Annotated in this window: 57 protein-coding genes and 1 pseudogene (2 of these 58 cut by a window edge); 34 read left to right on the forward strand and 24 right to left on the reverse strand. The window is 68.4% G+C overall.

From position 1 onward, the window contains the following. The 3 genes from FDA38_RS23535 to FDA38_RS23545 all read right to left on the reverse strand — a co-directional run. Positions 1–60 carry the 5' end (the start) of a GNAT family N-acetyltransferase gene (locus FDA38_RS23535; RefSeq protein WP_137256235.1) on the reverse strand. The gene continues 369 nt to the left of window position 1, outside the view, so only the first 60 of its 429 coding nucleotides appear in the window; the start codon lies at positions 58–60; its stop codon lies beyond the left edge, outside the window. Further along, positions 57–755, reverse strand: a complete 699-nt coding sequence (locus tag FDA38_RS23540; protein ID WP_137256236.1) for a FadR/GntR family transcriptional regulator — start codon at positions 753–755, stop codon at positions 57–59. The genes FDA38_RS23535 and FDA38_RS23540 overlap by 4 nt, the downstream gene beginning before the upstream one ends. A 100-nt stretch (positions 756–855) precedes the next feature. Continuing rightward, positions 856–1,839, reverse strand: coding sequence for a helix-turn-helix transcriptional regulator (locus FDA38_RS23545; RefSeq protein WP_137256237.1), 984 nt, complete (start codon positions 1,837–1,839; stop codon positions 856–858). Positions 1,840–2,007: 168 nt separating this feature from the next. Between FDA38_RS23545 and FDA38_RS43440 the strand changes: the two genes are divergently transcribed. Next, entirely contained in the window at positions 2,008–6,180 is a 4,173-nt protein-coding gene (locus tag FDA38_RS43440; protein WP_137256238.1) for a S8 family serine peptidase, read from the forward strand. Here the strand turns inward: FDA38_RS43440 and FDA38_RS23555 are convergent. Further along, positions 6,174–6,833, reverse strand: coding sequence for a pyrimidine 5'-nucleotidase (locus FDA38_RS23555; protein ID WP_137256239.1), 660 nt, complete (start codon positions 6,831–6,833; stop codon positions 6,174–6,176). The two genes, FDA38_RS43440 and FDA38_RS23555, sit on opposite strands and share 7 nt — an antisense overlap. Before the next feature lie 50 nt (positions 6,834–6,883). On the opposite strand from FDA38_RS23555, the gene FDA38_RS23560 reads away from it, so the two are divergent. After that, positions 6,884–7,651, forward strand: a complete 768-nt coding sequence (locus tag FDA38_RS23560) for an SDR family NAD(P)-dependent oxidoreductase (RefSeq protein WP_137256240.1) — start codon at positions 6,884–6,886, stop codon at positions 7,649–7,651. A 6-nt stretch (positions 7,652–7,657) separates the two neighbouring features. Here FDA38_RS23560 and FDA38_RS23565 read toward each other — a convergent pair whose 3' ends face one another. Further along, positions 7,658–8,557, reverse strand: coding sequence for a LysR family transcriptional regulator (locus FDA38_RS23565; RefSeq protein WP_137256241.1), 900 nt, complete (start codon positions 8,555–8,557; stop codon positions 7,658–7,660). A 306-nt stretch (positions 8,558–8,863) separates the two neighbouring features. Here FDA38_RS23565 and FDA38_RS23570 point away from each other — a divergent pair. Further along, positions 8,864–9,778: pseudogene (locus FDA38_RS23570) on the forward strand (LysR family transcriptional regulator). On the opposite strand, the gene FDA38_RS23580 reads toward FDA38_RS23570, so the two are convergent. Then, on the reverse strand, positions 9,775–10,599 hold the full coding sequence (locus FDA38_RS23580; RefSeq protein WP_137256244.1) for an aldo/keto reductase: 825 nt from the start codon (positions 10,597–10,599) through the stop codon (positions 9,775–9,777). The pseudogene FDA38_RS23570 and the gene FDA38_RS23580 overlap by 4 nt on opposite strands. A 62-nt stretch (positions 10,600–10,661) precedes the next feature. Continuing rightward, complete coding sequence (locus FDA38_RS23585) at positions 10,662–11,747, reverse strand: winged helix DNA-binding domain-containing protein (protein ID WP_137256245.1); 1,086 nt, start codon at positions 11,745–11,747, stop codon at positions 10,662–10,664. Positions 11,748–12,004: 257 nt separating this feature from the next. Here FDA38_RS23585 and FDA38_RS42345 point away from each other — a divergent pair, with 257 nt between their 5' ends. Further along, a complete protein-coding gene (locus FDA38_RS42345; RefSeq protein ID WP_170989845.1) occupies positions 12,005–12,769 on the forward strand; it encodes a hypothetical protein in 765 nt (254 codons plus the stop codon). Here the strand turns inward: FDA38_RS42345 and FDA38_RS23600 are convergent. Together FDA38_RS23600 and tdh are read right to left on the reverse strand one after the other, a co-directional pair. Next, complete coding sequence (locus FDA38_RS23600) at positions 12,738–13,922, reverse strand: glycine C-acetyltransferase (protein ID WP_137256248.1); 1,185 nt, start codon at positions 13,920–13,922, stop codon at positions 12,738–12,740. The genes FDA38_RS42345 and FDA38_RS23600 overlap by 32 nt on opposite strands. Continuing rightward, positions 13,922–14,971 carry an L-threonine 3-dehydrogenase gene (tdh, locus tag FDA38_RS23605; RefSeq protein WP_137256249.1) on the reverse strand — a complete coding sequence of 350 codons (1,050 nt, stop codon included), beginning with the start codon at positions 14,969–14,971 and terminating at the stop codon, positions 13,922–13,924. Before tdh ends, FDA38_RS23600 begins: the two co-directional genes overlap by 1 nt. 84 nt (positions 14,972–15,055) lie before the next feature. Here tdh and FDA38_RS23610 point away from each other — a divergent pair, with 84 nt between their 5' ends. The 6 genes from FDA38_RS23610 to FDA38_RS23635 all read left to right on the forward strand — a co-directional run bounded on the left by FDA38_RS23610 (position 15,056) and on the right by FDA38_RS23635 (position 21,551). Further along, positions 15,056–15,673, forward strand: coding sequence for a class E sortase (locus FDA38_RS23610; protein WP_233714879.1), 618 nt, complete (start codon positions 15,056–15,058; stop codon positions 15,671–15,673). 28 nt (positions 15,674–15,701) lie between these two features. Beyond that, positions 15,702–16,247 (forward strand): orotate phosphoribosyltransferase, encoded by a 546-nt coding sequence (gene pyrE / locus FDA38_RS23615; protein WP_137256251.1) that lies wholly within the window; start codon positions 15,702–15,704, stop codon positions 16,245–16,247. Continuing rightward, on the forward strand, positions 16,247–16,948 hold the full coding sequence (locus FDA38_RS23620; RefSeq protein ID WP_137256252.1) for a DUF3137 domain-containing protein: 702 nt from the start codon (positions 16,247–16,249) through the stop codon (positions 16,946–16,948). Before pyrE ends, FDA38_RS23620 begins: the two co-directional genes overlap by 1 nt. Positions 16,949–17,012: 64 nt before the next feature. Then, positions 17,013–17,849, forward strand: a complete 837-nt coding sequence (locus FDA38_RS23625; protein ID WP_137256253.1) for a LemA family protein — start codon at positions 17,013–17,015, stop codon at positions 17,847–17,849. Between the two features lie 215 nt (positions 17,850–18,064). Continuing rightward, complete coding sequence (locus tag FDA38_RS23630; RefSeq protein ID WP_137256254.1) at positions 18,065–21,046, forward strand: AfsR/SARP family transcriptional regulator; 2,982 nt, start codon at positions 18,065–18,067, stop codon at positions 21,044–21,046. A 94-nt stretch (positions 21,047–21,140) separates the two neighbouring features. Continuing rightward, a complete protein-coding gene (locus tag FDA38_RS23635) occupies positions 21,141–21,551 on the forward strand; it encodes a hypothetical protein (protein WP_137256255.1) in 411 nt (136 codons plus the stop codon). Position 21,552: 1 nt separating this feature from the next. Here FDA38_RS23635 and FDA38_RS23640 read toward each other — a convergent pair whose 3' ends face one another. Further along, positions 21,553–22,257, reverse strand: a complete 705-nt coding sequence (locus tag FDA38_RS23640) for a DedA family protein (RefSeq protein ID WP_233714880.1) — start codon at positions 22,255–22,257, stop codon at positions 21,553–21,555. Positions 22,258–22,317: 60 nt separating this feature from the next. On the opposite strand from FDA38_RS23640, the gene FDA38_RS23645 reads away from it, so the two are divergent. Then, a complete protein-coding gene (locus FDA38_RS23645; protein ID WP_137256746.1) occupies positions 22,318–22,944 on the forward strand; it encodes a TrmH family RNA methyltransferase in 627 nt (208 codons plus the stop codon). Here FDA38_RS23645 and FDA38_RS23650 read toward each other — a convergent pair. Then, complete coding sequence (locus FDA38_RS23650) at positions 22,926–23,348, reverse strand: MarR family winged helix-turn-helix transcriptional regulator (RefSeq protein WP_137256256.1); 423 nt, start codon at positions 23,346–23,348, stop codon at positions 22,926–22,928. The two genes, FDA38_RS23645 and FDA38_RS23650, sit on opposite strands and share 19 nt — an antisense overlap. 49 nt (positions 23,349–23,397) lie before the next feature. Here FDA38_RS23650 and FDA38_RS23655 point away from each other — a divergent pair, with 49 nt between their 5' ends. From FDA38_RS23655 to FDA38_RS23665, 3 genes are all read left to right on the forward strand, one after another. Next, positions 23,398–23,817 carry an FUSC family protein gene (locus FDA38_RS23655; protein ID WP_137256257.1) on the forward strand — a complete coding sequence of 140 codons (420 nt, stop codon included), beginning with the start codon at positions 23,398–23,400 and terminating at the stop codon, positions 23,815–23,817. After that, complete coding sequence (locus tag FDA38_RS23660) at positions 23,807–24,964, forward strand: alpha-amylase family glycosyl hydrolase (RefSeq protein ID WP_137256258.1); 1,158 nt, start codon at positions 23,807–23,809, stop codon at positions 24,962–24,964. The genes FDA38_RS23655 and FDA38_RS23660 overlap by 11 nt, the downstream gene beginning before the upstream one ends. Positions 24,965–25,102: 138 nt before the next feature. Continuing rightward, entirely contained in the window at positions 25,103–25,288 is a 186-nt protein-coding gene (locus tag FDA38_RS23665) for a hypothetical protein (protein WP_137256259.1), read from the forward strand. Here the strand turns inward: FDA38_RS23665 and FDA38_RS23670 are convergent. From FDA38_RS23670 to FDA38_RS23680, 3 genes are read right to left on the reverse strand one after another with little or no spacing between them, the layout of a single operon-like run. After that, on the reverse strand, positions 25,274–27,007 hold the full coding sequence (locus FDA38_RS23670) for an FAD-dependent oxidoreductase (protein ID WP_137256260.1): 1,734 nt from the start codon (positions 27,005–27,007) through the stop codon (positions 25,274–25,276). The two genes, FDA38_RS23665 and FDA38_RS23670, sit on opposite strands and share 15 nt — an antisense overlap. Next, positions 27,004–27,849, reverse strand: a complete 846-nt coding sequence (locus tag FDA38_RS23675) for an intradiol ring-cleavage dioxygenase (RefSeq protein WP_137256261.1) — start codon at positions 27,847–27,849, stop codon at positions 27,004–27,006. The genes FDA38_RS23670 and FDA38_RS23675 overlap by 4 nt, the downstream gene beginning before the upstream one ends. A 15-nt stretch (positions 27,850–27,864) precedes the next feature. Continuing rightward, positions 27,865–29,046, reverse strand: coding sequence for a maleylacetate reductase (locus FDA38_RS23680; protein ID WP_137256262.1), 1,182 nt, complete (start codon positions 29,044–29,046; stop codon positions 27,865–27,867). Between the two features lie 64 nt (positions 29,047–29,110). Here FDA38_RS23680 and FDA38_RS23685 point away from each other — a divergent pair, with 64 nt between their 5' ends. After that, positions 29,111–29,893 (forward strand): IclR family transcriptional regulator domain-containing protein, encoded by a 783-nt coding sequence (locus tag FDA38_RS23685; protein WP_137256263.1) that lies wholly within the window; start codon positions 29,111–29,113, stop codon positions 29,891–29,893. 5 nt (positions 29,894–29,898) lie between these two features. On the opposite strand, the gene FDA38_RS23690 is transcribed toward FDA38_RS23685, so the two are convergent. The 3 genes from FDA38_RS23690 to FDA38_RS23700 all read right to left on the reverse strand — a co-directional run bounded on the left by FDA38_RS23690 (position 29,899) and on the right by FDA38_RS23700 (position 32,017). After that, positions 29,899–30,318: a VOC family protein gene (locus FDA38_RS23690; protein ID WP_137256264.1), complete on the reverse strand. Its 420-nt coding sequence runs from the start codon at positions 30,316–30,318 to the stop codon at positions 29,899–29,901. Between the two features lie 90 nt (positions 30,319–30,408). Further along, a complete protein-coding gene (locus tag FDA38_RS23695) occupies positions 30,409–30,993 on the reverse strand; it encodes a GNAT family N-acetyltransferase (RefSeq protein WP_137256265.1) in 585 nt (194 codons plus the stop codon). Between the two features lie 4 nt (positions 30,994–30,997). After that, positions 30,998–32,017, reverse strand: a complete 1,020-nt coding sequence (locus FDA38_RS23700; RefSeq protein WP_137256266.1) for an SIS domain-containing protein — start codon at positions 32,015–32,017, stop codon at positions 30,998–31,000. A 139-nt stretch (positions 32,018–32,156) separates the two neighbouring features. Here FDA38_RS23700 and FDA38_RS23705 point away from each other — a divergent pair, with 139 nt between their 5' ends. Together FDA38_RS23705 and fbaA are read left to right on the forward strand one after the other, a co-directional pair. Then, positions 32,157–32,876: a GntR family transcriptional regulator gene (locus FDA38_RS23705; RefSeq protein WP_130388014.1), complete on the forward strand. Its 720-nt coding sequence runs from the start codon at positions 32,157–32,159 to the stop codon at positions 32,874–32,876. 207 nt (positions 32,877–33,083) lie between these two features. Further along, positions 33,084–34,109, forward strand: a complete 1,026-nt coding sequence (gene fbaA / locus FDA38_RS23710; protein ID WP_137256267.1) for a class II fructose-bisphosphate aldolase — start codon at positions 33,084–33,086, stop codon at positions 34,107–34,109. An 80-nt stretch (positions 34,110–34,189) separates the two neighbouring features. Here the strand turns inward: fbaA and FDA38_RS23715 are convergent, their stop codons facing one another. From FDA38_RS23715 to FDA38_RS23725, 3 genes are read right to left on the reverse strand one after another with little or no spacing between them, the layout of a single operon-like run. Next, positions 34,190–35,161, reverse strand: a complete 972-nt coding sequence (locus tag FDA38_RS23715; RefSeq protein ID WP_233714881.1) for a type IV toxin-antitoxin system AbiEi family antitoxin domain-containing protein — start codon at positions 35,159–35,161, stop codon at positions 34,190–34,192. A gap of 45 nt (positions 35,162–35,206) precedes the next feature. Next, positions 35,207–35,941: an N-acetyltransferase gene (locus FDA38_RS23720; RefSeq protein WP_137256268.1), complete on the reverse strand. Its 735-nt coding sequence runs from the start codon at positions 35,939–35,941 to the stop codon at positions 35,207–35,209. A 12-nt stretch (positions 35,942–35,953) separates the two neighbouring features. Continuing rightward, positions 35,954–36,403 (reverse strand): HNH endonuclease, encoded by a 450-nt coding sequence (locus tag FDA38_RS23725; protein WP_130442568.1) that lies wholly within the window; start codon positions 36,401–36,403, stop codon positions 35,954–35,956. Positions 36,404–36,547: 144 nt separating this feature from the next. On the opposite strand from FDA38_RS23725, the gene FDA38_RS23730 reads away from it, so the two are divergent. The 3 genes from FDA38_RS23730 (at position 36,548) to FDA38_RS23740 (ending at position 39,081) form a co-directional block, all read left to right on the forward strand. After that, positions 36,548–36,955, forward strand: coding sequence for a DUF3151 domain-containing protein (locus FDA38_RS23730; RefSeq protein ID WP_137256269.1), 408 nt, complete (start codon positions 36,548–36,550; stop codon positions 36,953–36,955). 43 nt (positions 36,956–36,998) lie between these two features. Continuing rightward, positions 36,999–37,730 carry a 2-phosphosulfolactate phosphatase gene (locus FDA38_RS23735; RefSeq protein ID WP_202877795.1) on the forward strand — a complete coding sequence of 244 codons (732 nt, stop codon included), beginning with the start codon at positions 36,999–37,001 and terminating at the stop codon, positions 37,728–37,730. 151 nt (positions 37,731–37,881) lie between these two features. Beyond that, positions 37,882–39,081 (forward strand): MFS transporter, encoded by a 1,200-nt coding sequence (locus FDA38_RS23740; protein WP_137256270.1) that lies wholly within the window; start codon positions 37,882–37,884, stop codon positions 39,079–39,081. Here FDA38_RS23740 and FDA38_RS23745 read toward each other — a convergent pair. After that, the gene (locus tag FDA38_RS23745) at positions 39,068–39,886 is read right to left on the reverse strand and encodes a helix-turn-helix transcriptional regulator (protein WP_137256271.1); all 819 of its coding nucleotides are present in this window, start codon (positions 39,884–39,886) and stop codon (positions 39,068–39,070) included. The two genes, FDA38_RS23740 and FDA38_RS23745, sit on opposite strands and share 14 nt — an antisense overlap. Before the next feature lie 57 nt (positions 39,887–39,943). Here FDA38_RS23745 and FDA38_RS23750 point away from each other — a divergent pair, with 57 nt between their 5' ends. Both FDA38_RS23750 and FDA38_RS23755 read left to right on the forward strand, forming a co-directional pair. Continuing rightward, a complete protein-coding gene (locus FDA38_RS23750) occupies positions 39,944–40,420 on the forward strand; it encodes a VOC family protein (RefSeq protein WP_137256272.1) in 477 nt (158 codons plus the stop codon). 296 nt (positions 40,421–40,716) lie between these two features. Further along, positions 40,717–41,997, forward strand: coding sequence for an adenylosuccinate synthase (locus FDA38_RS23755; protein WP_137256273.1), 1,281 nt, complete (start codon positions 40,717–40,719; stop codon positions 41,995–41,997). A gap of 24 nt (positions 41,998–42,021) precedes the next feature. Here FDA38_RS23755 and FDA38_RS23760 read toward each other — a convergent pair whose 3' ends face one another. Continuing rightward, complete coding sequence (locus FDA38_RS23760) at positions 42,022–43,899, reverse strand: serine/threonine-protein kinase (RefSeq protein ID WP_137256274.1); 1,878 nt, start codon at positions 43,897–43,899, stop codon at positions 42,022–42,024. 90 nt (positions 43,900–43,989) lie between these two features. On the opposite strand from FDA38_RS23760, the gene FDA38_RS23765 reads away from it, so the two are divergent. Beyond that, positions 43,990–44,322 carry a DUF1330 domain-containing protein gene (locus FDA38_RS23765; protein WP_233714882.1) on the forward strand — a complete coding sequence of 111 codons (333 nt, stop codon included), beginning with the start codon at positions 43,990–43,992 and terminating at the stop codon, positions 44,320–44,322. A gap of 77 nt (positions 44,323–44,399) precedes the next feature. Beyond that, positions 44,400–44,996, forward strand: coding sequence for a DJ-1/PfpI family protein (locus tag FDA38_RS23770; RefSeq protein ID WP_137256275.1), 597 nt, complete (start codon positions 44,400–44,402; stop codon positions 44,994–44,996). Here FDA38_RS23770 and FDA38_RS23775 read toward each other — a convergent pair. Then, entirely contained in the window at positions 44,985–45,686 is a 702-nt protein-coding gene (locus tag FDA38_RS23775; protein ID WP_137256276.1) for an SDR family oxidoreductase, read from the reverse strand. The genes FDA38_RS23770 and FDA38_RS23775 overlap by 12 nt on opposite strands. Before the next feature lie 89 nt (positions 45,687–45,775). Between FDA38_RS23775 and FDA38_RS23780 the strand changes: the two genes are divergently transcribed. The 3 genes from FDA38_RS23780 to FDA38_RS23790 all read left to right on the forward strand — a co-directional run bounded on the left by FDA38_RS23780 (position 45,776) and on the right by FDA38_RS23790 (position 48,140). Continuing rightward, positions 45,776–46,360 carry a TetR/AcrR family transcriptional regulator gene (locus FDA38_RS23780; protein ID WP_137256277.1) on the forward strand — a complete coding sequence of 195 codons (585 nt, stop codon included), beginning with the start codon at positions 45,776–45,778 and terminating at the stop codon, positions 46,358–46,360. Between the two features lie 16 nt (positions 46,361–46,376). Continuing rightward, entirely contained in the window at positions 46,377–46,772 is a 396-nt protein-coding gene (locus FDA38_RS23785) for a PPOX class F420-dependent oxidoreductase (RefSeq protein WP_137256278.1), read from the forward strand. Positions 46,773–46,943: 171 nt separating this feature from the next. Next, positions 46,944–48,140 carry an alginate lyase family protein gene (locus FDA38_RS23790; protein WP_137256279.1) on the forward strand — a complete coding sequence of 399 codons (1,197 nt, stop codon included), beginning with the start codon at positions 46,944–46,946 and terminating at the stop codon, positions 48,138–48,140. Positions 48,141–48,191: 51 nt separating this feature from the next. Here the strand turns inward: FDA38_RS23790 and FDA38_RS23795 are convergent, their stop codons facing one another. Further along, positions 48,192–48,998, reverse strand: coding sequence for a siderophore-interacting protein (locus FDA38_RS23795; RefSeq protein ID WP_137256280.1), 807 nt, complete (start codon positions 48,996–48,998; stop codon positions 48,192–48,194). 115 nt (positions 48,999–49,113) lie between these two features. Between FDA38_RS23795 and FDA38_RS23800 the strand changes: the two genes are divergently transcribed. The 7 genes in view from FDA38_RS23800 to FDA38_RS23830 are tightly spaced (at most 31 nt apart) and all read left to right on the forward strand, a layout consistent with a single transcriptional unit that may run on beyond the window. Continuing rightward, entirely contained in the window at positions 49,114–50,187 is a 1,074-nt protein-coding gene (locus FDA38_RS23800; protein WP_137256281.1) for a FecCD family ABC transporter permease, read from the forward strand. Then, positions 50,184–51,221 carry a FecCD family ABC transporter permease gene (locus tag FDA38_RS23805; RefSeq protein WP_137256282.1) on the forward strand — a complete coding sequence of 346 codons (1,038 nt, stop codon included), beginning with the start codon at positions 50,184–50,186 and terminating at the stop codon, positions 51,219–51,221. The genes FDA38_RS23800 and FDA38_RS23805 overlap by 4 nt, the downstream gene beginning before the upstream one ends. 3 nt (positions 51,222–51,224) lie before the next feature. Next, positions 51,225–52,124 (forward strand): ABC transporter ATP-binding protein, encoded by a 900-nt coding sequence (locus FDA38_RS23810; RefSeq protein ID WP_137256283.1) that lies wholly within the window; start codon positions 51,225–51,227, stop codon positions 52,122–52,124. Positions 52,125–52,137: 13 nt separating this feature from the next. Further along, positions 52,138–53,172: an ABC transporter substrate-binding protein gene (locus FDA38_RS23815; protein WP_202877796.1), complete on the forward strand. Its 1,035-nt coding sequence runs from the start codon at positions 52,138–52,140 to the stop codon at positions 53,170–53,172. After that, on the forward strand, positions 53,169–54,158 hold the full coding sequence (locus tag FDA38_RS23820) for a FecCD family ABC transporter permease (protein WP_137256284.1): 990 nt from the start codon (positions 53,169–53,171) through the stop codon (positions 54,156–54,158). The genes FDA38_RS23815 and FDA38_RS23820 overlap by 4 nt, the downstream gene beginning before the upstream one ends. After that, complete coding sequence (locus FDA38_RS23825) at positions 54,155–55,195, forward strand: FecCD family ABC transporter permease (protein WP_137256285.1); 1,041 nt, start codon at positions 54,155–54,157, stop codon at positions 55,193–55,195. The genes FDA38_RS23820 and FDA38_RS23825 overlap by 4 nt, the downstream gene beginning before the upstream one ends. A 31-nt stretch (positions 55,196–55,226) precedes the next feature. Continuing rightward, positions 55,227–55,829, forward strand: the 5' portion of a protein-coding gene (locus tag FDA38_RS23830; protein WP_137256286.1) for a M48 family metalloprotease. 549 nt of this gene lie beyond the right edge of the window; only the first 603 of its 1,152 coding nucleotides appear in the window; its start codon is at positions 55,227–55,229; its stop codon lies beyond the right edge, outside the window.

Here is a 55,829-nt window from a genome sequence, read left to right on the forward strand (position 1 = left end):
CCGGATCTCAACGAGGTCCTCGACGTCATCCGGCGCGGCGGGGCGTAAAGCGAACCTCATGGCAGGTCGGGCTGGGGTTCCGGGCGGAGGGCGCGGAGCCAGAGCTCGGTCTGGGCGATGTGGGCGGAGGCGGCGGTCTCGGCGGCCGCAGGATCGCGGGTGACGATGGCGTCGAGGATGGCGCGGTGGCCGCGGTCGCTGGTCTGCTTGATCGCGTCGAAGTCGGCGCCGGGCTCGAAGATCCGGTAGTGGCCGCCGCGGCCGCGGATCACGTCGGTGAGCGCGGTGACGGTCGGGTTGCCGCCGGCCGAGCAGATCGCGCCGTGGAACTCGGCATCCAGGTGCTGGATCTCCACCGGGTCAGTGATCGCCTCGAGCCGATCGAGGATAGAGCTCAGTTGCGCGGCGAGGCCCGGGTCCTGGCGTGCGGCCGCCGCGGCTGTGGCGTGCGACTCGAGGACTCGGCGTACCTCGAGCAGTTCGAGCAGGCCCTCGAGCGGGATCAGCTCGACCGACAGCGAGAACCGGCTGATGATCGAGGCCGGGTCGAGCGCCGAGACGTACGTGCCGGATCCGTGCCGGGACTCGATCACGCCGAGCGCGGCCAGCGACCGCACCGCCTCGCGCAACGAGCTGCGGGACACCCCCAGGTGGTCGCACAGCTCAGGCTCCGGCGGGAACTTCGCCCGCGGCCCGAGCTCGCCCGACGCGATCATCTGACGCAGACCGGCCAGCGCCTTGTCCGTGGCAGCCATTCGTCACCTCCTCCCCGAAGCGTAAGTCCTCAGACCAATCGTGGTCACATCCGCCACAAAGCGTCGACCACCCGCGACGAGCCGACCGATTCATCAGACGTCAGGAGGTGAGTTCGCGCGCCACGACGAGGCCGAGCTGGAACCGTGTGGTGACGCCGCGGTCGGCCATCACGTGTGCGATCCACCGTCGCGTGGTCCGGAGGCTGATCCCCAGCTGCCGGGCGATCGCCTCGTCCTTCAGCCCGGCCGACAGCAGTTGTAGCACCCGCTGCTCGGACTTCGCCGGCGGCTTGCCGCCGTTGAGGTGCTGGTCGAACGGGATGCTCCGCTCCCACATGCCGTCGAAATGCGTGACGAGCAGCGAGAGCAGGGAACTGGGATGGACGAGTACGGCGGTCTGCGCCACGTCCGCGCCGTCGACCCCCAACGGCAACAGCGCGAGACGCCGGTCGACGATGACCAGCTTGGTCGGCACCACCGGCGAGAGCCGGGCTTGCTCGCCCGCGTCGCGGAAGGCAGTCATCCTGGCGAGCTGGCCCGGCTCGGTCAGTGACTCGGTGGAGTAGATCGCCCGCCAGCGCACACCGCGGGCCAGCGCGTCCATCTCGTCCGGGTTGTCCTTGGCGCCGACGTACGGCGGCTTGTCGAACAACACGACTTCCTGCTCGGCGCCGCTCATCAGCTGGGCGGCGCGCTGGCTGATCGTCGACTGGCCGGTGATCAGCTCGACGACCTGCGACGTGTGCTCGTAGCGCGTGCCCTGGTGGAAGTCCGCGAGCAGACTCTCCGCTTCCAGCCTGGCCCGCTCGAGTTCGTCCTGGCGGCGGGCGATCAGCGATCCGACCGCGACATCCGGCGGCGCCGGGATGAACCTCGCCGGTACGCCGGGTCTCCGGCTCACCAGTCCGCACCGCTCGAGCCGCGAGATCGCCTGCCGCGCGCGGGTCGCGCCGATACCGGTCCCGCTCGTCAGCTCGGCCAAGGTGGAGCCCGGAGCGGTCAGCAACTGCCGGTAGAGCTGCTCGTCCAGGGCGGCAACGCCGACGGCGGCGAGCTTGCCTTCGTCAACTGGCTCACTGGACATCGTCGCGAGAGTACTCCGCGGAAGCGGTCGCGGCGCAGCGAATTTCTCGATGGCCGGTCAAGGACATTGGCTTCATCGTGCCGCCCGAACCCCTGGCAGCGCGCCGCGCGCGGTGAGCACACTGCATCCGCCATAGATCGATTTCCGTCCTCCATCGGGAGTGCCCCCATGCATCCTGTACCGAGACGTGTCCTCCGAGGGGCGCTGGCGTTGGCGACGCCGCTGACGCTCGTCCTCGCCGCCACACCGGCCGTCGCCAACCAGCCCACATCAACCCCTCCTACGCCCAGCACGCGGGTGATCGTCCAGTTCGCCGGCCGGCCGGTCCCGGAGCAGGCGGCGGTCCAGGCCGCACATGCGAGCTTCCGGCAGGCCGTCGCCACCGCCGGCATCCACGCCACCGTCACCCGCGAGTTCACCCAACTCCTCAACGCCGTCGCGGTCACGACAGACGCGGCGGGTGTCGCCCGGCTCCGCACCCTTCCCGGCGTGACCGCGGTCTATCCGGACCAGCAGGTGCACTCCAGCGGTGACGCCGCACTGGCGCAGATCAAGGCGCCCGAGGTGTGGCAGACCAAGGACCGGAAGGGTACGGCGGTCACCGGCGCCGGCCAGACGATCGCGATCGTGGACACCGGTATCGACTACACCCATCCCGATCTCGGCGGCGGGTTCGGCAAGGGTCACAAGGTTGCCGCCGGCTACGACTTCGTGAACAACGATGCCGACCCGATGGACGACAACGGACACGGCACCCACGTCGCCGGGATCGTCGCGGGCCGCAGTCCGCAGGCCGACGGCCGGACCGGTGTTGCGCCGGGCGCGACCTTGACGGCGTACAAGGTGCTCGGTGCGGACGGCAACGGCTACGAGTCCGCGGTCATCGCCGGATTCGAGGCCGCGGTTGCCGCCGGCAACCCGTTCCGCGCGACCGTCGTGAATCTGAGCCTGTCCGGCGATCCGGCACCCGACGACCCGCTCGAGCAGGCCGCCGAGAACGCTGTCCACGACGGAGTCGTCGTGGTCGCGGCCGCGGGCAATGCAGGTCCGGGCGAGGGCACCGTCGGTTCGCCGGCGGAGGCGCCCGACGTCCTCGCGGTCGGCGCGAGCATCACCGGTATCGACGTACCGACCGTCGCCGTCACCGCGCCGGTCAAGCGCACCCTCGACGTCCAGCGGGTCGGGTTGTCGGCGAACCCGCCGGCCGGCGGTGAGGACCTGGAGGTCGTCGACGCGGTCAACGGCGCTCCCGGCGACTACGACTCGATCGATGCGACCGGCAAGGCCGTCCTGGTCGCGTACAACAGCGAGATGCTCGGTGACATCCTCGCGACCGCCGAGCAGCACGGGGCAAAGGCAGTCCTGCTGCGGACTCCCAACTACTACAAGGGCGGCGCAGGCCACCTTCTGATCCCGGCCTTCACCGCCGGTACGTCGGACCCCGGCAAGGCCTCGCTGGTAGCCACCGTGATGAACGGGACCGACGCCGCGGACCTCTCCCAGTGGCTCACGCAAGGCCCGGTCCGGGTGCACATCGGTGGCGCCGACGCGACCGACCAGATCGCCGAGTTCAGCTCGCACGGCCCGGCGGCCGGCAGTTACGCGATCAAGCCGGATCTGGTCGCGCCGGGAGTCGAGATCCGGTCCACGTGGCCCGGCGGCCAGTACGCCGAGGACAGCGGCACCAGCATGGCCGCTCCGCACGTCGCCGGCGCCGCCGCGCTGGTCCGGCAGGCTCACCCCGACTGGACCGCCGACCAGGTCACGGCAGCGCTGACCGGCGGAGCTGACCGGCTCTCGGCAACGTTGGACGCTGTCACCCAGGGATCGGGTCGCCTCGATGTGGCAAGCGCCGATCAGCTGGCAGTCCTGGCGAGCAGGCGCTCCCTGAGCCTGGGTGCCGCGGACCTCAGTAGCCACACGCTGCATTCCACGACCACGGTCACACTGACCAACGTGTCGTCCACGACCAGGACGCTGCACCTCGATGCGAAGTCGGCCACTGGTACTCCGGCGACGGTCTCTGTCACTCCGAGCTCCGCCCGGCTCAGCCCGGGGAAGAAGGTGACGGTGCGCGTCACAGTGGCCGGCGCCCGTCCGTCCGGTGTTGCGGACTGGAGTGGGTGGCTGCGTGCCTCGGTCAGCGGGTCTCCAGAACTGTCCGTCCCCTGGCTCCTGGCCGTGCGGCCGCTCGACCTGCACGCCAACCCGGACCCGACCATCTCGGGTGCCTCCGTCTACATCCACTCCGACGCCGCACTGACCGCGGCGCCGCGGGTGTCCGTGACCGCGCCCGGCTCGCACCACGCGATCACCGGTACCGCGACGTTCGACCACACAGGCTGGTGGAAGTACTCCGTACCTGCCGGGCCGGCCGGTGCGTACCAGGTGTCTGCGGTCGCTCGGACCCCATCGGGCGCGTGGCTCGACGGACAGACGTCGTACGAAGAGCTGGGCACCGCGCACGGGTCCGGTCCGGACGGGTGGCAGTCCGTCGGTCCGGTCAGTCAGGGCGCGGAGAAGATCGGGTATACCTCGAAGGCTGGGCGGATGTTCGCCCAGCCGTACCTCTCGTCACGGCCGGGCGTCTTCCGGACCGATGACGGCGGCACCACCTGGCGTGAGCTGCGCAATCTGCCGATCGGTGGCGGTGTGGACCTCGGGATGGCGACCGACCCGACCCGGCCGGACACCGTGTACCTCGCGGTCGAGGGCGGACCGGACCCGACGTACCAGGGCAAGATCCTGGTCAGCCACGACGCCGGCGACACGTGGACCACGCTGCCCTTCCCGGACGTGAGTCCGAGCGATCTGTCCATCGACCCGACCGGGCGGGTCCTCGTCGTACCGACGTTCGGCAACAGCATCTACGTCAGCACCGACCGCGGTCAGACGTGGACGAACTACCCCAGCCCGGGGGAGCACCTGCAGCAGGTCAGCCTGATCGGCCACGACCTGTACTTCGGCGACGGTCTGAAGCTCTACGTGATCCGGAACGTCGACGGTACGCCGGAGCCGCGGCAGGAACTGTTCACGTCACCCGAGGACGACCAGTTCGTGGTGAGCGTTGCCGGAGACGCGAACCTCCTCGTAGCCCGTACTCCGCGTCGTCTCTATCTGTCCCGTGACCACGGTGCGAGCTGGCAACCCGGTCCGGCGGCGCCGGACGCGGACGCCTTCTCCTCGGTGCAGGTGGTCAACGGCGATGTGTACGCCGCGGCGTCGGACGAGATCTTCGTCGACCGGGGTGAGGGAGCGCAGTGGACCACGATGCCGAGCCCGGTCCATGGGGACCTCGTCCGGATCTCCTCGCCGCCGAACAGCAAGCAGTTGGTGGTCTCGGCCGCGGGCAGCGGGGTGTACCTCACCGACGACTCCGGTGCGACGTACCACCGCGTCGGTCTGACCAGCGCCGACGTACACGCGCTGGCCGTCGGCCAGGACGCATCCGGCAAGCCCACCCTTGTCGCCGGTACGACGTTCTCCACCTTCACGACCGCACTGCCGGTGCAGCGGGTTCCCGACCCGGCCGGCTACGACTGGGGACTCAACGGCAGCGACATCCTGCTGGGGAACCGGATCACGGCGCTGACGACCGATCCAGCCGATCCGCACCGGCTGTTCCGGGCGGTGTCGAAGGCGCAGGGGCGTCCGACGATCGAGGAGTCGACCGACGGTGGCAGGACGTGGACGGTCAAGCTGAACGTGCTCGCCGATGCGCGGGTCTACCAGATCGTCGTCGACCCGGCGAACCGCGACTACATCTATGCCGCGGTCGACGATGTCCTCAGCCCGGGCGTGGTCGTCAGCCGTGACGGCGGCAAGACCTGGCGGAAGAACAACCTGCCCATCGGCGTCACCGCGATCGCCGCCGATCCGCGCAACCCGGACCACCTCTGGCTCGGCGGACCGGACGGGTTGTACCGCTCGGACGACCAAGGGCAGTCGGTCCAGCGGCTCTCCGCCGTGCCGGTGTCGGTCATGGTGCTCGACCCTCGCAACCTCGACCACCTGGTCCTCGGCGGGAGCGGGCTGTTCGACAGCCGGGACGGTGGCCGGACGGTGAAGGCGGCCTCGACCTCCGGGTTCCGGCTGAACATCACCGCGCTGACGTACGGCGCCGACGGCCAACTCTTCGCGGCCGACGGTGACAGCTCCGACGCCGGACTCCCGGTCGGCGGCCGGGGTGTACTGAACAGCCGCGACGGTGGGCGCAGCTGGCACAACATCTCCGACGGACTGCCCAACCTGGACGTGGCGAGCCTGATCACGTCACCGGACGGGCAGTGGCTGTACGCCGGAACCGTCGGTGGTGGCGTCTACCGCGTCACGACTCACTGACCCGACAAGTAGCCGAGAAACGCTGGCAGGTCCTGGACCTGCCAGCGTTTCGGCGCGATCTGCTGGTACGGCGTCCCGTCGGCGGACGGCTCGTGCGTGATCAGCGCCGTCGTCATACCGCGTTCGTGCGGAAGGGCGAGGTTCACCTCGAGGTCGTCGATCATCGCCGCCCGCGCCGGGTCGATCGCGAACCGGGTCAGGAACGCGTCGAGGCTCTCGGCGTACGGTTTGGGGATCAGATCGCCCGCGAGGATGTCGAAAACGCCGTCGAAATGGGTCGTCAGCCCGAGCCGGCCCAGCGCCTGCTCAGCGTGGTAGACGGAGCCGTTCGTGTAGACGAAGCGCCGTCCGGGCAATGCCGCGAGCGCCGCGGCGAGGGCGGGATCCGGGGTCAGCACCGTGTAGTCGATCCGGCGCTCGAACCCGAGGAACTCGTGCGGGTCGATGTTGCGCGTGACCATGGCGCCGCGCAACGAGGTGCCGTACTGCGCGACCAGCTCGGCCTGGATCCGCCGGGCGCCGGTCAGGTCGGTGCCGTAGAAGCCCGCGACGGCCGAGAGGATGCCGTGCGTGAGTTGCTCGGCCAGTGCAGAGCCGGCCGGATACAGCGTGTTGTCGAGGTCGAGGATCCAGGTGTCGACGTCAGACCGCATCTGGCCAGGGTAGTGACACACTGGGGGCGTCACCGACGGGAGGATTGAACGTGGCGACTGCGCTCATCACCGGGCCGGCGACCGGGATCGGCCGTGCGTTCGCGGACAAGCTGGCGCTGGAGGGCTACGACCTGGTGCTGGTGTCGCGGGACGAGGCCAAGCTCAAGGAGGTCGCCGCCGACGTCACCCGGCTGCACGGTGTCGAGTGCGAGGTGCTGGCTGCGGACCTGACCGACGCCGACGATCTGGCCCGGGTCGAGGAGCGGTTCCGTACCGGTCCGATCGAGGTGCTGGTGAACAACGCCGGCTTCGGTCAGAAGAAGCCGTTCTGGGCCAACCCGGTCGACGTCGAGGAGAAGCAGCTGGATCTGCTCGTTCGCGTCGTACTGCGGCTCACGCACGCGGCGGTGTTGCCGATGATCGAGCGGGGCTCGGGTGCGGTGATCAACGTGTCGTCGGTGGCCGGATTCCTGCAGCGCAACGTCTACAGCGCGCACAAGGCCTGGGTGACGAACTTCTCGGCCGGCCTCGCGCTCGAGCTGCACGCGAAGGGCGTCGCGGTGATGGCGCTGTGCCCGGGGTTCGTGCACACCGAGTTCCACGAGCGGATGGGGATGGACAAGTCGCTGATCCCGTCGTTCATGTGGCTGGACGCGACCGATCTGGTCGACGCGGCCTGGAAGGACCTGATGCGCGGCAAGCCGATCTCGATCCCGAGCCGCCGCTACAAGCTGATCGTCGCCGGGACCCGTTTCATCCCGCGAGCGCTGATCGCACGCGTCTCGACCGTGGGCCTGGACGGCCGCCGCCGCGGCTGAGCGGAACTACAGCTTCTCCGCGACCTCGGTCAGGACGTCGAGGGTGGCGGTGATGAGCGGGTGATCGGCGCGGCTCGCACGGACGGCGGCGTACACGCGGCGGGTCGGCACGGGGTCGGGGAGCGGGCGGATCAGCGCGAGCGTCGGCTCCGGTACGGCGAGGCGGGGGACGAGCGAGACCCCGCCGCCGGCCGCGACCAGTGCGGCGACGGCACGGAAATCGTCGGACTGGTGGACGATCCGCGGCTGGAATCCGGCCTGTTCGCAGGCGAGTACGACGACGTCGCGGATCGGGTTGCCCGGCGCGGTCATTACCCAGTCGTCGTTCGCCAGCATCGCGAGCTCGATCGTGTGCTGATCGGCGGCCGGATGTGTCGGCGGCAGTACGGCGACGAAAGGCTCGGCGTACAAGGGGATCCGGACCAGCCGGCGGTCGTCGGGGCGGGGTGAACCGCGGTGCTCGACGGCGATCGCGAGGTCGGCGTCGCCGTCGAGGAGATGGGTGATGCCTTGGTGGCCCTCGGCATCGCGGACGACGAGATCGAGGCCGGGAGTGGTCTCGCGCAACCGGGGGAGGGCCGGCGCGACGAGCAGGGTGATCGCGGTGGCGAAGGCAACGATGCGGACCTCGCCGTTGGCGCCGTTCGCGTGCAGGCGCATCGCGTCCTCGGCGCGTTCGACCTCGGTCAGGATGATGTCGGTGTGTTCGAGGAGCAGGCGGCCGGCGGAGGTGATCGCCACCCGGCGGCCGCGGCGTTCGAGCAGTTCCTGGCCGACCTCGGACTCCAGGGCTGCCAGTTGCTGCGAGACGGCCGAGGGCGTCAGATGCAGCACCTCGGCCGCCGCGGTCACGGTCCCGTGGTCAGCAAGCGCTCGCAACACCCGCAGGCGTCGTACCTCGATCACGAACCTCAGCTTCGCATGCGCCGACGGTGGATGCGACGAGGGTCAGCTCGACGGGCTGCGGAGCCGGGGTACGACGCTCCCGCCAGCGCCGGTAGGCGTCGCGGATCGGGTGGCGTCGGGGGACATATGGCCGGATCGGTGCGTCCGGCCTGGCGGAGTGGGTCTGTTCGTGGATCGACTTGATCACGGAGAACGGTACGTATTGCACGGTGGTTCCTTTCGACTCTTCGACAGTAGGAACCCGGGCATTGATACGTCCAATGAAAGTTCTGCGTGGAGTTGATGTGCCTGGTGCATGATTGGGTTATGGAACTACGGCAGCTCAGGTCGTTCGTGGTGGTGGCCGAGGAGATGAACGTCGGACGCGCGGCGACGCGGCTGCACCTGACCCAGCCGTCGCTCAGCCGGCAGATCGCGGCGCTCGAGCGCGACCTCGGCGTGGAACTGTTCGCCCGGGTGAAGAAGCGCTTCGTCATGACGGCCGCGGGCGAGACGTTCCTGGCCGAGGCGCAGGACCTGTTGCGACGGTCCGACGAGGCAGTACGGGCTGCGCAGCGGACGCAGCGTGGTGAGCTCGGATCGTTGCGGCTGCGGTTCGTGCAATCGGCGACGTTCGAGCCGCTGCCGCAGATCCTCGGCGCGTTCCGGCAGGCGTATCCGGACGTCGTGCTCGACCTGGAGTCGATGACCACGCTCCGGCAGACCGAGGCCTTGCGCGACGGCCGGATCGATGTCGGGCTGCTGCGGCCGACCGTGCCCGCATCGGCGGGATCAACCGGCGGCAAGAGCGGGACGGTGGTGCGGCTGGCGCCGGGGCTGGTGTCCCGGGTGGTTGCCGAGGACCAGTTGGAGGCGGTGTTGCCGGCGCGGCATCGGCTCACCCGACGCAAGCGGCTGCGGCTGACGGACCTCGCGGAGGAGCCGTTCGTGTTCTACTCGCGGCCGAGTGGACCCGCAGTACACGACACGATCCTCGGCTTCTGACGGGCGGCCGGGTTCACGCCACGGATCGAGCAGGAGGCGGCCGACGTACAGACGATCGTGTCGCTCGTCGCGGCCGGGCTCGGCGTCTCGCTGCTGATCAGCCCGACCCCGCCGTCGAACCCGGACTCGGTCGTCTACCGAGAGTTGTCCGACGACCTACCGCCCTGGCCACTCTCCGTCGCCTGGTCGCCGGACAACCGTTCGCCCGTCCTCGCGCGCTTCCTCGAAATGGTTTAGCCGAAGACGTCCGGGTCGCCGCCGGTGCGGACGCCGGTCTCGAGGTCGGCGATCGTTGCCATGTCGTCGTTGTTGAGGCGGAAGTCGAAGACCTCGAAGTTCTCCTTGATCCGGCTCGCCGTCTTGGACTTCGGGATCACCACGTTGCCGAGCTGCAGGTGCCAGCGGATCATCACCTGGGCGGCCGACTTGCCGTACTTCGCACCGATCTTCTTCAGCTCGGCGTTGTCGATCAGCTCGCCGGATGCCAGCGGGCTCCACGCCTCGGTGACGATGTCGTTCTCGGCGTTGAACGCGCGCAGCTCGTCCTGCGGCAGCGCCGGGTGCAGCTCGATCTGGTTCACCGCCGGGCGGATCGTGGTCTCCTCGAAGATCCGCCGCAGCGCGGGCTCGTGGAAGTTCGAGACGCCGATCGCGCGGATCCGCTTGTCGGCGTACAGCTGCTCGAACGCCTTCCAGGTGTCGACGTACTTGTCCCGCTTCAGGCACTGCCAGTGGATCAGGTACAGGTCGACGTACTCCAGGCCGAGCTGGTCGATGCTCTTGTCGAACGCCGCCAGCGTCGAGTCGTAGCCCTGGTCGCTGTTCTGCAGCTTGGTGGTGATGAACAGTTCGTCACGGGGCAGGCCGGACGCGGCGATGGCTCGCCCGACACCGGCTTCGTTCTGGTACGCCGCGGCGGTGTCGATGTGCCGGTAGCCGGTCTCGAACGCCGAGGTGACCACGTCGGCGACGATCGCTTCCTCGACCTGCCAGACCCCCAGGCCCAGCTGCGGGATCTCGACGCCGTTGTCCAGAGTGATGGAGGGGACTGTGCTCATCTGCCCATTCCACCCGGCAAAGGGTTTCTGGCCCAGTCATCCGACGTGTGACAACAACCTCATTAACCGGCAGTAACCACTTGATGGGTCTTTGCATCCGGCTCCAGGAAACGGAGCAATGCGCTGCCCTCGCGCTCCAGCTCGGCCTGCGTTTTCTTCAACGTCTTGCCGAACGGGGTGAGCGTGAGAGTGGCCACACCACGCTTCTTCTCGGTCGTCCACAGCCCGGCAACGACGCCGTCGACGGTGTACGTCGCCTTGACGCGAAGGTTCTTCGTGAAGACGTGCGGTTTGTGCTCGTCCGCGATGATCCGCTCCCGTTTCGCGTGCGAGAGCAGCACGTTGTCGAACTCCGGCAGGAATCGCACCGGCGCCGGAGTGTCCTCATCGGGACGCGGTCCGTCCGGTACGTCGTACAACGTCTTGCCGGCCTCGTCCGTGAACGTCTCCAGCTCGAGCTCGTCGAACAACGGCTTGGCCTTCTGCAACCCGGACCAGGTCTGGAAGTCCGCCGGCGTGGCCGGTCCGAAAGCCTGCAGGTATCGCGTCACCAATTCGCCAGGCTCGGCGCGCTTGTGCAGTTTCTTCCCGATCCACTCCTCGGCCGGCGTGAACCGCGAATTTGCCGTCCAGGACCACCGCACATCCGCCGGATACATCACCAGCGGCACGAGCATCCGCGTGCAGAACCCGAGCGCCCGCTCGTTCACCTCCGGGAACTGCTCCTGCAATGCGTCCCGCACCTCCGTGAAGGTGAGCGGCTCCTTCGCCAGCAACTTCTCCGCCGCGCCCACCACCTTCTCCGGCTCCAACCCGGCACCTCGATCCCCGAGCACCCGCAACCCAGCCTCGAGCACCGGGCTGACTGTGGTCCGGAACCGCAGATAGTCGGTGGCGGTCACCAGATGCAATGTCCCCCGGAACATCGTCGCCCGCACCACCTCCCGCGCCGCGACGGCCTGATCCAGCTGGGCTTCCGCGAACTCGTCGATCCGGGTCCACAACCCGACATAGGGATGCTTGGGCTCCTGCCCCTGCATCCCGGCCAGACGTGCCACCACGTCAACCGCCGGGACGTCCGCCCGCTCCAGGAGCAATTGCCTGGCCAGCGTCGCCCGGTTGACCGCCCTCGCACTCAGAACCGACATGACCACATCCTGCCCGTGCGGACCGACAAGTCGAGCAGTTGACCGTCCGAATATCGCCCCAGCGGGATGAGTCGGGCCACCCTCGCAGGTGCGATCTTCGTCGGGAGAGCACGAACTGCGCGCCATCGAGCGGGAGGGGTCCACTGATGATGCGAGCGGTTGGCCTGGTGCTGGCGGCGCTCCTCCTCGTCTCCTGCGGAGGGTCTGGCGAGCGACCGTCGGGCTCTTCTACGCGCACGCCCGCAGCGCTGCCGTCCGTGACAGCGACGGTTCCGAGCGCGACCCGTACGCCGGAACGCTCGCAGAAGCCGGCCGCCACCTCGGCATCCGAGCCCCCACAGCCGGAAACGACCAGGACGACGCGGACCGAGACCGAGACCACCAGGGCGACCGAGACCGAGACGACCAGGGCGACGAAGACCGAGACGACCAGGGCCACCGAGACGACCCGGGCCACGCGGACCGAGACCACCACGGCGACCCGGACGGCGTCGGCCGCGCCCTCGTCGGCGACCACGTCCTCGACCCAACCGACGTCGGCCGAGACGGGCGGGGCACCTACCTGGCTGTGGTGGGTGCTGGCGGCGATCGTCGTCGCGCTCGCCGTGGGGATTCCGCTGCTGGTCAGGTCGCGCCGTCGCCAGGCCTGGCGCGACGACCTCGCGTCCGGTGAGGACGAGGTGGCGTGGTTCGCCCGCGGGCTGATCCCGGAGCTCCGCCGGCAGCCTTCCCCCGCGCAGGCCGCCGGCGCCTGGAACGTCGAGTCGAGCCGGGTCGTTGCCGCCGAGGACAAGCTGACCGTCCTCGAACAGTCGGCTCCGGACGAAGCCGCCGGCACCCGCGCCCGCACCCTCCGGGACGCCATCCGGGCAGCCCGGAGCGACATCGAGAACCTGCTGGCCTCCGCGACAGCGATCTCGATGCCGCGGGACCTGGACGCGGTTGCTGCGCGGCTCGAACAAGCCCTCGGACAACCGCGTCCGACGACGACTACCCCGCCAGCGCCGCCCGGGCCTCGATGAAGGCGGCGATAGCGGTTTCTACGTCCTGGGTGGAGTGGGCGGCGGAGAGCTGGACACGGATCCGGGCCTTGCCCTGGGGGACGACCGGGTAGGAGAAGCCGATGACGTAGACGCCGAGGTCGAGGAGCTTGTCGGCCAGCCGGCCGGCTTCAGCGGCATCGCCGATCATGACGGGGGAGATGGGGTGGTCGCCGGGGAGGACGTCGAAGCCGGCCTCGGTCATCATGGTGCGGAAGAGCTTGGTGTTGGCGGCGAGCTTGTCGCGGAGGGCGCTCGACGTGCCGATGAGCTCGAGGGCCTTCAGGGACGCGGCGGTGACGGACGGGGCCAGGGAGTTCGAGAACAGGTACGGGCGGGAGCGCTGCCGGAGGAGCTCGACGATCTCGCGGCGCGCGGAGACGTAACCGCCGGACGCGCCGCCGAGCGCCTTGCCCAGCGTGCCGGTGACGATGTCGACGCGGTCCTTCACGCCGAACAGCGACGGCGTACCGGCACCGTCCGACCCGACGAAGCCGACCGCGTGCGAGTCGTCGACCATGACGAGAGCGTCGTACCGCTCGGCCAGGTCGCAGATCTCGTCGAGCGGGGCGACGTACCCGTCCATCGAGAACACGCCGTCGGTCGCGATCAGCCGGTACCGCGCGTCGGCGGCGTCCTTGAGCTGGGCCTCGAGGTCGGCCATTTCACGGTTCTTGTACCGGTAGCGCTTGGCCTTCGACAGTCGTACGCCGTCGATGATGCTGGCGTGGTTGAGCTCGTCGGAGATGATCGCGTCCTCGGCGCCGAGCAGGGTCTCGAAGAGGCCGCCGTTCGCGTCGAAGCAGGAGCTGTAGAGGATGGTGTCCTCAGTCCCGAGGAAGTTGCTCAGGGCACCTTCCAGGTCCTTGTGGATCTGCTGGGTGCCGCAGATGAACCGCACCGAGGACAGTCCGAACCCCCACCGGTCCAGCGCTTCCTTGGCTGCCGCGACAACGTCCGGGTGGTCGGACAGCCCGAGGTAGTTGTTCGCACAGAAGTTCAGTACTTCGTTGCCCGAAGCAACTGAGATCAGTGACTGCTGCGGTGAGGTGATCACCCGCTCGGACTTGTACAGCCCGGCGTCCCGGATCTCGCCGATGGTCGCCGTCAGGTCGTCCCGCATCCGTCCGAACATCAGTGCTTCTCCTCCAGAGTTTCCTGCGTCCAGTCCATGATCACCTTGCCGCACTGCCCCTGCCGTGCGACGTCGAACGCGCGCTCGAAATCGCCGTACCCGAACCGGTGGGTGATCACCGGCGTCAGGTCGAGGCCGCGTTCGAGCATCACCGACATCGAGTACCAGGTCTCGAACATCTCCCGGCCGTAGATGCCCTTGATCGTCAGCATGTTGAGCACGACCGTGCCCCAGTCGATCGCGATCTCGTCCGACGGCAGGCCGAGCATCGCGATCTTCCCGCCGTGCGTCATGTTCGCGAGCATGTCCCGCAGCGCGGCCGGCTGCCCGGACATCTCCATCCCGACGTCGAAGCCCTCACGCATCCCGAGGCTCTGCTGCGCCTCCGCGATCGTCTCCTCGCCGACGTTCACCGCGCGGGTGACGCCGATCTTGCGGGCCAGGTCGAGGCGGTACTCCGAGAGGTCCGTGATCACCACGTTCCGCGCCCCGGCGTGCAGCGCGACCGCGGCGGCCATGACCCCGATCGGGCCGGCGCCGGTGATCAGCACGTCCTCGCCGACCAGTGGGAACGAAAGAGCAGTGTGTACGGCGTTGCCGAACGGGTCGAAGATCGCGGCGACGTCGAGGTCGACCGGGTCCTTGTGCACCCACGCGTTCATCGCGGGCAGCGCGACGTACTCCGCGAACGCGCCCGGCACGTGGACGCCGAGCCCGCGGGTCTTGATGCAGAGGTGGCGGCGGCCGGCGCGGCAGTTGCGGCAGCGGCCGCAGACCAGGTGGCCCTCGCCGCTGACCAGGTCGCCGACCGCGACGTCACGGACGCCGACGCCGACCTCGACCACCTCGCCGCAGAACTCGTGCCCGGTGACCATCGGCACCGGCACGTTCTTCTGCGCCCAGGGGTCCCAGTTCTGGATGTGCAGGTCGGTGCCGCACAACCCGGTGCGGAGCACCTTGATCAGGACCTCGTCGGCCTCGATCTTCGGCTCCGGAACATCCTGCAACCACAGACCGGGCTTCGCCTCGGCCTTCACGAGCGCCTTCATGCCCACATCGTCGTCCGGGGCAACCATCCCCGTCCATCGACACGTCGTACACAGCCTTTGCAGTCGAACTGCATACTTGTCCGCATGCGGGGAGTAGTCAGGGGACTCGGAATCGTGTTCCTGGTGGTGGGCGTCGGGTTGCTCGGGTGGGTCGGCTGGCAGTACTTCGGTACGGGGATCAGCTCGAACGCGCAGATGGGTAAGGCGGAGGACTCGCTGCGGAACCAGTGGAAAGCGCCGGAAGCTGTGAAGCCGTCGACCGGGAAGCCGTTCGTGCTGCTCAGGATCCCGCGGTTCGGAGCCGACTGGGAGAAGCCGGTCGTCGAAGGCGTCGACGCCGACGACCTCGCGCGCGGGATCGGGCACTATCCACAGACCCAGCTGCCCGGTCAGCCGGGCAACTTCGCGATCGCCGGGCACCGCGTCACGCACGGTTCGCCGTTCCGCAAGCTGCTCGACCTGCGGAAGGGTGACCAGGTCATCGTCGAGACGCAGGACGCTGTTTACACGTACGAGCTCGACGGCTCGCCCCGCGACCTGACCGTCAAACCGACCGACACCTGGGTCCTCGACCCGGTCCCCGGCAAGCGCGACGCCCCGACCACCTCGATCATCACGCTCACCACCTGCCAGGACCTGTTCCACTCCCCGGACCGCTCGGTTGCCTTCGGCCACCTGGTCAAGGTGCAGAAGAAATCGTGAACTCGACCGTGTTCTAAGCTCAACGCTCATGAGCTACGACCGGGACGGACTGCTGGAGCAGGTCAAAAGCAAGGCGATCGTGCACGGTCGCGTGACGCTGGCGTCGGGGAAGGAAGCCGACTACTACGTCGACCTGCGCCGCATCACGCTGGACGCGGCCGCCGCGCCGCTGATCGGCCCGGCGATGCTCGAGCTGACCAAGGACCTGGAGTACGACGCCGTCGGCGGGCTCACGCTGGGCGCCGACCCGGTCGCGATGTCGATGCTGCACGCCGCGGCGCAGCAGGGCCGCACGCTCGACGCCTTCGTCGTACGGAAAGCAGAGAAGACGCACGGTCTGCAGCGGCGGATCGAAGGACCTGACGTCAAGGGCCGGCGGGTGCTCGCGGTTGAGGACACGTCGACGACCGGCGGTTCGGTGCTCACCGCGGTCGAGGCGCTGCATGAGGCGGGCGCTGAAGTAGTGGCCGTCGCGGTGATCGTGGACCGGGCGACCGGCGCGCAGGAGCGCGTCGAGGCGGAAGGCCTGGAGTACCGGTCCGTGTTCGGGCTCGAGGACCTGGGGCTGAACTGATGCAGGGCAGCACCATCCTGCTCGTCGCGGTAGCCGTGGTGATCGGCGTCGGTCTTGCCTACTTCAACTACTACCGGGCGAAGAAGCGCCGCGAGCAGTTCACCGGCCTGGCCGCGCAGCAGGGCTGGTCGTACGTGCCATCCAACCCCTCGCTGGCCGGCCAGTGGATGGGTACGCCGTTCCAGACCGGCGACAACTGGTATGTCAGGAACGTGCTGTCCGGCCCGTTCAACGGGCGCCCGATGGTTGCCTTCGACTACAGCTACCAGACCCACACGACCAACGGCCGGGGCCAGCGGCGAACCACGACGCACCGCTTCGGGGTGGTCGTGATGCAGCTGCCGGGCGCGCTGCCGCATCTCGAGGTGACGCACGAGGGGATCTTCGGCGGCGCGGTGGCGAATGCGTTCGGCTTCCGCGACATCCAGTTCGAGAGCGAGCAGTTCAACCGGGCGTTCCGGGTCAAGGCCGACGACGAGCGGTTCGGGCACGCGGTGGTCACGCCGCGGATGATGGAGCTGCTGCTCGCCCGCGGTGAGATCGGCTGGCGCACCGAGGGGAACTCGCTGGTCGGCTGGGCCAAGGGCGACCACGACCCGAACCAGCTGATGAGCCGCCTCGGGCTGCTCCAGCAGGTGATCAAGAACGTCCCGCCGTACGTCTGGCGCGACTACGCCGGGATCGACCCCCGCGTTCAGTAACCACCCATCGGACCTGCCTACCCGTAGAGTCGCAGTCAGCACTGCCAACACTCGGGAGCTCGTCATGGTTTGGGTCATCATCGTGATCGTCGCGGTGATCGTCATTCTGGCGATCATGCTGATCACGTCGTACAACCGGTTCGTCAAGCAACGGAACCTGATCCAGGAGTCCTGGCGGCAGATCGACGTCGAGCTGCACCGCCGGTACGACCTGATCCCGAACCTGGTCGAGACCGTCCGGGCGTACGCCGCGCACGAGCGGCACGTGTTCGAGGAGGTCGCCCGGCTGCGTACCCAGGCGGTGAACGTGCAAGGCGCGACCCCGGAGCAGCGGGCCGCCGCGGAGGGTCAGCTGTCCGGCGCGCTGCGTCAGATGATGATCTCGGTCGAGGCGTACCCGCAGCTGCAGTCGAACCAGAACTTCCTCGGTCTGCAGCGCGAGCTGACCGACACCGAGGACCGGATCGCGGCCGGTCGCCGGTTCTACAACGCGAACGTCGGCGACTACAACACCCGGATCGAGGCGTTCCCGTCGAACCTGATCGCCGGCGCCTTCAAGTTCGAGAAGGCCGGGTACTTCGAGGTCAAGGACGAGCAGGTCCGCGCCGTACCGCAGGTGTCGTTCGGCACGATCGGGTCGGTCGCCGGTGAGCAGGCGCCGCCGCAGATGCAGCCGGGCGCGCCGTCGTCGGGGCAGATCCACCCGCAGATGCCGGGTGACCAGGGCAACTACCAGGCGCCGCCGCAGCCGATCCCGGGCGGCTACCAGCAGCCGGGCCAGCAGCCTGGTCAGCCTGGGCAGCCGCCGTTCCAGGGACAGGGAGAGCCACCGGTGGGCGGGCCGCCTGCGGGTTCCCCCGCACCGCAGGACGGTCAGCCGCCATTCACCGGTGGCCAGTAGGCACCGGTTCCCCGTAGCCCAGGACCCCCGACCCCGGACTCTCTCCCAGTGCCAGACCCGGAGTGACGGCGGTCAAGTCGCCACACCGGGTCTGCCCTCCCCCCGGTACCTGAGTCAACAGTGCCGCAGTGAGATACATCCGGCGTACATCGGGGTTCCGCATGGTGCGACCGGATGACACGATAGGCCGGTTCAAGAGTGGAGAGGTCGGACGAGTGGACAGTCTGAGGTACGGGATCCTCGGACCTCTGCGGCTCGTCCACGTCCAGGGCCAGCCGCTGAAGGCCGCCAAACCGCGCCAGCTGCTGGCGACTCTGCTGCTGCACCCGAACCGGTTCGTATCCACCGATCTGATCGCTGACGCGCTCTGGGAGAGCAGTCCGCCCCGGTCGGCCACCGCGAACATCCGGACCTATGTCCGCGCGCTGCGTGGCGTGCTGCAGGACGCCGGGCTGCCCGCACCCATCGACACCTCCGCGGCGGGCTACAGCATCGAGGTGGGTGTCGACGAGCTCGACGCCAGCTTGTTCGAGTCGCTGCTGGCCGAGGGCGGCCACCTCCGGGATGCCGGCGACGGACGCCAGGCGATGCAGGTCCTGTCCCGTGCGTACTCGCTCTGGCGCGGCCGTCCGCTCGACGACCTGCCGATGCCCGCGGCTTGGGAGGGCTCGATCGCGCGCCTGGAGGCGCAGCACCGCGGCCTGGTCGACAACCTCTTGGACCTGCGGCTCGAGCACGGTGACGCGAGCGGTGCGGCTGTACTGCTCAGCGCCCGCCTCACCGACGACCCGTACGACGAGCAGCTCTGGCGGCGCCTGGTCGACGCACTGGTCGCGGCCGGCCGGGTCGGTGAGGCGCGGGCGGCGTACCAGAAGGCAGTGCAGACGCTCGCGGACGAGCTCGACATCAAGCCGGGGCCGGAGCTGGAGGCCGCTGGTGCGCGGGCCGAGAACGGCCGCTCGGCCAACTGGCCGAACCCAGGCATCCCCGCGGACCGTACGGCGGAACGCCCCGGCCCGGCCGCACAGCCCGGACCGATGGCCGCGCCTGAGCTGACCGACCCGGTCCGGCCGCCGAGCCAGCTCCCGCTCGACCTGGCTGACTTCAGCGGGCGACAGGGGCACCTGGAGCAGCTCCGGGATCTGGTCTGTGGTCGTGACCCGGTGCGGCCGCCGATCGCGGTCATCTCCGGAGCGCCCGGAACCGGGAAGACTTCACTGGCCGTTCGGCTAGGCCATCTGGTCCGGGAGTACTTCCCGGACGGGCAGATCTATCTGGACATGCACGGCGCGACGCAGCCGCGCGATCCGGCCGCCGCGCTGACCGATCTGCTGCTGAGCCTGAACCTGCCGGACTTCGCGATCCCGACGGACCCGGAGCGGCGGTCCGCGATGCTGCGGTCCGAGCTGGCGAGTCGCCGGGTGCTGATCATCCTCGACGACGTGGCCGCGGCTGGTCAGGTGACGCCGCTGATGCCCGGTACCGGTGCGTCGGCGGTTGTCGTGACGAGTCGCAACCGGCTGATGGATCTGGCTGGGGCGGACAGCATGCCGCTCGACACGTTCGACGACCGGGAGGCCGCCGTACTGCTGTCTTCGGTCGCTGGGTCCGGGCGGATCGACGCGTCGTCGCCGGAAGCCGAGGAGATCCTGACCGCGTGTGCGAACCTGCCGCTTGCGATCCGGATCGTCGGCAGTCGGCTGGCGCAGCGGCCCGATCTGAGCGCGCGGGAGCTTGCGCGGCGGTTGCGGGACGAGACGTCGCGGCTGGACGAGCTGAGCATCGGCGAGCTCGCCGTACGAACCAGTGCGGACCTGAGCTACGACGCGCTCAGCCCGGAAGAGGCTCGGTTGTACCGGCTGATCGGCCACTTCGCGGTCGGTGTCTTCTCCGCCCGTGCGTTGGAGGCGGTCGCGTCGCCGGCCGCGGTACGGCGGAGTCTGGACCGGCTGATCGAGGTCAACCTGGTCCGGATCAGCTCGGTCGACCACCGCGGTACGGCGCGTTATCGCGTCCACGATCTGCTGCGGCTGCACGCGCTCGGCGTCGGTGACGACGAGCAGAAGGCGCAGGCGGTTCGCGACGTCGAGACCGTGGTCGAGGCGATCCTGAACAAGATCCGTCGCGCCAACGAGGCCTTGTCCTTCGAGTACTTCGGCGTTCTCGAGCACACCGGGCCGTTGACGGCGCCGGACCCGTCGCCGTTCACCGAGGCCGATGCGATCGCGTGGCTGGACAGTGAGCGCAGTACGTTCGTGCCGGCGATCCGGGCCGCGGCGCAGAACGGGTTGCACGACCACGCGTGGCGGATCGCGGCGGCGTGGGGTCCGTATCTCGATCTGCGGGCCGGCTTCGACGACTGGAACGGTTCGCACCAGCAGGGTTTGCTGAGCGCGATCGAGTGTGGCGATCGGCACGGCGAAGCGATCATGCATCGCAACCTCGGCCAGCTCGCCGTGTACCAGGACGACTGGGACACCGCGCGCCGGCACTTCGACGCGGCCGCGGAGGTGTTCGCCGAGGTGGGCGACCGGCTCGGCGAGGGCGTGGCGGCCGTCGGACTCGGCACCTGGCTGCGGGAACGCGGGCAGCGCGACGAGGGGCTTGCGCAGTACGAGAAGGCGATCGAGGCCTTCGTCGAGGACGGCAACGCGAACGCCGAGGCGCTGGCGCGGACCGCGGCGGCGAACGTGTACCTGGTCCGCGGCGACCTCGACACCGCGCGACGCCTTCTGGCGCAGGCATTTCTGATCGCAGTACGCCGGGCCGACGCGCACCGCGAGGCCAAGGTACGACGCCGGATCGCGGCGCTCCGCGTGAACCAGGGGCGGCACGACGAGGCGGTACGTCAGCTGCGTAAGGCGCTGGCGATCTTCGACGGGATGGGTGACGACCACTGCGCGGCGTACACCCGGGCCCTTCTCGGGCAGGCGTTGATGGAACGCGGCGAGGTCGCCGCGGCCCGGAAGACGCTGCTGGACGCGATCGACGTCGGTCACCGGCTGGGCGATCGCAGTGTCGAAGGCCAGGCGGCGCAGCACCTCGGCGAGCTGTACCTCTCGACGGGCAGTCTCGACAACGCCCGCCGTACCCTCGAACGCGCCGCACGCGTGTGGCAGCAAGCGGGCAACGACGCCGCGGCGACTACCTGCCGCCGGCTGCTCGCCGGGTCTGAAACCGGGGTTGCGGCCGGCTGAGCCGAATGTACGGCGGCTGTATCCGGCTCGGACAGGATTTCACCATGCCGCGGCACGCAGGCCGAGGTTTTCGGGGAATCGGGGGAGAGAACCTATGGCCTGGGGGGAGGTTGCCGTGGAGCGCCCGAACGTCCCGCGGGTGTCAAACCCGCGGGACAACGAGGCGGCGCTGAACTGGCAGCTGGAACGTCTCGGATCGGCGGCCTGGAAGGACTGGCCGCTGAAGTTCCAGCGGATGGCGTTCGGCTATGCGCACGACAGCGGTTGGCACGATGCGGCCGACGCGGTTGGTTGGCTCAATCACCACGACCTGCTCCGTGAAGGGGCGGCGCCACGGGGGGCGCTGGTCTGGTACCAGGCGGCAGACCGGATCCGGGTGGCATGCTCACTCGGCTCCGGTCAGGTGGTCGGCCCGCTCCTGAACGGCCCGGTCGAGATCGCCGACCTGTCCCTGCTCAGCACCGACTTCGTCTGGTCAGACCCGCATTTCCCGTTCGGCCACTGACTCAATCGGCGTGGTTGTTGGTCACCGGATGCTTCGGTGCGGCGTGCTTCGGTGCGTCGGCCGGGGCGCTGTTGCGGTTGCGGCGCCTGGCGAGGAGGTACTCGACGACCATCGGGATCAGCGAGACCAGCACCAGCAGGATCAGGGCCGACTCGAGGTGGTCGTGGATGAACTGGACGTTGCCGAGGGCGTGACCGAGCAGGGTGATGCCGGGCGCCCAGATGATCGCGCCCACACCGGTCCAGAGGAAGAACTTGCGCGGGTCCATCCGCCCGGCGCCGGCGACGATCGTGATGAACGTGCGGACGATCGGCACGAAGCGCGCCATCACCAGCGCGCGCGGACCGTACCGCTCGAAGAAATCGTGCGTTTGCTCGATGTACTTCGGTTTCAGGAACCGGGCGTTCGGGTTGCGGAACAGCGACGTGCCCAGGAATCTGCCGATGTAGTAGCCGGAGACGTTGCCGAGGAACGCGGAGGCGGTCAGCAGTACGCAGGCCAGCCACAGCGGTACGTCGATCGTGCCGCGCGCGATGAACAGGCCGACGGCGAACAGCAGTGAGTCACCGGGCAGGATCGGGAACAACACCCCGCACTCGATGAACACCACAATCAGCGTGCCCCAGAGGGCCCAGTTACCCATCCAGTTCAGGAGGTACTCCGGGTCCATCCAGTTGGGCATCAGCATCGCGACAAGAGGAAGCACGCGGACAGGGTAGCGTCCCCACCTGTGCATGAGCTGAGCAGCGACCTCCGGGGCGCGGACATGGTCGGGCCGAGCGAGGTCGGCGTCGGGCCGTGGGTGGGCGATCTGCCGGACGACCCGCGGCTGGATCCGGAGCTGCTGGCCGAGGGTGATCGGCGCAATGTCGTCGACAAGTACCGGTACTGGAAGCTCGAGGCGATCGTCGAGGACCTGGACCGGCAGCGGAACCCGTTCCACGTCGCGATCGAGAACTGGCAGCACGACCTGAACATCGGCTCGGTGGTCCGGACAGCGAACGCTTTCCTCGCGGCGGAGGTCCACATCGTCGGCAACCGGAAGTGGAACCGCCGCGGCGCGATGGTCACCGATCGCTACCAACACGTCCGCCACCAGCCGACGCTGGCCGACCTGGCGTCGTACGCCGCATCACACAGTCTGCCGGTCATCGGTATCGACAACCTGCCCGGCTCGGTCCCGCTGGAGACCTACGACCTGCCTCGCGGCTGCATTCTGCTCTTCGGTCAGGAAGGTCCTGGGCTGACGGAGGATGCGCACGCGATCTGCTCAGCGGTCCTGTCGATCGCGCAGTTCGGCTCGACCCGGTCGATCAACGCAAGCGCAGCTGCCGCGATCGCCATGCACGCGTGGATCCGCCGTCACACCTTCGGTCAGCCGTCGAGCAGCTGATCCAGGATCCCCGCCGCCAGTTGGAGTACGGCGCGCTCGGTCGGGTTGAGCCGGGTCTCGATGGCTTCGGCGAGCCAGTCGTCCGAGCTCTTCATGTGTTCGCGGAGCAGACGCCGCCCGTCGTCGGTCAGCTCGATCGTGTGCCGGCGGCGGTCCTGCGTGTCCTGTTCCCGCGCGATCAGCCCCTGCTCCTCGAGGCTTGCGAGCACTCGGGTCAACGACTGCGGCTGTACTCGCTCGGCGGCCGCGATCTCGCTCGCGGTCAGCGCTCCCCGCCGGTGTAGCTGTCCCAGCACGGCAACGCCCGTACTCCCGAGCCCGTCACCTGTCCGCTCAGCCCGCAGCCGCAGCGCCAGCCGGGTGCTGGTCCGCCTGAGCGCAACGGCGGTGTCATACGCTTCCACTTACTATCCTTCCGCTGGTGACGCTTAAGAATGCTAAGCTCAGCTTACTATGAGCGTCCACCTCATCCACTGGTCGCGAGACACGCCGGTCGTCCCGACTCAGTTGGTCACCGCGGCGCTCGCGGTGGTGATCGGCGTACGCCGGCGTGGTGGATCGTTGCTCCGGGCAACACAACGCTGTGCGGGGACCTGCGTTGGCGTACTGATCGGTGGGCTGCTGATCCTGTGGGCGCAGCCGTCGTGGGCGATCGTCGTGGTCGTCAGCATTCTCGCCGGGCTGCGACCGTTGCTGAAGGAACGCAACTACGCTGCTTATGCCACCGTCATGACCCCGCTGGTCGTCCTGCTGATGGACCTCGGCCGTACGCCGGAGCTGTCGACCGTCGGCTACCGGCTCATCGACACTGTGATCGGCTGTCTGATCGCGATCGTTCCGACTTTGCTGTTGAGGAGAAGACATGTGGGCTGACCACGCGATCTGGTGGCAGATCTACCCGCTCGGCTTCACCGCCGACCAACCCGCGCATCGGCTGGCCCACTTGGAGAACTGGCTCGACTACGCGATCGAGCTGGGGTGCAACGGTCTGCTGCTCGGTCCCGTCTTCGCTTCCGAGACGCACGGCTACGACACGATCGATCACTTCCGGATCGACCCTCGCCTGGGCGACGACGCCGACTTCGACCGCCTGGTCGCCAAGGCACACGACCGCGGTCTGCGCATCGCTCTCGACGGCGTCTTCAACCATGTGGCCCGCTCGTTCGTCCACCCGGAGTGGTTCCGAGCCGACGGCGGTACTTTCGAGGGCCACGAGCACCTGATCGCGCTCGACCACAGCAACCCCGCCGTCGCGCAGTACGTCGGCGACGTACTGCGTCATTGGCTGGATCGCGGGGTCGACGCCTGGCGCCTCGACGCGGCGTACGCCGTCCCGCCCGAGTTCTGGCGCAACGTGCTGCCGCGCGACCGGGACGCGTGGTACTTCGGCGAGGTGATCCACGGGGACTACGCGGGGTACGTCGAGAAGAGCGGGCTCGACTCGGTGACGCAGTACGAACTGTGGAAGGCGATCTGGAGCTCACTCAACGACGGCAACTTCTTCGAGCTGTCGTACGCGCTCGGGCGGCACAACGCGCTGCTGGACACCTTCGTCCCGCAGACGTTCGTCGGGAATCACGACGTGACGCGGCTCGCGACCCGCCTCGAGGACGAGCGGCATCTCGGGCACGCTTTGGCGATCCTGTTCACGGTCGCCGGTGTGCCGAGCGTCTATTACGGGGACGAGCAGGCGTTCCGTGGTCTGAAGGAGGATCGCGTCGGCGGTGACGATGCCATCCGGCCTGCGTTCCCGGACACACCCGAAGGGCTCGCGTCGTACGGCTGGCCGACGTACCGCCTGCACCAGGACCTGATCGGTCTGCGACGGCGTCATCCCTGGCTCACCCACGCCCGGACCACGGTCGAGCACGTGACCAATCAGACGATCGCCCTGCGGGCCCGGCACGGCGACGAATCGGTGCTGCTGCTGCTCAACGTGTCGGACTCCGACGCGGAGTTCCCGGTCGAGGATGCGGTCGTCGTCCCGCCGCACAGCTGGAAATTCTTGACACATCCGTAACGTGCGCCCGGGGTGCCGCGTTGTACCTGCTGACAGAAGTGAGGCCTTCTCGACACAAAGTCAGCCCCAACTCGGGGGGCTCGGCGTGCATCAAGCATGTCGTACTGGGTTTGCGACGGGAATCATGGGGGTTTGTTGATGAACGCTCTGTGGGACGAACTGATACATGAGTTGGGGACCGTGCGCGCCTTGAGCGCGGCGGCTCTGGAAGCGCGCACGGAGACCTCTCGCGTCGCGCTGATCACCCTGCTGGACGCCGAGACCGCGGAGATCTCGGCGATCCTCGACCAGCTCCTCCGCGCCGAAACGTCATCCGCGGCCTAGCAAGGCGCTGATTGCCTGCTGCAGCGCATCGGTCGGGTCGTCGGGCTGTTCGAACGAGCGGTAGGCGATGTGCGCGTCCGGACGAACGAGCAGACAGCCTTCGTCCGGGATCTCACGCACCCGCGCCCAGTCGCCGTACAGGTCGTCCAGCTCACGACCGGGCCCGATCACGTACGGCTCGATCGGTACGCCGAGGTGCTCGGACACGGACTGCGCCGCCTTCACCCACGCCTCGCCGCCGATGCCGGTGAGCAACGTGAACCGGCCCTTTCCGACCACGTCCAGCGTGCTCACAGTGTCGGTGCCGCGGGTCAGCCAGCAGTGCGGGATCCGGGCGCCCGGCCAGGTCGTCGGGTGGTAGTACAGCTCGTGATCCCGCTCGTACGGCGGCTCCGGCGTACCGTCCTCGATCACGGCGGATGACTTGTACCGCTGGCCGAGCTCGACACCGTGGGCGTTGAACTCGTAGTCCTTGAGCTCGATCGCCTGCCGCAGTTCCTCGCGCTGGGTGGCGCCCTCGGGCGTGTCGTCCTTGCGGGACTCGATCGTCCGTCCGGCCGGTGCATCCGGGGTCATGCCGAGCGCACGGAAGATCTGGCCGAACTGGTTGCGGCTCTTGTTGGCACGGTCAACGATCTGCTTGGCGATCGGGGCGCGCTCGACGTCGTACGTCTGGAGCAGTTCGGGTGCGGCTTGTCCCTTCAGGACAAGGGCAAGCTTCCACGCCAGGTTGTACGCGTCCTGGATCGACGTGTTCGAGCCGAGTCCGTTGCTCGGCGGGTGGCGGTGGATCGCGTCGCCCATACAGAACACGCGGCCCTTGGAGGTCTTCTCGGCGTACATGTGGTTGACGCTCCAGACCGACGTACTCTTCAGCTTCACGTCGATGGTGTCGTCGCCGACCAGGTTGTGCACGATCTCGGTCGCCATCGCCTCGTCGACCACCGGCGCGGGCTGGGAGATGTCGTAGCCCCAGACGATCAGCCATTCGTTCCACGGACGGACCATGCGGACCAGGCCGGCGCCGATTCCGCCGATCTGCGCGCCCGGCTGGAGGACCCAGTACAGGACGCTCGGGCGATGAGCGACGTACCGGCTCAGGTCGGCCTCGAAGACGATGTTCATCGAGCCCTCGATGTCCATCGCACCGGCCATCGGCAGATCGATGTCCTGGGCAACCTTGCTGCGCCCGCCGTCCGCGCCGATCAGGTACTTCGCCCGGATCTGGTACGTCGTGTCGCTGAGCCGGTCGCGGACCGTCGCGGTGACGCCGTCGTCGTCCTGCTCGAGCGAGAGGTACTCCGTGCTGAAGCGGAGCTGGGCGCCGCGGCTGGCCGCCGTACTGACGAGGATCGGCTCGAAGAGCGTCTGCGGGAGGTCGCACGGCAGACACGGGCTCGCCTCGGTGTAGTCGGCGAGCCGGCGCGGATGCGTGCCCCACGTACGGATCCGGCCGATCTCCTCGCCCGCGAGGCTGGTGCAGAACGCTGTCTGCCCCATCAACTCGTGGGCGGTGCCGTTGTCGACGATCTGGTCCTCGATGCCCATGTCGCGCATGAGTTCGATCGTGCGCTGGTTGGTGATGTGCGCGCGGGGCGTGTTCGCGGTCCAGCCGTACCGGGTCAGGACGATGTTGTCGACGCCGTACGTGGACAGGAAGAGCGAGGCGGCGCCGCCGGCGGGGCCGCTGCCGACGATGAGAACGTCTGTCGTGATCACGCTTGCGTCTCCTCTTCGGTGGCCAGCACCAGGTCGTAGTTGACGGAGAAGTACGTCTTTCCGTCGTCATGATGTTCGGTGAAATCGGCGATCAGCGACTGCTTGACTCCGAAGACCGCATCCGTGTCGAGGTACTCGTCCCCGGCCGCGAAGACATGCGTGATCAGGCGGGCGTATCCGGGTGCGGTGACCATGAAGTGGATATGCGCGGGTCGCATCGGACCGCGGCCACCGGCGCGGAGCAGCTCGCCGACCGGGCCGTCGTCGGGGATCGGGTACGCGACTGGCTTGACTGCCCAGAACCGGTAGTTGCCCTCAGCATCGGTTGTCAGATGCGCCCGGTTCTGTGGGCCGTCGAGGTCCTTCTGTACGTCGTAGAACCCGTCCTCGTCTGCCTGCCAGGTCTCGACGAGCGCGCCGGCGATCGGCTCGCCCTTGGTGTTCAGGACCCTGCCGCTCACCAGGCACGGCTGTCCCGGGGCGCCGTTCGCGATGTCGTCGCCGAGCTGTGCCTCGGGCGATCCCTCGACGAAGAACGGGCCGAAGACGGTGGATTGCGTGGCTTCCGGCGGTTTACGGTTGCCGAGTCCGACGGTGAGCATCGACAGCCCGAGTACGTCGGCCAGCAGTACGAACTCCTGCCGCGTACCGGTGGAGATCTGACCGGTCCGGGTGAGGAAGTCGATCGCGGTGAAGTACTCGTCCTCGGTCAGTTCCACCTCCCGCGCGAACGCGTGCAGGTGGCGCACGAGGGCGCTCATCACGTCCTTGTAGCGGTCACTCGCGCTGCCGTCGAAGCTGGCCACGACCGCTTCGGTCAGGTCATCGCCTTGCAGATCCATCGGTCTCCTCGCTCATCAAGGTCGCGTACCGGCCCAGGCGCGGGTGAGGATCTCGCGCACCAGGTCCTCGGTCACGGGAATCGGGTTGTCGGTGGGCTTGAACGCCTTCACAGCCTCTTCCACCTGCTCCTCGGCAAGCCCGAGCTCCCGCAGGTTCGTCGGCACGTCCGCAGCGGTGAACAGATCGAACAACCCGCTCGCCAGCTCGCCCGCTCCGGCGACCGCGGTACTCGCTGTAGTCGCCGCGCTGCTGCCTTCCGCGGTGCTCGTGCTCGACGTGCCGGCGTTTCCTGTGGTCGCGTGGGTTGTGGTCAGTGCGGCTTCGAGGCGGGCTGCTGATTGCGGGACCGCGGGAGCGTTGACGCGGGCGACCTGGGGCAGGATCGCCGCGTGGGTCTCCGCGTGGGGGAGGTTGTAGGTGCCGCCGAGCAGATGGCAGAGCTTGTGATGCAGTCCGGTCCCGGCCGTCGCCATCGCCGATCCGGCCAGGCAGGCGCCGTACAGAAGGTTGCCTCGGGCATCTAAGTCGGTGGGTTCCAGCATCGCTTGCCGCAGGCCGTCGGCGAGCGCGCGGAGACCTTCGACCGCGGTGACCTCGGTGATCGGATCAGCCCTCGGCGTCCAAACAGCCTCGACACAGTGCGCGATCGCGTTAGCGACACTGGCGGCGGTGACCTTCTTCGGCAGGTGCTGACTCAACACCGGGTCGTACACGACAACCCGTGGCAGCACCCGCAGATCCGTGCCGGTCGTCTTGCTCCCGCCCGCAGTCTCGCCCCACACCGGCGTCATCTCAGATCCCGCGTACGTCGTCGGCACCGCAACAATCATCACGTCGCCGGTAAGCGCGACCGCCTTCGCGAGCCCGATCGCCGAGCCGCCGCCGATCGCGATAACCCCGTCCACGTCGACCTCCCGCGCCTTGGCCCGGGCGTTCTCCGCGACCGCGGTCGGCACATGCTGGGCAACCCCGTCGATCCGCCCCGCGAACCGATCGCCCAGCTCCACCTCGACCACGTCCGCCGCATCTCGCGCGGACTTCGTCGCCACGACCAGCGCCCGCCGTACCCCGAGACCCTCGACCTCGCCGGCGACCTGATCGAGCGCGCCCGCTCCGAACACCACCCGCCCCGGCAGGAACGTGTGCACGAACCCGGCCTGGGACTCCGCTCGTCCCGGATCAGCTGGACGCGGCATCGGCAGCTCCGATAGAATTTCGCTCAGCGAATAGTTCTTCTTTCAACGAAAAGTAGGCTAGCCGATGGCGAGTGACGCGTCTACAGGCACGTTCCTGCAAGGCCTGGAGCGCGGGCTCGCGGTGATCCGCGCCTTCTCCGCCGACGCGCCGTCGCTCACACTCAGCGAGGTCGCACGAGCAGTCGGCATTACCCCCGCGACCGCCCGGCGGATCCTGCTCACGCTGGAGGAGCTCGGGTACGTCCGCAGTGACCACCGCCGCTTTTCGCTCACCCCGCGCGTACTCGCCCTCGGCTGGGCCTACCTCTCCTCGCTGGATCTCGGCGAACTAGCCGGCCCGTTCATGGAGGAGCTCAGCGCCAAGACCCGCGAATCCTGCTCGATCGCCACGCTCGACCTTCCGGACATCGTGTACGTCGCCCGCGTCCCCACGAGCCGCATCATGACGGTCGCCCTCGGCGTCGGCGCCCGCCTCCCGGCGTACCCGACCTCCATGGGCCGCGTCCTGCTCGCGGGCCTGCCGGAGGACGAGCTCACGTCGTACCTCGAGACCTTGCACGCCGAAGCGCTGACCCATCGCACGGTCACGTCCCCGAACGACCTGCGTACGACGATCGCCCAAGCCCGCGCGGACGGCTACGCGCTGGTCGACCAGGAGCTCGAGCAGGGCCTCCGCTCGATCGCTGCCCCGATCTACAACTCCCGCGGCCGCATCATCGCCGCCCTCAACGTCTCCGCCCATGCGTCCCGCTCGACCCCGACCTCACTCCGCACCGAAGCCCTCCCACATCTCCAGCAAGCCGCCGCCCAGATCACCACCGCCCTGACCCACCGCGGCAACTTCTAGACGCGTCAGGCCTTCAAGCCTTCGAAGATCTCCAGGTAGTGCGGGTTGTTCATGATGCCGATGAGGTTGCCGAACGGGTCCACGACGGACGCCGTGCGGAAGCCGGTGTTGTTGCCGCGTTCGGTGATCGGCTCCTGGAGGGTGGCGCCGTGGTCGAGGAGGTGCTTGAGCTCGGCCTCCAGGTCGTCGACGTGCCAGTGAATGACGGCGCCGGCGGGGCCGGACGCGACCTGGTGCGAGGCGTACTTCGCATCGATGATCCCCAGCTCGCACTGGAAGTCGCCGAACCGGAACTCGACGTACGCCGGGTCCTCGGCAGTCGGCACGGCGTAATACGCCTCGATGCCGAGCAGCTTCTCGTACCAGGCGCGTGCCGCCTTCACATCCGCGGCGTAGAAGCTGACGGTGGCGAATCCTCGCATCATCGTGCTGGTCCTTTCCTGGGAACTTCCCGGTTGATGACCACCACGATTCCAGCCAAAGTGCTCACCGAGTGAGCACTTTGATGGGCGGAGTTATTCGTCGGTACGCAGGCGGCCGTGGAGGTGCCAGTCGTGCCAGCCATCGGCGTGCTTGATCGCCTGCCGCAGCGTGCCCTCGGCTCTATATCCGGTGCGCTCGGCGACTCGGCAGGACGCGGTGTTGGCGCTGGAGTGCTGGATGCTCAGCCGGTTGAAGCCGATCAGCTCGAACGCCCAGGCCGACAATGCCTCGACCGATCTCGGGGCGATCGACCGGCCCCGAGCGCCAGGGGTCACCCAGTACGACAGGCTGGCCGACCCCTCGGCTAGCGAGATGTTGCGCAGGCCAACCTGTCCCAGCGGCCGATCGTCGTCGCCATCGACCACCGCCCAGCTCGCTGCCGTCTCGGTCTCCCAGCGGCCGGCCCACTGCCCGACCCACACAGCTGCTTCCTCGAGTGTGTCGAGCCGGCGGACGTGCCACCGCTGGATGTCAGGACAGGCGAACGCCGTCAGCACGACGCCCGCGTCGTCCTGCTGCCACGGCCGCAGGACCAATCCGTCGTACGCCGTCAGCCGCGGCTGACTGGCACCTCGCAGCGTTCCATCAGGTAGGGCCGGATCGACGAGCAGCGGCACGGATTCAGTCCGTCTGGGTGACCTTGCGGAGGCCCCGGGGAGCGTCCGGGTCCAGACCGAGCTTGCGGGCCAGCAGTTCGATGGCTCGCTGGGCAGGGATGACGAGGGCGAGCGGGGCGAGAGTCTCAGGGAGGTCGGGGCCGGCAAGGTTCACGTCGCAGCGCGAACCGAACGTGGGGTCGCCGCCGATGCCCAGGATCTTGCTGCCCTTCTCGCGGACAAGGCCGGCCAGCTCGGTCATACCGGGGAGCGCGGGGCCGTCGCCCGCGGCGACCAGGATCGTGACGAGGTCGGCGTCGACGACGGCGATCGGGCCGTGCTTCAGGTCGGCGTACGAGAGTCCGCGCACCGGCTGCAGACAGGTCTCCTCGAGCTTCAGCGCAACCTCGAGCGTGGTGCCGAAGGTCAGGCCCCGGCCGCTGGCGAGCACGTCGTGCGCGCCGGCGAGCAGGTCCGCCGCAGCCTCGACCGACCCCGACAGCATCTTGGCCGCCGCGTCCGGCACCCGAGCGATGTCCGCGTCGAGCGTCCCCGGCCGCTGCGCGAGCGCGTCCACGGCAACCGTGATCGCGGCCAGCTGCGTCGTGTAGGTCTTGGTGGCCGGTACGGCGAGCTCCTTGCCGGCCTGCGTGATCAGGGCGACGTCGGCTGTCGACGCCAGCGGGCTGTTGCCGTCGTTCGTGATGCCGACGATCGCGGCGCCGTTCCGCTTCGCCCACTCCGCCGTGTCGACGATCTCCTGGGTCGCACCGGACTGGCTGACCGCGACGACCAGCGAGTTCGAGAGGTCGAGGTTCGCGCCGTACAGCGTGGCCACCGACGGAGCTGCCAGGGACGCCTGCCGCCCGGCGTGGATCTCGGTCAGGTAGCGGCCGTAGACCCCCGCGTTGTCCGACGATCCGCGGGCCACGAAGATCACGTTCCGGCGTCCGGCGGCCAGCCTGGTGATGTCGTGCCGCAGCGGCAGAACATGCTCGAACGTCGCCGCGAGCGCGGCCGGCTGTTCGGCGATCTCGCGCGCCATCTGGGTTTCGTTGGCGGGGACAGACACCACTGGGATCACTGGTCCTATCTGGTCTTAACAGGTATGCTGCGCACGATAGCAGTGAGCGGCGTCCCGGGGCACCCCCGAGATCCGCCCAGGTCTGGAGGATCGAGATTCCATGGTGGCGACGAAGCGGGCCCAGGTCCGATCGGTGCTGGAACGGCTGATCGATGTCGAGCTGCATCCCGGCGACCCGATCCCGTCCGAGCGGGCCCTGGTGGACAAGCTGAACGTCTCCCGGGTGACCGTCCGGCAGGCGATCAGCGACCTGGTCGAGTCCGGTGCGCTGGAGCGGGTGCACGGCAAGGGCACCTTCGTCACCGGCCCCCAGGTCGACTCCCAGCTGCACCTGACCTCGTTCTCCCGGGAGATGCGGGCCCGTGGCCTCGAGCCCGGGACCGTGGTGCTGTCGGCCAGCGAGATCGAGGCCTCCGACGAGACCGCCAAGGGCCTGCGGGTCGCCAAGGGCACCAAGGTGATCCGGGTCGAGCGGCTCCGCACGGCCGACGCGTCGCCGATGGCCTACGAGGTCGGCTATTACCCGTCCGCGCTCTTCCCCGGCCTGCTCGGCCGCGAGCTCGGCACCCTCTACGACGTCTTTGCCAGTGAGTACGACGTCGTCGTCACCTCCGGTGAGCAGACCGTCCGGGCGGACAACGCCGACGGTCATGTCGCCCGGGTGCTCGGCGTGGCCAGGCGGGCACCCCTGCTGGTCCTCGAACGCACCACGTTCGCCGGCCGCAAGGTCGTCGAGCTGTCCTGGTCGGCCTACCGCGCCGACCGCTACCGGCTGCACATGGCCCTCACCCCCCGCGGCCCGCGAACCGGGTCCGCCTGACCGTCCCGGGAGCGACGTCTGCTCCCGGAGGACATCCGGACGCAACGAACTGGATCGGTCCTGTTCATCAACTGGTCTACATCCCTGCCGATCGCTCCCCGGCCACCGGGCCGGCCCGGCAGGCAGGCCGCTGGTCACGACGAAGTGCCGGGCGGCAATACTGGAGCCGAACCCACAAGAACTGTGTTGTGAGGAGTACCGCGAGACATGCCTATTGCAACCCCTGAGGTCTACGCCCAGATGCTGGACAAGGCCAAGCAGAACCGCTTCGCCTACCCGGCCATCAACGTCAGCTCCTCGCAGACGCTGAACGCCGCGATCCGCGGTTTCGCCGAGGCGGGCTCGGACGGCATCATCCAGGTCTCCACCGGCGGTGCGGAGTACCTGTCCGGTCCGACCGTGAAGAACATGGTGACCGGTGCGGTCGCGCTGGCGGCGTACGCGCACGAGGTCGCCAAGAACTACCCGGTGAACATCGCGCTGCACACCGACCACTGCCCGAAGGACAAGCTCGAGGGCTTCGTCCGGCCGCTGCTGGAGATCTCCGCCGAGCGCGTCGCGCGCGGCGAGAACCCGCTGTTCCAGTCGCACATGTGGGACGGCTCGGCGGTGCCGCTGACCGAGAACCTGGAGATCGCCAAGGAGCTGCTGGCCAAGACGGCCGCGGCGAAGATCGTCCTGGAGATCGAGGTCGGTGTCGTCGGCGGCGAGGAGGACGGTGTCGCCAACGAGATCAACGAGAAGCTCTACACCACCGTCGAGGACGGCCTGGCCACGGTCGAGGCGCTCGGCACCGGTGAGAACGGCCGCTACCTGACCGCGCTGACCTTCGGCAACGTGCACGGCGTCTACAAGCCCGGTGCGGTCAAGCTGCGCCCGGAGATCCTCGCCGAGATCCAGGAGCAGGTCGGCGCCAAGGTCGGCAAGGAGCGCCCGTTCGACCTGGTGTTCCACGGTGGCTCCGGCTCGACGCTGGAGGAGATCCGGGCCGCGGTCGACCACGGTGTCATCAAGATGAACGTCGACACCGACACGCAGTACGCGTTCACCCGGCCGGTGGCCGCGCACATGTTCAAGAACTACGACGGCGTGCTGAAGGTGGACGGCGAGGTCGGCAACAAGAAGGCCTACGACCCGCGCGCCTGGGGCAAGACGGGCGAAGAGGGTATGGCGAACCGCGTCGGCGAGGCCTGCGAAAGCCTCCGCTCGACGGGCACGTCGCTGAACGGCTGACATCATCTGGGGTCCTCCTCAAAAGGGATCTCTTCGAAGGGCTCGCCACCGCGTGGACAGCGCGGCGGTGAGCCCTTCTGTCACATCCGGGCTCGGGCGAGGTCGAAGTGGCGGATGCCGGTGCGGCGGGCTGCTCGGGTGAACGTGGTTCGGATGCGGTCGGCCACGGTCGGTGGGTCGTCGAGGTCTGTCCAGGAGATCCGGCAGTGCTCGACTGGTTGCGGTCCATCGGGATCGGCTGCGGGTGGCTCGGGGAGCGGTTCTTCGACCGAGGGCTCGAATTCCTCGCACCAGAAGGGGAAACGGGCCTCGAATTCGACGACTGTGCGGTCGTCCGGGAACCAGAGCCCTTCGGCGGGGAAGTCCGGGTCGTCGGCTTCCGGGGGTGGTGTTGGGCTAGGTGTGGGCAGACCTGCGGTGGCGAGGATCAGGCGGAGACGGGACTCGGCGATCGAGGCCGCGCCGGTGAGGTGATCCAGGACCGCGAGCGCACGCTTGTTGCCGTGGTCGAGCGAGGAGACCGCGTGTTTGAGCGTGCGCTTGCTGACGAGACCGGCGTACATGGCGGCGTCGGCGAGCACGACCGCCGGAACAGGTGGTGCGGTAGCAGCCACCTCGGCGATCGCGCGGGCGGGTGAGGACATGCGCAACCCGTTCCACAGTTGGAGGCCGGTGCCGACCGGATCGCGGATGTGGCGATGGACGCCGCCGCGTATTCGACCGGATCGCCCGTCGGGCGCTGTCACGTGGACACGGGTCAGGTCGAGACCCCAGACAGGTAAGGCATGTAGGGCCGCAGCGGATTGATGGCTCGCGTAGAGGTTGGGGCCGCCGGCGCGGAGGACGCGGTACAGCTTCCGCAGGTGGAGGACCTCGTCGGTGACGAGCATGAGCGAGCGTTGGGCGGCGTACGTCCCGCGCCGGATCCGGCGCCAGCCGCCGGTGGCCAGCAGGGTGTCGATGTCAGCGTCGGGGTAACCACAGGCACGCGCGTCGGCCCGGGTGAACACGCCACCACGGATCGACGCCATCACAGCAAGTTGAGGATTCATGCCCTAGAACTTGCCGCGATCCAACCTCGCCCGGACCGATGATTTTCAAGCTGTGGAGAACTTGTGTCGCACCCAAACGTTGGGCTCGACGTAAACGGCCCGGTCGGCGGCAACATCGCAGTCCACGGGGTCGAGGCCACCCGCGACCTCGACCGGACCGCTGCGATCGAACGGAAGCCCGGTCCACGAACGCCACTCGGCCAGCGACCCTGCGATCACCCAGGACGCGGGCGCGACGCCGGCGATCTCCCCTCCGGCGCGGACGTGGGTGCGCAGCCACGGATCGCATGGCAGGCCGTCAGCGCGCGTCCTGGCGACGTACTCGGCCATTGAGGTCCGAGGGTCCAGGTGCTTGTGCGTCGGCCGCACCGGGGCATCCAGGACCTCTAGCCCGGCATCAGCGGCCGCCTCCCGAAGGGCAGCCAGCATGAGTGCCGCGATGCCCTGGTTCTGCCAGTCGTGCGCGACGCTGATGTTGAGGGCGCAGGCCGTGTCAGGTCGTACGCCGCGGCGTACGTCGGTGAAGGCCCAGACGACGGCCTGCTCCCATCCGCCGGGCGGGAAGTCCGAGCGACGGGCCAACTGGACGGCGTGGGCGTCGGCAACGACGCAGTCGTCCACAGTGGCGATCAGGCAGGTTGCAGGGAACGTCGAAGGGACCTGGCCGAAGTACGCCTCGGATACGCGGTTGTGGCGCATGAACTCGGGCCAGCCGCGTACGTCGATCTCCGCGTTCGCGAGCCCGGGGCGATCAGCGACGGTGGTGATCTCCACGGGCATGAAAAAAGCTCGTCATCTGTCTATGACGAGCTCGGCGCGGGTTGGAACCCAGGGTTGCCAAAGGAGCGGCATGTCGGCCTCGGACGGAGTGCGGTTGCCTTTCCGCTCGTTGCACGAGGCATGGGCGGCCACGGCATTCAGCCACTCGGTGCGGCCGCCCCTGGATCTGGGTTGGACATGGTCCATGGTGTCGGCGTTCTCGAGACCGCAGTACGCGCAGCGGAACTTGTCCCGGCGGAGGACACCGTGCTTGCTGTACTTCATCCGGCCGGCTGCGTAGCGCCAGTGCGTGACGACGTACCGGACCAGGCGCAGGACGCGAGGGACCGGGAAAGGGCCGATAGTTCGCTCTCCGTGCGCCTCTTCCACCACTGCGACCTCCCGCACCAGCATCCGGATGGCGTGCTGGATCGAGACGGTGTGCAGCGGTTCGTACGACGCGTTCAGGACTATGACGCTCATCCGGTGCCTCCTTCCGGCCGTAGCTGGGAACCACGGCGGTTTGACGCAGGGTCTCAAGCATCCGTGGCCGGTGGGTGAACGGTCAACGGATTTCGTCAGACGGTCACGTGCCGGTACGGCTGCGTGATCGGCGAAGATGTGCTTATGGAATTGAACAATCTGCTCTCAGGCCCACCCGAGACACTACTACCGGTCGACCCGGCCGCGGCGGAACTCGCCGACGGGGTCGCTCCGGCCGACGTCGCGGCCAAGTACCCGACGTCGTCGCTGGCCTGGGCCGTGCTTGCCGAGGGTGCCTTGGCGGACGGCCGGACCATCGAGGGTTACGCGTACGCGCGCACCGGATACCACCGTGCACTGGACCTGCTCCGGCGCAACGGCTGGAAGGGCCACGGACCTGTGCCGTGGGAGCACGAGCCGAACCGCGGGTTCCTGCGCGCACTGGCGGCGCTGGGCAAGGCGGCTGCGCTCATCGACGAGAAGGACGAGGCGGAGCGCTGCGCCACGTTCCTGCGCGACTCGTCGCCGGCTGCTGCCGACGCCCTGAGCTGAAACCTGGTTGTCGGGTTGGTTGCTCGGCGGGATGATCTGCCGGGTGACCAGCCCTTATGAGCAGGCCGGGTTCGGCGTCGGGTTCGACTGGGGTCCGGTCGGTGCCGAGGTCGTTGCCGGGGACATCGTCGCTGTGGTGGACGTGTTGTCGTTCACGACCGCGGTGACAGTGGCGGTCGATCTCGGGATCGACGTCTATCCCTATCGGTGGCGGGACGAGACGGCTGTTGCTTATGCCGAGCGGTGGGGCGCGAAGCTGGCGGTCGGGCGGTCCGAGGCCGGGCCGGGTGACGTGAGTTTGTCGCCGGCGACGATCCGGCGGGCGGAGGGCGTCCGCAGGTTGGTGCTGCCGTCGCCGAACGGATCGACGATCGCGAAGCAGCTCAGTGACGGTGGCGCGACGGTGATCGCTGTGTCGTTGCGTAACCGCCGAGCAGCGGCGGACTGGGTCAGGGAGCAGGACAAACGAGTTGTCGCGATCGCAGCAGGGGAGCGGTGGAAGGACGGGTCGCTCCGGCCGGCTGTCGAGGATCTGTGGGGAGCCGGCGGGTTCCTGAGCGCGCTCGACCGGGACGACCTGTCCCCGGAGGCGCGCGCGGCGGTTGCGGCGTACGACGCGGTTGCCGGCGAACTGCCGGAGCTCTTGCACGAATGCGCCGGCGGGCGCGAGCTGACGCAGTACGGGTATCCGGAGGATGTCGCGATCGCGGCCGAGGTGGACGCGAGTACGAGCGTGCCGGTGCTCGTGGACGGTACGATGTTCCGGTCAACCTGAATCAAGAACGAATGCCCGTTGACAGTGCCGGCAGGTGGCGAGCGTCCCCGCTTCTTGCCGAACATGGACGGTTCTAGGCGGACGGACAGACCGGCGAAGCTGGACGCCCACGGTCGGGTCCCCGCCCCTCCGGGCAGCGGAAGGTCACACCGTGCCGGCTCTCACCGGACGGATCGGCGCGCCCACTTACGCAGCGGTACTGCGTACTCCTGGCGCGTGGAAGTTCTACCTCGCAGCGGCCCCGGCAAGGATCGGGATCGCAATGACCGGCCTCGGCATCGTCTGGCTGGTCCACGGATCGACCGGCTCGTACGCCGCAGCAGGAAGCGTCACCGGCGGATTCGCCGTGGCCGAAGCGGTCGCCGGACCGCAGGTCGCGCGGCTGATCGACCGTTTCGGTCAGACCCGGATGTTGCCGGTCACGCTCCTCGCCCACGCGACGGCGATGGCTCTGCTCATCAGCCTCACCGTCTCCGACACGCCGCTCTGGTCGCTCGTTGTAGCCGGTGTCCTCGCCGGCGGATCACTTCCGCAGGTGAGTGCGCAGACGGCGGCCCGGTGGTCGTACGCGCTCCGCGACACCACACTGCTCTCGTCGGCATTCGCGCTGGAGGCGTTGAGCGTCGGCATCGCGTTCATGGTCGGTCCAGGGCTGGTCGGCATCGTCAGCTCGTCGACCAGCCCGGCTGCAGGTTCGATCCTCGCGACGAGCCTCCTACTGGCCGGCGGCTTCCTGCTAGCGATGCAGCGCCGTACGGCGCCACCGCCGACCGTGGCCGGAGAACACGTCAGCGCGAAACACCTACTGCACAAGCGATTCGCCGGCCTCGTCGGCACGAACATCGGCATCGGACTGTTCTTCGGCAGCATGCAGGTCTCCGTCACGGCCTTCGCAGTCTCGAGAGGTACGCCGGGCCTCGCCGGACCGCTCTACAGCATCACCAGCATGGTGAGTCTGTTCGCCGGACTCGTGTACGGCGCACGCCGCTGGCGGACTGCTCCGGAGACTCAGTTCGTCATCGCCTTCGTCTGGCTGACGGTCAGCTGTGTACCTCTGCTCGCCGCGCACACCCCACTCGTCGCAGCTTTCGCGTTAGCCCTTCCTGGCTTGGCGATTGCGCCGTTCCAGACCCTGTCCGCGGTGCTGGCCGAGTCGACCGTCCACCCTGCGATCCTGACTCAGGCCTTCACCTGGCTGAACTCAGGCGGCGCAGCAGGTATCGCACTGGGCTCCGCCTTCGCCGGCTGGGTCGTCGACGGACACACCGCGCAGTACGGCTTCGTGGTCGCGCTGGCTGCTGCCGTGATGGCAACGATGATGGCGGTGACGGTGAAGCTCAGCGATAGGTGATCTGGCGTTCGGCGGCGGCTCGGGTGGCGTACTCCAAAGGCGTCAGGCCGATCTGCTGTTTGAACTCCTTCGAGAAGTGGGCCTGGTCGAAGTAGCCGAGGGATGCGGACAGCTCCGCCAGCTCGGTCACTTCGCCCTGGGCCAGCAGTTCGGCGCCGTCGTGCAGCCGGTAGCGCCGTAGGACCCATTTCGGGCCGACGCCGACGTACCGGCGGAAGAGTCGTTGCAGAGTGCGGATCGGTACGTCGAAGCGCTCGGTGATCTCGTCGACGCGGGCCACCGAGCGGTCGGCCGCCATCGTGGCGACGATCTCCCGGACCAGTTCGTACGACGGGTCCGGCGGTGCGAGGTGGTCGTGCAGGAACGCCTCGAACACCGCGCGGCGGCGTCCGTCGGACTCGGCCGCGAATATCAGGTCGGCGAGACGGTCGCCATCGGGGAAGACATCTGTCAACGGCAGCACGAGGTCGCAGAGGGAACCCACATCGAGCCCCGTGATCGCGCCGAACCCGCCGGCCCAGAACTTAACGCCGAACGCCCGGCCGCGGCCGACCAGTTCGCGTTCGAACTTGCGCGTGCAGACCCCGTTCACGAACGCGCCGCCCGGCTGCTCGAACGTCACGTTCACGCTCGGGAACGGCAGCACCTCGGCCGTGTACGGCTCGTCCAGATCCCACTCGACGATCCAGTACCACTCCACGAACCGGCCGGCGTCCGGGCCGGGTGCGAGGCGGTGCAGCGAACGGTGCCGGGCCTGCTCCCGTGGGTGCAGGATGCCTCGCTCGCTGTCCGCTGGCTGGGTCAAGGCTGGCTGTCGCTTTCTTACAAGACCGCTACGGCCCCCGGCGACTTCACTGGAGGCATGACGACGAACACGGTAAACCCCACCCCCGACGGTTATCACTCGCTGACCCCGTACCTCGCCGTCCCGGACGGGCCGAAGGCGATCGAGTTCTACCGGTCGGTGTTCGGGGCGGAGGTGATCAGCCGGCAGGACCTGCCGGACGGGCGGGTTGCGCACGCGGAGCTGAAGTTCGGCAACTCGATGCTGCAGCTGAGCGACGCGATGCCGGAGATCGGCCTGCGGGCGCCGACCGGCGAGTGGGTGCATTCCTCGCTGGTGCACTACGTGCCGGACGTGGACGCGACGTACGCGAAGGCGATCGAGGCCGGCGCGAAATCCGTCGAAGAGGTGCAGACCTTCCTGACCGGTGACCGCTTCGGCACCGTGATCGACCCGTTCGGGCATCGCTGGGCGATCATGACCCGGGTCGAGGACGTCTCCCGCGAGGAGGCCGAGCGGCGGATCAACGAGTGGCTGGCGACCCAGGCCCAGTAAATGAGGAAGCGGCCCGCCGGAACCGTCCCCTGCGGCAGTTTCGGCGGGCCGCTGACTAAGAGTGTGCACGCGATCACGCTAAATGGCAACCCATCGCTTGATGAAACAACTACTTGAAACGCTCGATTAAGGGTTATGGACAGGCCCGAAACGGCTGCGCCCGGTTCCGGTAAGCTTTGGTCGCAAGAGCCTGGATGCGTTGCCGGATGAATGTCTGGTGAACGTCTCCGGGCTTCACCGTTTCCAGCACCGACCGCCACGGGGTGTGAAGTTGGTGCGTGAAGAGGAGGGCTGAGATGCCCGCAATCGTGCTCGTCGGCGCCCAGTGGGGCGATGAGGGCAAAGGCAAGGCGACCGATCTGCTCGGCAACACGGGCGAGGTCATCGACTACGTGGTGAAGTTCAACGGCGGTAACAACGCCGGCCACACGGTCGTGATCGGATCCGAGAAGTACGCGCTGCACCTGCTCCCGAGCGGCATCCTCACACCGGGTGTGACCCCGGTGATCGGCAACGGGGTCGTGGTCGACCTCAGCGTGCTGTTCGAGGAGCTCGACGCGCTGCAGGCGCGCGGGGTGGACACGTCGCGACTCGTGGTCAGTGCGAGCGCGCACGTCATCCCGCCGTACAACCGGACTCTCGACAAGGTCACCGAGCGGTTCCTCGGCAGCCGGAAGATCGGGACCACGGGCCGCGGTATCGGTCCGACGTACGCCGACAAGATGAACCGGGTCGGCATCCGGATCCAGGACCTGTACGACGAGAAGATCCTCGAGCAGAAGGTCACCGGTGCGCTGGAGCAGAAGAACCAGCTGCTGGTGAAGGTGTACAACCGGCGCGCGGTCGAGATCCGCGAGGTGCTGGACGAGCTGCTCGCGTACGCCGACCGCCTGCGGCCGATGGTCGCGGACACCAGCCTCCTGCTGAACAAGGCCCTCGACGACGGCAAGACGGTGCTGATGGAGGCCGGTCAGGCAACGCTGCTCGACGTCGATCACGGCACGTACCCGTTCGTCACCTCGTCGAACGCGATCTCCGCGGGCGCCTGCACCGGCACAGGCATCCCGCCGACCCGGATCGACCGCGTGATGGCCGTCGTGAAGGCCTACACGACCCGTGTCGGCGAAGGCCCGTTCCCGACCGAGCTGCTGGACGCCGACGGCGAGTGGCTCCGACAGCAGGGCTTCGAGTTCGGTACGACGACCGGCCGCCCGCGCCGCTGCGGCTGGTACGACTCGGTCATCGCCCGGTACGCCGCCCGCGTGAACGGCGTCTCGGACTTCGTGCTCACCAAGCTCGACACCCTGACCGGCCGCGAGAAGATCCCGGTCTGCGTCGCGTACGACGTGAACGGCGTCCGGTACGACGAGATGCCGATGACCCAGACCGACTTCCACCACTCGGTCCCGGTCTACGAGGAGTTCGACGGCTGGTCCGACGACATCACCGGCTGCCGCACGTTCGAGGACCTGCCGAAGGAAGCGCAGTCCTACGTCCGCGCGGTCGAGTCGCTCAGCGGCGCGCGCATTTCCGCCATCGGCGTCGGCCCGGAGCGCAGCCAGATCGTCCAGCTGTAAGAAGGACGTCCGGCCTCCCCGTCGTCAGTTACCGATGATGGGGAGGTCCCGGATGAACGGCGCGTTGCGCAGGTCGCCGAGGGTCGGCCGCTCGATGTTCGGTGTCTCGATCGGATTGCGAGCCCAGTCCGCGCCCGCGCCCTGCGTGGCCTTGTAGAACGTGATGCCACCGATCGCCAGCAGTACGACGGCGATCAGCGCGGACAGCCAGTGCGCGCGGAACGTGTTGCGCGCCGTGATGTGGGCGCCTCGACGCAGCGAACTGCCGCCGGGGCCCCACCACGAGAAGAAGAGCGCAGTCAGCGCGGCGCTGCCGAAACCGACGGCCGACAACGGCTGCCAGTTCAGGTCGTACGTCGTGGCGGCGACCGCGGTGACGATGCCGCCGACAACAACCGCCGACATCAGCGGCAGGATCAGGCACGGCAGCGTGATCAGGAAAGCCATCACCAGTTGCAGCGGGCTGGCGGCCGCAGCGACGACGCCGTCCGACTTGCCGGACCGTCCGCGGACCTGACGGCGCCGCATCAACGCCGTACTCGAGCGGTCGACGGTCCGTGCGAGCACGAGCAGGATGACGGCGACGGCTGAGCCGATCACCGGGGTCAGCGCGATCAGTCCGGTCAGCGCGACCATGAAGCCGACGACGACCGCAGTACGTCGACCGGTCGGCGGGGCTTTGGTGGGCTGCGCAGGTTGGGCAGGCTGCACGGGAGCCGGCGGACCGGCCTGCTGGTACGGCTGCGGGTAAGGCTGTGAGTACGGCGCCGGCGGACCGCTCTGGTACGGCAGCGGCATCCCGGCCGGAGCAGCCGCGTTGGGAGCCGGGCTGTAGGTCGCGGGGTGCTGTGGGACCTCGGCGACCTGCTTCTTGGCAGCAGCCGCGTCCCGGATCTTGTCCCGGATCGGCGTGAACGCCGACAGCGGCGGGATGACCGGCGGCACCAGCCCTGCGACCTCAGTCGGAGTCGGGCCGTCAGGTTCTTCCTCCGTCGGCATGACCTTGGTCACGAGCCGAGTCGGCGGTACGGCGGCCACGGTCGGCGTCTCGCGCGGTGCGAGCGCGTCGCGGCCCTCGGAGTACCGGGTCAGACCGTCCATGATCTCGTCCTGAGTCGGCCGGTCGGCCTTGCTCGGTGAGAGCGCCGCGGCGAGCAGGGGCTTCAGTCGCGGGTCCAGCCCCTCCAGGTCGGCGTGACCGGAGTGCACGCGCGCCAGCACGGCCTCGAACGGTCCCTTGCCGAAAGGCCTGCGTCCGGTCGCGGCAAACGCCACGGTGGCGGCCCAGCCCCACCAGTCCGCGGACTGCGACACCATCTCGCCCTCGATGAGCTCGGGCGCAAGGTATCCCGGCGTACCGATCACCAGGCCGGTCTGGGTGAGCCGGAGGTCGTCGGCGGCTTGCGCGATGCCGAAGTCGATCATCACCGGTTTGCCGTTGAACATCATCACGTTGCCGGGCTTCAGGTCGCGGTGGATCACGCCGACCGCGTGGATCGCCTGCAGCGACTCGGCCAGGCAGCCGGCCAGCGGCAGCCACTTGCGTGGGGTCAGCGGGCCGCGCTCGTCCACCTGCTCGTCCAGCGGCCGGCCCGGAACGAACCGGGTCACCAGGTACGGCCGGTCGGCCTCCAGGTCGTGGTCGAGGATGCCGGCCACACCGGGGTGGTCCACCTTCTGCAGTGTGGTCGCTTCGCGCTGCAAGCGGGCCCGTGCGATCGGGTCGTGGGCGACGTGCGGTCGCAGTACCTTGACCGCGACCTCCTGGTGCTCAGGGCCTTCGGCGAGGTAGACGACTCCCATGCCGCCCTGGCCGAGCCGCCGGATCAACCGGTACGGCCCGAGCCGCTCGTCCTCCACCTCCTCCGCATGGGTGGAAGGCGGTCCCCCTGTGACTGACATGGCATCTACGGTACGTCGGGAGCAGACCAAGCCGTCCGGATGACGTCTGAGGTAATCGTGCGAATTCTCCCCGTGGTCAAGGCTGGAGCCATGACACAGAGAATGAAGGCCTACGCGATCGCCTACCTGCGCAACGTCCGGATGGGCGCCGACATCGTCGAGTACCTCGAGCGGATCGACGAGACGCTCGCGCCGTACGACGGTCACTTCCTCGTGCACGGCGCGAAGCCCGAGCAGATCGAGGGCGAGTGGGAGGGGGCGCCGATCGTGATCGAGTTCCCCGACTGCGACCATCTGCGGGACTGGTACGAGTCGCCGGACTACCTCGAGATCCTGCCGCTGCGGACCGAGAACTCCGACGGCGTGGTGATCTTCGTCGAGGGCGTCGACCGCAAGCACAAGGCCACCGACGTACTGGTCTGAGACGGCTGGCCAGATCCTTGCGAACATGGGCTTTGTGGCCACTGGCTGCCTTCGACCCGTCCCGGTTGGGTGGAGGTATGCGAATCGAGATCCTGGTGTTCGACGGTGTGGACGAGATGGACGTGATGGGACCGTTCGAGGTCTGGAGTCACGCGGCCCGGCGGCCCGAGTTCGAGCTGGCGCTCGTCGGGCTGGACGGGCCGGCCGAGGTGACCGGGCTGCACGGCCTGCAGTTCAAGGCACCAGAGGGCCTGGGGCAGCCGGATGCCCTGTTCGTCCCGGGCGGTGGGTGGATGAACCGCGCGGACAAGGGCTCGTGGGCGGAGGCTCGGCGAGGTGTGATGACGGCCCGGATCGCCGAGCTGGCGCCGTCGCTGCAGTGGATCGGCTCGGTGTGCACCGGCTCGATGCTGCTCGCCGAGGCCGGGCTGGTGAAGGGTCGCCCGGCCACGACGAACCGCGGCGCGTGGGCGGAGCTGGAGACATTCGGCGCTGACCTCAAGACCAACCGGGTGGTCGACGACGGCACACTGATCACCGCCGGCGGAATCACCTGCGGGATCGATCTTGCGCTGCATGTCGTCGAGCGCGAACTCGGTGCGGACGTCGCCGACGGGATCGCGGGTGCGATGGAGTACACCCGCGATCGCGACGTCTACGTCTCAGCCGACTAGCTCGGGGTACAGCGCGGTCAGGTCGCCGGAGATCGCGGCCTTGGCGCCGCGGGCGGTGTCGTCGGCGAGGACCTCGTGGGCGCCGGACTCGATGCCGTCGAGGGCCTGCTTGGCGATGTCCTCGGGGCGCGACTTCGGCGCGGTGACCTGGGTCGTCATGTCGGTGTCGACGTACCCCATGTGCAGGCCGGTGACGCCGATGCCGCGGTTGAGCAGCTCGACCCGGATCGCGTTGGTCTGCAGCCAGAACGCTGCCTTGGTCGCGGAGTACGCGCCGTGCCGGGCGACCCAGGACAGGGCCGAGTGGGCGTTCAGGATGTGGCCGCCGCCGTTGCGCTCGATGATCGGGACGAAGGCCCGGGTCAGCTGCAGCGGTCCGAAGAAGTTCGCGTCGAAGACGGCGCGGACGTCCTCGATCGAGCTGTCCAGGTAGGTGTCCGGCGAGCTGGCGCCGGCGTTGTTGATCAGGATCGTGACGTCCGGAGCAGCCTCGGCCAGGGCGTCGATCGAGGCCTGGTCGGTGATCTCGAGCGGCAGCGGTACGACGCGCGGATCGGTGCTCGGCTTCGGAGTACGGGCGGTGGCGTAGACCTTGGCCGCGCCGCGGCTCAGCAGGTCGTCGACGATCGCCTTGCCGATACCGCGCTGGCCGCCGGTGACGAGGACGACGGCGCCATCGAGTGTGGTCATCTGAAAACTCCCTTGGAGGAAACCGATCTGTTTCGAACACAGTAAACCGATCGGTTTCCGTTTTCAAATCCAACCGGTACCCTCGTTCCATGAGCACTTCGGCGACACCCCGTGAGCGACTGCTGGACGCCGCGGGGGAACTCTTCTACCGCGACGGCGTCAACATTGGAGTGGACGCGCTCTGCAAGGCGGCCGGGGTGTCGAAGAAGTCGATGTACCAGCTGTTCCGGTCGAAGGACGAGTTGATCGCGGAGAGCCTGGCCAGCCGCGGCCCGGCGTACCAGGCGCTGCTGCATCCGGGCGCCGAGGACGACCGGTCGCCGCGGGAGCGGATCCTGACCGTATTCGAGCGCCAGGACGAGCTGGTTGCTTCCGGCAACTACCTTGGCTGCCCCTATGTGAGTACCGCGGTGGAGCTGAAGAACCCGGAGCACCCTGGGTCGGTGGTGGCGCGGCACTTCAAGCAGCAGCTGACCGACTTCTTCCACCGCGAGCTGGTGAAGGCCGGCGCCGAGGATCCGTCGACGCTGGCGATCCAGCTCACGATGGTCTTCGACGGCGCGAGCGCGCGGGCCGTCGTCCGCGCCCAGCCGCTCGGCGGCATCGGCGGCGTCACGGCCGCGGCGTTGCTGGACGCCGCCGGCGTGCGCGCGGGCGAGCTTGCCCTCAGCTGAGCCTATTCTCGGCGGGGTGGAGATTCCTGCCGAGTTTCATGACCTGCTGTCCTCGAAGGCGATCGCGATGGTCGGGACGATCGGTCGGCGCGGCGAACCGCAGGTGACGCCGCTGTGGTTCCTCTGGGACGGCGAGCGGGTACGCATCAGCCTGGTGGACGGACGGCAGAAGCTGCGCAACCTGCAGCGGAATCCGGCGATCTCGCTGGTCGTCGTCGACCCGGCCCGGCCGACGTACTACGTCGAACTGCGGGGCCGGATCGACGACCTGGTGCCGGACCCGGAGTTGGCGCTCGAGCAGGCGGTCGCGACGAAGTACACCGGCAGCTGGACCGACGTCGAGCCGGCCGGTACAACGCGGTACGCGACGAGCATCGTGGTCGAGAAGATCACCAGCCAGCTGGGTCACTGACGATGGGACAAACTCTCACTTTGTTCCGCTGACCTGGGAAAACCCGGCCGCCTGTTCCGTTCGGGCTGGGGTGTTGACGCCATTACTTGACGTCGTCAACACTTTCGCAAAGACCCTGCGCTAGTGGGGGAAGCGCACGTGTCCACCGCCCCGAAAGACAGGACACCGCCCATGAGAAAGAAACCTCTGGTTCTGGCTGCAGCCTGTGCTGCGTTGGTTGCCGGGACGCTCAGTAGCCCGGCTGTTGCCGCCTCGAACGCTCCGGCGAAGGTAGATGCGCCGGCTACGTTCACGCATCCCGGTGTTGGCGTGAGTCGGGCGCAGCTCGACTTCGTGAAGGCCAAGGTGCAGGCCGGCGCGCAGCCCTGGACGAACGCGTTCAACCAGGCGAAGAACAGCGCGTACGGTTCGCTGTCCCGGACGCCCACGCCGCGTGCGGTCGTGGAGTGCGGCCCGTACTCGAACCCGAACCTCGGCTGCACGAACGAGCGCGAGGACGCCATCGCGGCGTACACCGACGCCCTGCTCTGGTACCTGACCGGCAACACCGCGTACGCGCAGAAGTCGATCCAGCTGATGGATGCGTGGTCGGCGACCATCCAGGACCACACCAACAGCAACGCGCCGCTGCAGACAGCCTGGTCCGCGTCCTCGTGGCCGAAGGCCGCGGAGATCATCAAGTACCTGTACGGGAACTGGCCGAACTCGGGCCGGTTCGCAACCATGCTGCGCAACGTCTACGTGCCGGAGATGATCAACGGCTCGAACTCCAACGGGAACTGGGAGTTGAGTATGACCGAGGCCCTCCAGGGCATCGGCGTGTTCCTCGAGGACAAGACCATCTACGACAAGGCGATCTCGCTCTACCGGCTGCGGGTTCCGGCGTACGTGTATCTGGAGTCCGACGGTGCGCTGCCGAAGACGGTGCCGAGCCAGAACCTCAACACCCGCGACAAGATCGTCAGCTACTGGCAGGGCCAGGGGACGTTCGTGACAGGCTTGACTCAGGAGACCTGCCGCGACTTCACCCACACCGGCTACGGCATCTCGTCGATCTCACATGTGCTGGAGACCGCCCGGATCCAGGGCATCGACATGTACCCGGAGTTCGGTGAACGGCTCCGCCAGGCGCTCGGGTTCCAGTCCCGCTGGGAGCGCAACCTCGAGCCGGTGCCGTCCTGGCTGTGCGGAGGCACGGTGAACCGCGGCCTCGGCCCGATCACCGAGGTCGGTTACAACGCGCTGCACACCCGGCTCGGGATCGCGATGTCGAACACCCAGGCGCTGACCGAGTCCCGCCGCCCGGCGGGTTCGAACAACCTGTTCGTCGCGTGGGAGACATTGACCCACGCGGAGAACCCGTCCTAGTTGAAGACCTCCGGGAGGGCTGAAACTCTGCCCTTCAGCCTTCCCGGATCCTCAGCAGTGCGCTTCGCCGCGCTTCCAGTAGCCCTGGAACGAGATCGCGGCCTTCGGCATCCCGACGACGTTGACCAGGTGGCGGCGGACCGCCTTGATCATCGAGGACTCGCCGGCGACCCAGGCGTAGTCCGGGTCGAACGGCAGCTCCGCCGATTTGAGTGCCTCGAGCAACGATCCGTCGGTGACCCAGGTGACGTCCGCATTCCCGGGCAGCGGCCGCACGTCAGCAGCATCCGGTACGGCGATGAAGACGGTGGCATGTACGTCGGTCGGCAGCTCCTCGAGGATGCCCGCCACCGCCGGAAGCGCGGTCTCGTCCGCGACCAGGATCCGGCGCACGCTGCTCGCGGGCGGCACATAGTCGACGCCGGAGTGCAGCAGGCCCTTGATGCTCGTGGTGTCGACCGCGAACGGCAACAGCAGACCGATCGCGTCGCCGACCTGAGCCTCGCTGACCCACGCCGACGCCGGCCCATTGACCCCGTGCAGGACGAACTCGACGTCGAGCTCGGCGACCTCCGGGCGGAGTGCGCGCACGGTGTACGTCCGCATGATGAAACGCTCGTCGACCGGCTGCGCGCACCAATCGGCGTACCACTCGGGGCCGGACGGCAGCTTGATCGCGGTGCCGTTAGGCGGGGCGAGCAGGACCTTGATCCGCTGGTCCGGTCCGGCTGTCACCGCCGCCGCGATCCGCGGTGCGACGAACGTCACGCGGCGCAGGTGCGGGCTCAGGTCATCGACGGCCGCCACGGTGGCCAGGAGCGAGTCGAACTCGATCGGTCGCTCGAGCACAGTCGTCATACTGTGGTTTCTCCATAAACTTCGCAGGGGAGACGCAGGGTGCGGACCCGAGGGCGGCCGGGTTATGGTGAGGCGTCTAGAGGTTAGCCTTACCTAAGAGGATCCCGAAAGTCCAATGCCCCCGCCTAGTGCTGTCGCTTCCGCCGACCCCGACCTGGCAGCCGCTCCCGCGCGTCCTCGACGCCGGGCCCGGCGGACCACGCTTGTCCTCGGTCTGATCGGCTGCGTCGTGCTGCTGATCCTGGTGATGCTGCTCAGCATCGCGATCGGGTCGAAGCAGATCCCGCTGTCCACAGTGATCGATGCCCTGCGCCACTACAACGAGTCGAACACCGACCACGTGATCGTGCGGTCGTTGCGGGTGCCGCGGACGCTGATCGGCCTAATGGTCGGCGCCGCGCTCGGGCTGTCGGGTGCGTTGATGCAGGGCGTGACCCGCAACCCGCTGGCAGATCCGGGCATCCTCGGCGTGAACGGCGGCGCCGCGCTGTTCGTTGTCGGGGGCATCTACTGGTTCGGGCTGAGCACGCTGACGGCGTACGTCTGGCTCGCGTTCGCCGGCGCGGCGGCGGCGTCGGTGGCCGTGTACTTCCTCGGGTCGCTCGGGCGGGAGGGCGCTACGCCGGTGAAGCTCGCGCTTGCGGGTGCGGCGCTGACCGCGATGCTCGGTTCGCTGACGACGGCTCTGCTGATCGGTGATGTCGACACGTTCGACCAGTTCCGGTTCTGGTCGGTCGGCTCGTTCGCCGGTCGCGGTTCGGATGTGGCGGCGCAGGTGGCGCCGTTCATCCTGGTCGGGATCGGGCTGTCGCTGTTCTGCGGGCGGGTGCTGAACGCGATGTCGCTGGGGGACGACGTAGCGAAGTCGCTCGGTCAGCGGGTCGGTCTGGCCCGGCTGTTCGTCGCGGTGGTCGTCGTACTGCTGTGTGGCGCAGCGACCGCGGCGGCCGGCCCGATCGGCTTCATCGGGTTGACCATCCCGCACGTGGCGCGGCTGGTGACCGGTCCGGACTACCGATGGATCCTGCCGTACTCGATGCTGCTGGCGCCGATCCTGCTGCTCGGTTCGGACGTGATCGGCCGGGTCGTCGCGCTGCCCGGTGAACTGCAGGTCGGGATCGTGACCGCGGTCCTCGGCGCGCCCTTCTTCATCATCCTGGTGCGACGGCGGAAGCTGGCGGACCTGTGACGGCCGAGGCAGTTCAGGTCATTGCCCGGGCGCGCGCCGCCCGGCAGAGCCGTTCGCTGGTCGTCATTGTCGGGCTGGCGGTCGTGGTGTTCGCGACCTTCTGCGTCTCGTTGTCGCTGGGTGACTTCAAGATCCCGGTGATTGACGTGGTGAAGACGCTGTTCGGCGGCGGCGACCATGCGACCGAGTTCATCGTCAACACCCTTCGGTTGCCCAGGGCACTCACCGGCCTGCTCGTCGGTACGGCGCTGGGCCTGTCCGGCGCGATCTTCCAGAGCATCGCCCGGAACCCGCTGGCCAGCCCGGACATCATCGGCGTGACGTACGGCGCGAGCGCGTTCGCGGTCTTCGCGATCGTGACGCTCGGCCTGACCGGGGTCGCCGTGTCGGCGTTCGCGATCGTCGGTGCGGTGCTGACCGCGTTCCTGATGTACGTGCTGGCCTGGCGGCACGGGGTGTCGAGTTACCGGTTGATCCTGATCGGTATCGGGATCGGCGCGATCGCGACCAGCATCACGTCGTACCTGTTGACGAAGGCGCGGGTGGAGATCGCTCAGCAGGCGCTGATCTGGCTGACCGGGAGCTTGAACGGCCGGGACTGGTCGAACGTACGGTCGCTGGCGATCACGTTCGTCGTGCTCTTGCCGTTCATGGTGTTCCTCGTGCATCAGCTGCGGATCCTGCAGCTGGGCGACGAGACGGCGTACGGGCTGGGGCTGCGGGTGGAGGTGTCGCGGCTCGGGCTGATCGTGATCGCCGTACTGCTGGCTGCCGTGGCGACTGCTGCGGCGGGGCCGATCGGGTTCGTGGCGTTCGTCGCGCCGCCGATCGCGCGGCGGCTGACCCGGTCGCCGGGGCCGGCGATGATCGCGTCCGGGTTGCTCGGGGCGCTGGTGGTGGGGTTGTCGGATCTGATTGCACAGCACGCGTTCGGGGACACGCAGCTGCCGGTCGGCGTCGTGACCGGTGTGGTGGGTGCGCCGTACCTGATGTTCTTGCTGGCCCGGGCCAACAGTGTCGGAAGTGGTGGCTGAGAGATGGAGAACGTTGTGGAACACAGCTTGGCTGCCGATGGCCTTGCCGTCGGGTACGACCAGCGGGAGATCATCCACGACCTGTCGGTACGGATCCCGACCGGGAAGATCACGGTCATCGTCGGCGCCAACGCATGCGGCAAGTCGACGCTGCTGAAGACGCTGGCGCGGCTGCTGAAGCCGTCGCGCGGGACGGTGCTGCTGGACGGCAAGAGCATCCAGCAGATCCCGACGCGCGAGGTCGCGACCAAGCTGGGTCTGCTGCCGCAGTCGCCGACCGCACCGGAGGGGATCACGGTTGCGGACCTGGTCGGGCGTGGCCGGTACCCGCGGACGCGGTGGATCCGGCAGTGGTCGAAGTCGGACGACGAGGCGGTTGCGGAGGCGATGACGTCGACCGACGTACTGTCGATCGCGGACCGGCCGATCGACGAGCTGTCCGGTGGTCAGCGGCAGCGGGTGTGGATCGCGATGGCGCTGGCGCAGGAGACCGACATCCTGCTGCTGGACGAGCCGACGACGTTCCTCGATCTGACGCACCAGTTCGAGGTACTCGATCTGCTCGTCGATCTGAACAAGTCCGACGACCGCACGATCGTGCTCGTGCTGCACGACCTCAACCAGGCCTGCCGGTTCGGCGACCACCTGATCGCGATGAAGGACGGCGCGATCGTTGCTGAGGGCAACCCGGCGGAGGTGATCACCGAGGACGTCGTACAGGACGTGTTCGGGCTGGCCGTCAAGGTCATTCCCGACCCGGTCGCCGGTACGCCGATGGTCGTACCGATCGGCCGCCACACGAGCCGGACCGACCGCGCCGAGCAACCGGCCGGCAGCACCGCCGCGCAGGCGTTGGCGGCTTCCGCGGCGGCCAACGGCGTCTGCCGCCCCATCGACCGCTGACCCAGGAGCCAGAGTGTCCAAGCTGAAGGCTGTACTGACCCTTGCCCTCATCGGCGGGCTGCTGGCCGGCTGTTCGTCGGCCGCGGGCGAGACCGGCGGGACCCGCAACCCTGTGCTGGGCACGTCCAAGGGTTCCGACGACGGGCCGACCGCTGCGCCGAGTGCGCTGGCCGACGGCATGGGCTCCGATGTCGCGAAGGACGGCGTCTTCCCGCGGACCGTCAAACACTTCAAGGGCAGTACGACGCTCAAGGCCGCGCCGACGCGCATCGCCGTACTGAGCACCGGGCAGCTCGACGACCTGCTCTCGCTGGGCATCGTGCCGACCGCGACCACGCGGGCCACGAACGCCGGGCTGGTGCCGACGTACCTGGGGACGGCGTTCCCGCAGTACAAGGCGAAGCTCGCGGCGATGACCGACGCGGGAACGCGGCAGGCTCCGAACCTGGAGACGCTTGCTGCCGCGAAGCCTGACCTGATCCTCGCCAACGACTCGCTCGGCGAGCTCTACCCGAAGCTGGCGAAGATCGCGCCGACCGTGGTGACGGCCGGCAACGGCATCAACTGGAAGCGCGACCTGTTGCTGGTCGGCGACGCCGTCGGCAAGGGGCAGGCGGCGAAGCAGTTGGTCGACAGCATCGCGACGGATGCCGCCGCGCGCGGCAAGGGCTTCAGCGGGACCACCATCTCGATGGTGCGGTTCACGCCCGACCGGACCCGGATGTTCGGCGTCTCGTCGTTCACCGGTTCGATCGCTGTCGACATGGGGTTGGGGCGCCCGGAGTCGCAGCAGTTCCGGGCGATCTCGGAGGATGTCGGCGCGGAGAGCATCGACATCGCTGACGGCGACTGGATCTTCTACTCGGTCCAGGGAGACGCGGCCAAGACCGATGCGGCGAGTGTGCTGGCCGGACCGTTGTGGCAGTCGATGAAGGCGGTCAAGGCGGATCATGCGGTCAAGGTCGACGACGATCCCTGGTACCTAAACGCGGGGCCGGCCGCTGCGCGTCTCGTCGTACAACAGCTCGCCGAGCACCTCGGCAAGTGAGGTCACGCGTCGCCTGGCCGCTGGTAGCGGTGGTGCTGGTGGCCGGAGTCGCAGTACTCAGCCTTGCTGTTGGGACTCGGCCGGTGCCGCTGTCCGCCGTGGTCGATGCGCTCTTCCATGGTGGCGGCAGCCGGGACGCACTGGTTGTTCGGTCGCTGCGGATTCCCCGGACCGAGGTCGGGCTGACTGCGGGTGCTGCACTGGGACTTGCCGGGGCGGCGTTGCAGGCGGTGACGCGTAACCCGCTGGCTGATCCGGGGATTCTCGGATTGAGTCAGGGCGCGGCGGCCGGCGTGGTGTTCGCGATCGCTTTCGGGCTGGCCAACGGGTTCAGCGGGTATGTCTGGTTCGCGTTTGTGGGTGCCGTTGTCGCTGCGTGTCTCGTGTACGCGATCTCGGTGCGGGGGCGGGGTGGTGCGTCGCCGGTGAAGCTCGCGCTGGCCGGTACTGCGCTGTCGGCGATGGCTGCCGGGGCTACGACCGTCGTACTTACGTCCAGCTCGGCCACGCTCGACCAGTTTCGGTTCTGGCAGGTGGGGGCGTTGAGCGGGCGCGATGCGGGGACTGTGGGACGGATGCTGCCGTTCCTCGTGGTCGGGGCTCTGCTTGTGCTGCTCTGCGCGCGTGGTCTGGATGCGCTTGAGCTGGGCGATGACACCGCGCGGGCGCTGGGGCATCGGGTGCAGGTCGTGCGTGGATGTGCCGCGCTGGGTGCGACTCTGCTGACGGCCGCGGCAGTTGCGGCTGCCGGTCCGATCGCGTTTGTGGGGCTGGCCGTGCCGCATCTGGCTCGTCGTCTGGTCCCGAGCGGCCACCGGCAAATGCTCCCGTTGTCTGCCTGCCTCGGAGCTGCGTTGCTGCTGGCCGCGGATGTCGCCGGGCGGGTCGTCCGCGCTCCGGCGGAGGTTCCGGCGGGAGTCATGACGGCTCTGGTCGGCGTACCGGTGCTGGTGTTCCTCGTACGCCGGAAGGTGGCCGGCGCGTGAGCACTCTGCCCGGTGGGGTCGCTGTGCTGCGACCTCGACCCCACCTGTCGTTTCTGCTGCATCGGCGTTCGGCTGTGGTCGCTGTGGTTCTCCTAGTGCTGCTCGTTGTGGTGATGCTTGTCGCGGTGTGTGTCGGGCAGACGTTCATCTCGCCTGGTGAGGTGTGGCGGACTGTGCACAGCGGCGGACGGTATGACCTGGTCGTCAACGAGTTGCGGGTGCCGCGGGTCGTGCTCGGGGCGTTGGTCGGTGGTGCGCTCGGGGTGGCTGGTGCACTGATCCAGACAGTGACGCGCAACCCGCTGGCCAGTCCGGACGTGATCGGCGTCGGGCATGGCGCAGCTGCGGCGACCGTGCTCGCTTTGGCGAGTGGAGTGGTGCGGTCGCCGGGTGCGATGCCGTTCGTCTCGGTCGCGGGAGGTCTGATGGCTGCGGCGATCGTTTACGTGCTCGCGTGGCGGCGTGGGATGCACGCCAACCGGTTCGTGCTGATTGGAGTCGGCATCGGCGTTGCACTGTCAGCCATCGTGCAGCTCTATCTCACTGACAGTCAGCTCGAGGCCGCCGAGCAGCTGAAGCTATGGCTCACCGGGAGTCTCAACGGGCGCGGCTGGGAGCAGGCCGGTCCGCTGGCCGTCGTACTCGCGGTATGCCTGCCCGCACTGGTCTGGGCCGGTCGGGCGGTGCGTCCGCTGGGCTTCGACGATGACACCGCGGCCGGGCTCGGCGTACGTGTGCAGCGGACTCGCCTCGGGCTGACCGTCCTCGGAGTCGTCCTCGCTGCTACTGCGACCGGAGCTGCCGGGCCGATCGGGTTTGTCGCATTGACCGCTCCGCAGCTTGCTCGCCGGATCACTCGTACGCCGCAACTGCCGCTGCTCGGGTCGGCGTTGACGGGCGCTGTGGTGCTGGTGGCTGCTGATCTGGCGGCTCGGACGTTACTGCCGCCGGTGGAGATTCCGGTGGGTGCGCTGACCGCGCTCGTCGGGGCGCCTTATCTGCTGTGGTTACTGGGTCGGTCCAACGAACGTCGTTGAATAGTCGGTGGGGCTGGCTAGGGTGACCCACATGTTGTCCGTCCTTGGGTATCACCGGGCTGTCCTGGCGGTTGTTCGCCGGGTGGATGAGCGCGCCTGGACGGCGTTGCACGGTGAGCCGGAGGGCGATCTCGGCGACGTGCTGTTGCGGAATGCGTACCGGCTGGAGGAGGACGCGCATCCCGTCGTACACCGGGCGGGGCGACGCGCGGCCGAGGCGCTCGGGGTGGCGGCGGAGGTCGTGTACTTCCAGGTGAGTGGTGAGCCCAACGCGGCGTACATCCACCAGGCGAAGCCGGTCATCCTCTTCCAGGGGCCGTTGCTCGATCGGCTGGATGAGGACGAGTTGACCGCGGTGATCGGGCACGAGCTCGCGCATCGGCTGTTGTGGGAGGCCGAGGACGGTGGGTACCTCGCGGTTGACAGGCTGCTCGACGCGGCGGCCGGTGACGCGCGGACACCTTCGCAGTACCTCGAGACGCATCGGCGGTGGTCGTTGGCGACCGAGCTGTTCGCGGACCGGGGTGCGCTGACGGCTTGCGGTGAGCTTCAGACGACGATCCGCGCGCTGTTGAAGCTGGAGACGGGCTTGAGTACGGCGGACCCCGCGGCGTACCTGCGGCAGGCGGAGTCG

It is taken from the genome of Kribbella jiaozuonensis, assembly GCF_005233875.1.
Classification (GTDB): domain Bacteria; phylum Actinomycetota; class Actinomycetes; order Propionibacteriales; family Kribbellaceae; genus Kribbella; species Kribbella jiaozuonensis.

Coding starts and splice junctions, on each gene's coding strand:
- FDA38_RS23765 (WP_233714882.1), top strand. CDS start 43,990: ATGACACAGAGAATGAAGGCCTACGCGATCGCCTACCTGCGCAACGTC.
- pyrE (WP_137256251.1), top strand. CDS start 15,702: ATGAGCTACGACCGGGACGGACTGCTGGAGCAGGTCAAAAGCAAGGCG.
- FDA38_RS23780 (WP_137256277.1), top strand. CDS start 45,776: ATGAGCACTTCGGCGACACCCCGTGAGCGACTGCTGGACGCCGCGGGG.
- FDA38_RS23795 (WP_137256280.1), bottom strand. CDS start 48,998: ATGACGACTGTGCTCGAGCGACCGATCGAGTTCGACTCGCTCCTGGCC.
- FDA38_RS43440 (WP_137256238.1), top strand. CDS start 2,008: ATGCATCCTGTACCGAGACGTGTCCTCCGAGGGGCGCTGGCGTTGGCG.
- FDA38_RS23750 (WP_137256272.1), top strand. CDS start 39,944: ATGACGACGAACACGGTAAACCCCACCCCCGACGGTTATCACTCGCTG.
- FDA38_RS23685 (WP_137256263.1), top strand. CDS start 29,111: ATGGCGAGTGACGCGTCTACAGGCACGTTCCTGCAAGGCCTGGAGCGC.
- FDA38_RS23775 (WP_137256276.1), bottom strand. CDS start 45,686: ATGACCACACTCGATGGCGCCGTCGTCCTCGTCACCGGCGGCCAGCGC.
- FDA38_RS23585 (WP_137256245.1), bottom strand. CDS start 11,747: ATGTCGGTTCTGAGTGCGAGGGCGGTCAACCGGGCGACGCTGGCCAGG.
- FDA38_RS23625 (WP_137256253.1), top strand. CDS start 17,013: ATGGTTTGGGTCATCATCGTGATCGTCGCGGTGATCGTCATTCTGGCG.
- FDA38_RS23790 (WP_137256279.1), top strand. CDS start 46,944: ATGAGAAAGAAACCTCTGGTTCTGGCTGCAGCCTGTGCTGCGTTGGTT.
- FDA38_RS23555 (WP_137256239.1), bottom strand. CDS start 6,833: ATGCGGTCTGACGTCGACACCTGGATCCTCGACCTCGACAACACGCTG.
- FDA38_RS23700 (WP_137256266.1), bottom strand. CDS start 32,017: ATGGCGCGCGAGATCGCCGAACAGCCGGCCGCGCTCGCGGCGACGTTC.
- FDA38_RS23725 (WP_130442568.1), bottom strand. CDS start 36,403: ATGAGCGTCATAGTCCTGAACGCGTCGTACGAACCGCTGCACACCGTC.
- fbaA (WP_137256267.1), top strand. CDS start 33,084: ATGCCTATTGCAACCCCTGAGGTCTACGCCCAGATGCTGGACAAGGCC.
- FDA38_RS23680 (WP_137256262.1), bottom strand. CDS start 29,046: ATGCCGCGTCCAGCTGATCCGGGACGAGCGGAGTCCCAGGCCGGGTTC.
- FDA38_RS23600 (WP_137256248.1), bottom strand. CDS start 13,922: ATGTTCGGACGGATGCGGGACGACCTGACGGCGACCATCGGCGAGATC.
- FDA38_RS23705 (WP_130388014.1), top strand. CDS start 32,157: ATGGTGGCGACGAAGCGGGCCCAGGTCCGATCGGTGCTGGAACGGCTG.
- tdh (WP_137256249.1), bottom strand. CDS start 14,971: ATGAAGGCGCTCGTGAAGGCCGAGGCGAAGCCCGGTCTGTGGTTGCAG.
- FDA38_RS23690 (WP_137256264.1), bottom strand. CDS start 30,318: ATGATGCGAGGATTCGCCACCGTCAGCTTCTACGCCGCGGATGTGAAG.
- FDA38_RS23675 (WP_137256261.1), bottom strand. CDS start 27,849: ATGGATCTGCAAGGCGATGACCTGACCGAAGCGGTCGTGGCCAGCTTC.
- FDA38_RS23645 (WP_137256746.1), top strand. CDS start 22,318: ATGGTCGGGCCGAGCGAGGTCGGCGTCGGGCCGTGGGTGGGCGATCTG.
- FDA38_RS23800 (WP_137256281.1), top strand. CDS start 49,114: ATGCCCCCGCCTAGTGCTGTCGCTTCCGCCGACCCCGACCTGGCAGCC.
- FDA38_RS23715 (WP_233714881.1), bottom strand. CDS start 35,161: ATGAATCCTCAACTTGCTGTGATGGCGTCGATCCGTGGTGGCGTGTTC.
- FDA38_RS23760 (WP_137256274.1), bottom strand. CDS start 43,899: ATGTCAGTCACAGGGGGACCGCCTTCCACCCATGCGGAGGAGGTGGAG.
- FDA38_RS23730 (WP_137256269.1), top strand. CDS start 36,548: ATGGAATTGAACAATCTGCTCTCAGGCCCACCCGAGACACTACTACCG.
- FDA38_RS23655 (WP_137256257.1), top strand. CDS start 23,398: ATGAGCGTCCACCTCATCCACTGGTCGCGAGACACGCCGGTCGTCCCG.
- FDA38_RS23660 (WP_137256258.1), top strand. CDS start 23,807: ATGTGGGCTGACCACGCGATCTGGTGGCAGATCTACCCGCTCGGCTTC.
- FDA38_RS23720 (WP_137256268.1), bottom strand. CDS start 35,941: ATGCCCGTGGAGATCACCACCGTCGCTGATCGCCCCGGGCTCGCGAAC.
- FDA38_RS23545 (WP_137256237.1), bottom strand. CDS start 1,839: ATGTCCAGTGAGCCAGTTGACGAAGGCAAGCTCGCCGCCGTCGGCGTT.
- FDA38_RS23770 (WP_137256275.1), top strand. CDS start 44,400: ATGCGAATCGAGATCCTGGTGTTCGACGGTGTGGACGAGATGGACGTG.
- FDA38_RS23540 (WP_137256236.1), bottom strand. CDS start 755: ATGGCTGCCACGGACAAGGCGCTGGCCGGTCTGCGTCAGATGATCGCG.
- FDA38_RS23635 (WP_137256255.1), top strand. CDS start 21,141: ATGGCCTGGGGGGAGGTTGCCGTGGAGCGCCCGAACGTCCCGCGGGTG.
- FDA38_RS23610 (WP_233714879.1), top strand. CDS start 15,056: ATGCGGGGAGTAGTCAGGGGACTCGGAATCGTGTTCCTGGTGGTGGGC.
- FDA38_RS23620 (WP_137256252.1), top strand. CDS start 16,247: ATGCAGGGCAGCACCATCCTGCTCGTCGCGGTAGCCGTGGTGATCGGC.
- FDA38_RS23580 (WP_137256244.1), bottom strand. CDS start 10,599: ATGAGCACAGTCCCCTCCATCACTCTGGACAACGGCGTCGAGATCCCG.
- FDA38_RS23810 (WP_137256283.1), top strand. CDS start 51,225: ATGGAGAACGTTGTGGAACACAGCTTGGCTGCCGATGGCCTTGCCGTC.
- FDA38_RS23755 (WP_137256273.1), top strand. CDS start 40,717: ATGCCCGCAATCGTGCTCGTCGGCGCCCAGTGGGGCGATGAGGGCAAA.
- FDA38_RS23665 (WP_137256259.1), top strand. CDS start 25,103: ATGAACGCTCTGTGGGACGAACTGATACATGAGTTGGGGACCGTGCGC.